The sequence below is a fragment of the Halorubrum lacusprofundi ATCC 49239 genome (assembly GCF_000022205.1).
GTDB classification, from domain to species: Archaea; Halobacteriota; Halobacteria; order Halobacteriales; family Haloferacaceae; genus Halorubrum; species Halorubrum lacusprofundi.
On sequence record NC_012029.1, the window covers coordinates 2,637,026 to 2,694,696 of the forward strand.

At 67.0% G+C, this 57,671-nt stretch carries 49 protein-coding genes and 2 tRNA genes (2 of these 51 running past the window's edge); 29 read left to right on the forward strand and 22 right to left on the reverse strand.

Going from position 1 to position 57,671, the window contains the following annotated elements; all coding sequences use genetic code 11:
* Positions 1–1,644, forward strand: the 3' portion of a protein-coding gene (locus tag HLAC_RS13165; RefSeq protein WP_015911333.1) for a histidine kinase N-terminal 7TM domain-containing protein. Its footprint begins 153 nt before the window's first position; 1,644 of the gene's 1,797 nt are visible here — the last part of the coding sequence; its start codon lies beyond the left edge, outside the window; it ends in the stop codon at positions 1,642–1,644.
* 54 nt (positions 1,645–1,698) lie between these two features.
* Here HLAC_RS13165 and HLAC_RS13170 read toward each other — a convergent pair whose 3' ends face one another.
* From HLAC_RS13170 to HLAC_RS13180, 3 genes are all read right to left on the reverse strand, one after another.
* Positions 1,699–2,442, reverse strand: coding sequence for a DNA polymerase sliding clamp (locus tag HLAC_RS13170; protein ID WP_015911334.1), 744 nt, complete (start codon positions 2,440–2,442; stop codon positions 1,699–1,701).
* A 61-nt stretch (positions 2,443–2,503) separates the two neighbouring features.
* A complete protein-coding gene (locus HLAC_RS13175; protein WP_015911335.1) occupies positions 2,504–2,956 on the reverse strand; it encodes a hypothetical protein in 453 nt (150 codons plus the stop codon).
* A 143-nt stretch (positions 2,957–3,099) separates the two neighbouring features.
* Positions 3,100–4,500 carry a phosphoglucomutase/phosphomannomutase family protein gene (locus tag HLAC_RS13180; RefSeq protein ID WP_049933773.1) on the reverse strand — a complete coding sequence of 467 codons (1,401 nt, stop codon included), beginning with the start codon at positions 4,498–4,500 and terminating at the stop codon, positions 3,100–3,102.
* Positions 4,501–4,666: 166 nt separating this feature from the next.
* Between HLAC_RS13180 and HLAC_RS13185 the strand changes: the two genes are divergently transcribed.
* From HLAC_RS13185 to HLAC_RS13215, 7 genes are all read left to right on the forward strand, one after another.
* Positions 4,667–5,206, forward strand: a complete 540-nt coding sequence (locus tag HLAC_RS13185) for an NADPH-dependent FMN reductase (RefSeq protein WP_015911337.1) — start codon at positions 4,667–4,669, stop codon at positions 5,204–5,206.
* Positions 5,207–5,287: 81 nt separating this feature from the next.
* Entirely contained in the window at positions 5,288–5,659 is a 372-nt protein-coding gene (locus tag HLAC_RS13190; RefSeq protein ID WP_015911338.1) for a rhodanese-like domain-containing protein, read from the forward strand.
* 102 nt (positions 5,660–5,761) lie between these two features.
* A complete protein-coding gene (gene hjc / locus HLAC_RS13195) occupies positions 5,762–6,301 on the forward strand; it encodes a Holliday junction resolvase Hjc (protein WP_015911340.1) in 540 nt (179 codons plus the stop codon).
* A 73-nt stretch (positions 6,302–6,374) separates the two neighbouring features.
* The gene (rio1, locus tag HLAC_RS13200; protein ID WP_015911341.1) at positions 6,375–7,379 is read left to right on the forward strand and encodes a serine/threonine-protein kinase Rio1; all 1,005 of its coding nucleotides are present in this window, start codon (positions 6,375–6,377) and stop codon (positions 7,377–7,379) included.
* Positions 7,380–7,482: 103 nt separating this feature from the next.
* Positions 7,483–8,025: a KH domain-containing protein gene (locus tag HLAC_RS13205; protein ID WP_015911342.1), complete on the forward strand. Its 543-nt coding sequence runs from the start codon at positions 7,483–7,485 to the stop codon at positions 8,023–8,025.
* Positions 8,026–8,413: 388 nt separating this feature from the next.
* On the forward strand, positions 8,414–10,063 hold the full coding sequence (thsA, locus tag HLAC_RS13210) for a thermosome subunit alpha (RefSeq protein ID WP_049933606.1): 1,650 nt from the start codon (positions 8,414–8,416) through the stop codon (positions 10,061–10,063).
* A 313-nt stretch (positions 10,064–10,376) separates the two neighbouring features.
* Entirely contained in the window at positions 10,377–11,033 is a 657-nt protein-coding gene (locus HLAC_RS13215) for a lactate utilization protein (RefSeq protein WP_015911344.1), read from the forward strand.
* A 252-nt stretch (positions 11,034–11,285) separates the two neighbouring features.
* On the opposite strand, the gene HLAC_RS13220 is transcribed toward HLAC_RS13215, so the two are convergent.
* Positions 11,286–11,359: transfer RNA gene (locus tag HLAC_RS13220), tRNA-Lys, on the reverse strand.
* A 112-nt stretch (positions 11,360–11,471) separates the two neighbouring features.
* On the opposite strand from HLAC_RS13220, the gene HLAC_RS13225 reads away from it, so the two are divergent.
* Positions 11,472–12,800: a M20/M25/M40 family metallo-hydrolase gene (locus HLAC_RS13225; RefSeq protein ID WP_015911345.1), complete on the forward strand. Its 1,329-nt coding sequence runs from the start codon at positions 11,472–11,474 to the stop codon at positions 12,798–12,800.
* On the opposite strand, the gene HLAC_RS13230 is transcribed toward HLAC_RS13225, so the two are convergent.
* Positions 12,776–13,441 carry a DUF7119 family protein gene (locus HLAC_RS13230; protein WP_015911346.1) on the reverse strand — a complete coding sequence of 222 codons (666 nt, stop codon included), beginning with the start codon at positions 13,439–13,441 and terminating at the stop codon, positions 12,776–12,778. The genes HLAC_RS13225 and HLAC_RS13230 overlap by 25 nt on opposite strands.
* Before the next feature lie 163 nt (positions 13,442–13,604).
* On the opposite strand from HLAC_RS13230, the gene HLAC_RS13235 reads away from it, so the two are divergent.
* A complete protein-coding gene (locus tag HLAC_RS13235) occupies positions 13,605–14,726 on the forward strand; it encodes an aminopeptidase (protein ID WP_015911347.1) in 1,122 nt (373 codons plus the stop codon).
* An 8-nt stretch (positions 14,727–14,734) separates the two neighbouring features.
* Here HLAC_RS13235 and HLAC_RS13240 read toward each other — a convergent pair whose 3' ends face one another.
* Both HLAC_RS13240 and HLAC_RS13245 read right to left on the reverse strand, forming a co-directional pair.
* Entirely contained in the window at positions 14,735–16,918 is a 2,184-nt protein-coding gene (locus tag HLAC_RS13240) for an LUD domain-containing protein (protein ID WP_015911348.1), read from the reverse strand.
* Positions 16,919–17,425, reverse strand: coding sequence for a LutC/YkgG family protein (locus HLAC_RS13245; RefSeq protein ID WP_015911349.1), 507 nt, complete (start codon positions 17,423–17,425; stop codon positions 16,919–16,921). It lies immediately after the preceding gene.
* Between the two features lie 188 nt (positions 17,426–17,613).
* Here HLAC_RS13245 and HLAC_RS13250 point away from each other — a divergent pair, with 188 nt between their 5' ends.
* Positions 17,614–19,326, forward strand: coding sequence for an L-lactate permease (locus HLAC_RS13250; protein ID WP_015911350.1), 1,713 nt, complete (start codon positions 17,614–17,616; stop codon positions 19,324–19,326).
* Positions 19,327–19,629: 303 nt separating this feature from the next.
* On the opposite strand, the gene pheT is transcribed toward HLAC_RS13250, so the two are convergent.
* Together pheT and pheS are read right to left on the reverse strand one after the other, a co-directional pair.
* The gene (gene pheT / locus HLAC_RS13255) at positions 19,630–21,366 is read right to left on the reverse strand and encodes a phenylalanine--tRNA ligase subunit beta (RefSeq protein ID WP_015911351.1); all 1,737 of its coding nucleotides are present in this window, start codon (positions 21,364–21,366) and stop codon (positions 19,630–19,632) included.
* A complete protein-coding gene (gene pheS / locus HLAC_RS13260; protein WP_015911352.1) occupies positions 21,366–22,874 on the reverse strand; it encodes a phenylalanine--tRNA ligase subunit alpha in 1,509 nt (502 codons plus the stop codon). Before pheS ends, pheT begins: the two co-directional genes overlap by 1 nt.
* Positions 22,875–23,170: 296 nt before the next feature.
* Between pheS and HLAC_RS13265 the strand changes: the two genes are divergently transcribed.
* Positions 23,171–23,476 carry a HalOD1 output domain-containing protein gene (locus HLAC_RS13265; RefSeq protein ID WP_015911353.1) on the forward strand — a complete coding sequence of 102 codons (306 nt, stop codon included), beginning with the start codon at positions 23,171–23,173 and terminating at the stop codon, positions 23,474–23,476.
* Between the two features lie 30 nt (positions 23,477–23,506).
* Here HLAC_RS13265 and HLAC_RS13270 read toward each other — a convergent pair whose 3' ends face one another.
* The 3 genes from HLAC_RS13270 to HLAC_RS13280 all read right to left on the reverse strand — a co-directional run bounded on the left by HLAC_RS13270 (position 23,507) and on the right by HLAC_RS13280 (position 25,773).
* Positions 23,507–24,202 carry a M48 family metalloprotease gene (locus HLAC_RS13270; RefSeq protein ID WP_015911354.1) on the reverse strand — a complete coding sequence of 232 codons (696 nt, stop codon included), beginning with the start codon at positions 24,200–24,202 and terminating at the stop codon, positions 23,507–23,509.
* A gap of 69 nt (positions 24,203–24,271) precedes the next feature.
* Entirely contained in the window at positions 24,272–24,922 is a 651-nt protein-coding gene (locus tag HLAC_RS13275) for a nucleotide-binding protein (RefSeq protein ID WP_015911355.1), read from the reverse strand.
* Entirely contained in the window at positions 24,919–25,773 is an 855-nt protein-coding gene (locus HLAC_RS13280) for a DUF7857 domain-containing protein (protein WP_049933607.1), read from the reverse strand. The genes HLAC_RS13275 and HLAC_RS13280 overlap by 4 nt, the downstream gene beginning before the upstream one ends.
* A gap of 96 nt (positions 25,774–25,869) precedes the next feature.
* Between HLAC_RS13280 and HLAC_RS13285 the strand changes: the two genes are divergently transcribed.
* Complete coding sequence (locus tag HLAC_RS13285) at positions 25,870–27,033, forward strand: hypothetical protein (RefSeq protein WP_015911357.1); 1,164 nt, start codon at positions 25,870–25,872, stop codon at positions 27,031–27,033.
* A 574-nt stretch (positions 27,034–27,607) separates the two neighbouring features.
* On the opposite strand, the gene HLAC_RS13290 is transcribed toward HLAC_RS13285, so the two are convergent.
* On the reverse strand, positions 27,608–28,477 hold the full coding sequence (locus HLAC_RS13290) for a hypothetical protein (RefSeq protein ID WP_015911358.1): 870 nt from the start codon (positions 28,475–28,477) through the stop codon (positions 27,608–27,610).
* Positions 28,478–28,712: 235 nt separating this feature from the next.
* On the opposite strand from HLAC_RS13290, the gene HLAC_RS13295 reads away from it, so the two are divergent.
* A complete protein-coding gene (locus HLAC_RS13295) occupies positions 28,713–29,207 on the forward strand; it encodes a hypothetical protein (protein ID WP_015911359.1) in 495 nt (164 codons plus the stop codon).
* A 105-nt stretch (positions 29,208–29,312) separates the two neighbouring features.
* On the opposite strand, the gene HLAC_RS13300 is transcribed toward HLAC_RS13295, so the two are convergent.
* The 4 genes from HLAC_RS13300 to HLAC_RS13315 form a co-directional block, all read right to left on the reverse strand.
* On the reverse strand, positions 29,313–29,678 hold the full coding sequence (locus HLAC_RS13300) for a hypothetical protein (protein WP_015911360.1): 366 nt from the start codon (positions 29,676–29,678) through the stop codon (positions 29,313–29,315).
* 448 nt (positions 29,679–30,126) lie between these two features.
* Positions 30,127–30,199, reverse strand: a tRNA-Arg gene (locus HLAC_RS13305).
* A 27-nt stretch (positions 30,200–30,226) separates the two neighbouring features.
* Positions 30,227–32,866, reverse strand: a complete 2,640-nt coding sequence (locus tag HLAC_RS13310) for an efflux RND transporter permease subunit (protein WP_015911362.1) — start codon at positions 32,864–32,866, stop codon at positions 30,227–30,229.
* Positions 32,867–34,696 carry a COG1361 S-layer family protein gene (locus HLAC_RS13315; RefSeq protein ID WP_015911363.1) on the reverse strand — a complete coding sequence of 610 codons (1,830 nt, stop codon included), beginning with the start codon at positions 34,694–34,696 and terminating at the stop codon, positions 32,867–32,869.
* A 217-nt stretch (positions 34,697–34,913) separates the two neighbouring features.
* On the opposite strand from HLAC_RS13315, the gene HLAC_RS13320 reads away from it, so the two are divergent.
* From HLAC_RS13320 to pepF, 4 genes are all read left to right on the forward strand, one after another.
* Complete coding sequence (locus HLAC_RS13320) at positions 34,914–35,720, forward strand: TrmB family transcriptional regulator (protein WP_015911364.1); 807 nt, start codon at positions 34,914–34,916, stop codon at positions 35,718–35,720.
* A 153-nt stretch (positions 35,721–35,873) separates the two neighbouring features.
* Positions 35,874–37,424: a PAS domain-containing protein gene (locus tag HLAC_RS13325; RefSeq protein WP_015911365.1), complete on the forward strand. Its 1,551-nt coding sequence runs from the start codon at positions 35,874–35,876 to the stop codon at positions 37,422–37,424.
* A gap of 102 nt (positions 37,425–37,526) precedes the next feature.
* The gene (gene rimI / locus HLAC_RS13330) at positions 37,527–38,000 is read left to right on the forward strand and encodes a ribosomal protein S18-alanine N-acetyltransferase (protein ID WP_015911366.1); all 474 of its coding nucleotides are present in this window, start codon (positions 37,527–37,529) and stop codon (positions 37,998–38,000) included.
* Positions 38,001–38,071: 71 nt separating this feature from the next.
* Positions 38,072–39,871, forward strand: coding sequence for an oligoendopeptidase F (gene pepF, locus HLAC_RS13335; RefSeq protein ID WP_015911367.1), 1,800 nt, complete (start codon positions 38,072–38,074; stop codon positions 39,869–39,871).
* A gap of 168 nt (positions 39,872–40,039) precedes the next feature.
* On the opposite strand, the gene HLAC_RS13340 is transcribed toward pepF, so the two are convergent.
* Positions 40,040–41,437, reverse strand: coding sequence for an APC family permease (locus HLAC_RS13340; protein WP_015911368.1), 1,398 nt, complete (start codon positions 41,435–41,437; stop codon positions 40,040–40,042).
* A gap of 334 nt (positions 41,438–41,771) precedes the next feature.
* On the opposite strand from HLAC_RS13340, the gene HLAC_RS13345 reads away from it, so the two are divergent.
* From HLAC_RS13345 to HLAC_RS13360, 4 genes are all read left to right on the forward strand, one after another.
* Entirely contained in the window at positions 41,772–42,677 is a 906-nt protein-coding gene (locus HLAC_RS13345; RefSeq protein WP_015911369.1) for a tetratricopeptide repeat protein, read from the forward strand.
* Positions 42,678–42,977, forward strand: a complete 300-nt coding sequence (locus HLAC_RS13350; protein WP_015911370.1) for a DUF424 domain-containing protein — start codon at positions 42,678–42,680, stop codon at positions 42,975–42,977.
* A gap of 43 nt (positions 42,978–43,020) precedes the next feature.
* On the forward strand, positions 43,021–43,335 hold the full coding sequence (locus HLAC_RS13355; RefSeq protein ID WP_015911371.1) for a hypothetical protein: 315 nt from the start codon (positions 43,021–43,023) through the stop codon (positions 43,333–43,335).
* Between the two features lie 80 nt (positions 43,336–43,415).
* Positions 43,416–43,907: a cation:proton antiporter regulatory subunit gene (locus tag HLAC_RS13360; RefSeq protein ID WP_015911372.1), complete on the forward strand. Its 492-nt coding sequence runs from the start codon at positions 43,416–43,418 to the stop codon at positions 43,905–43,907.
* Between the two features lie 73 nt (positions 43,908–43,980).
* Here the strand turns inward: HLAC_RS13360 and HLAC_RS13365 are convergent, their stop codons facing one another.
* Positions 43,981–45,093 carry a pyridoxal-phosphate-dependent aminotransferase family protein gene (locus HLAC_RS13365; RefSeq protein ID WP_015911373.1) on the reverse strand — a complete coding sequence of 371 codons (1,113 nt, stop codon included), beginning with the start codon at positions 45,091–45,093 and terminating at the stop codon, positions 43,981–43,983.
* 262 nt (positions 45,094–45,355) lie between these two features.
* On the opposite strand from HLAC_RS13365, the gene HLAC_RS13370 reads away from it, so the two are divergent.
* Together HLAC_RS13370 and HLAC_RS13375 are read left to right on the forward strand one after the other, a co-directional pair.
* Positions 45,356–47,716, forward strand: a complete 2,361-nt coding sequence (locus HLAC_RS13370) for an amino acid permease (RefSeq protein ID WP_015911374.1) — start codon at positions 45,356–45,358, stop codon at positions 47,714–47,716.
* A gap of 462 nt (positions 47,717–48,178) precedes the next feature.
* Entirely contained in the window at positions 48,179–48,436 is a 258-nt protein-coding gene (locus HLAC_RS13375) for a DUF7561 family protein (RefSeq protein WP_015911375.1), read from the forward strand.
* Positions 48,437–48,831: 395 nt separating this feature from the next.
* On the opposite strand, the gene HLAC_RS13380 is transcribed toward HLAC_RS13375, so the two are convergent.
* Genes HLAC_RS13380 through HLAC_RS13390 form a run of 3 tightly spaced genes read right to left on the reverse strand, consistent with a single transcriptional unit; the run spans position 48,832 to position 53,069 of the window.
* Positions 48,832–49,956 carry an ABC transporter ATP-binding protein gene (locus HLAC_RS13380; RefSeq protein ID WP_015911376.1) on the reverse strand — a complete coding sequence of 375 codons (1,125 nt, stop codon included), beginning with the start codon at positions 49,954–49,956 and terminating at the stop codon, positions 48,832–48,834.
* Positions 49,946–51,766, reverse strand: a complete 1,821-nt coding sequence (locus tag HLAC_RS13385) for an ABC transporter permease (protein WP_015911377.1) — start codon at positions 51,764–51,766, stop codon at positions 49,946–49,948. Before HLAC_RS13385 ends, HLAC_RS13380 begins: the two co-directional genes overlap by 11 nt.
* A gap of 7 nt (positions 51,767–51,773) precedes the next feature.
* Positions 51,774–53,069 carry a thiamine ABC transporter substrate-binding protein gene (locus tag HLAC_RS13390; protein ID WP_015911378.1) on the reverse strand — a complete coding sequence of 432 codons (1,296 nt, stop codon included), beginning with the start codon at positions 53,067–53,069 and terminating at the stop codon, positions 51,774–51,776.
* A gap of 172 nt (positions 53,070–53,241) precedes the next feature.
* Here HLAC_RS13390 and HLAC_RS13395 point away from each other — a divergent pair, with 172 nt between their 5' ends.
* From HLAC_RS13395 to HLAC_RS13415, 5 genes are all read left to right on the forward strand, one after another.
* A complete protein-coding gene (locus tag HLAC_RS13395; RefSeq protein WP_015911379.1) occupies positions 53,242–54,090 on the forward strand; it encodes a DUF6517 family protein in 849 nt (282 codons plus the stop codon).
* A gap of 77 nt (positions 54,091–54,167) precedes the next feature.
* Positions 54,168–54,908 (forward strand): 1-(5-phosphoribosyl)-5-[(5-phosphoribosylamino)methylideneamino]imidazole-4-carboxamide isomerase, encoded by a 741-nt coding sequence (hisA, locus tag HLAC_RS13400; protein ID WP_015911380.1) that lies wholly within the window; start codon positions 54,168–54,170, stop codon positions 54,906–54,908.
* A 140-nt stretch (positions 54,909–55,048) separates the two neighbouring features.
* On the forward strand, positions 55,049–56,155 hold the full coding sequence (locus HLAC_RS13405; RefSeq protein ID WP_049933610.1) for an oxidoreductase: 1,107 nt from the start codon (positions 55,049–55,051) through the stop codon (positions 56,153–56,155).
* A gap of 229 nt (positions 56,156–56,384) precedes the next feature.
* Complete coding sequence (gene hisB / locus HLAC_RS13410; RefSeq protein ID WP_015911382.1) at positions 56,385–56,981, forward strand: imidazoleglycerol-phosphate dehydratase HisB; 597 nt, start codon at positions 56,385–56,387, stop codon at positions 56,979–56,981.
* 82 nt (positions 56,982–57,063) lie between these two features.
* Positions 57,064–57,671: the beginning of an ATP-dependent DNA helicase gene (locus HLAC_RS13415; protein ID WP_015911383.1), read on the forward strand. Its footprint extends 1,867 nt past the window's final position; only the first 608 of its 2,475 coding nucleotides appear in the window; its start codon is at positions 57,064–57,066; its stop codon lies beyond the right edge, outside the window.

Here is a 57,671-nt window from a genome sequence, read left to right on the forward strand (position 1 = left end):
TTCTCCTACGGGATCGGCTTGCTCGTCACGGACCCGACGCTTCGGGCGGTGCTGGAGGCGATGACGTGGCTCGGGATCGTCTGGGCCGGCATCACCTTCCTCGGATTCGCGCTGGAGTACACCGGCCGGAGCGACGTGGTCCGCGGCCGGCTGTTCGGCTCCGTGGTCGGCTTCGGACTCCTCTCGACGGTCCTTCTCGTCACGAACTCGCTCCACGGGGCGTTCTGGACCGGGTTCGAGTTCGAGCCCGCATTCGGCGTCGCGACGGTCTCGTACGCGTTCGGCCCCTGGGCGTACCTCGTCGTCGCCGTCGAGACCGTGCTCGTCGCGAGCGCCGTCTTCCTCCTCGTCGACACCCTGCTCAGCTACGGTCCACTGTACCGCCGAGAGAGCGCCGCGGTCGCGCTGAGCTCGCTACCACCGGGGTTCGCACTCGTTGCGTGGGCGCTGGAGATCGGACCGGTCCCCCAGCTCCAGCTCGCGGCCATGATGTTCGTTCCGCACATGCTGCTGGACGCGTACGCGTTCAACCGCGCGGAGATGTTTGACCGAAATCCGACGACCAGCCGCGCCGCCGAGCGCACCGCGATCGACGACCTCGCCGACCCCATCGTCGCGCTCGCACCCGACCGTCACGTCGTCCGGCTCAACCCCGCCGCCGAGTCGCTACTCGGTGTCGACGCCGAGACCGCTCGCGACCGCCCGCTCGACGAGTTCATGGCAGTTCCCGGCCTCGACGACGACCGCGCCGCCGCCGAGCCGGACGGGGGCGACAGCCACGACGACGGCACCCGCGAGACGATCGCGGTCGACGACGGCGCCGCCCGCCGCACCTACGCGGTGTCGACATCGCCGCTGACGGACCCCAACGGGACCCACGTCGGGTATACGATCGTCTTTTCGGACGTGACCGAGCGCGAGCGGCGCCGCCAGCAGCTTGAGGTGCTCAACCGGATCTTACGCCACAACCTCCGCAACGATGCCGGAGTCGTCCACGGCTACGGCGAGATCCTCCGCAACCGCCTCGAGGATCCCGAGCTGGTCCGGATGGCCGACGCGATCGAGCGCCGCGCGGGGGCGCTGGCCGCGCTCGGCGAGAAGGCCGGCACCGTCGAGCGCCTCGTCGGCGACAGCGACGCGAGCGCCGTCGCGGTCGACGAGATCGTCGCGTCTGCCATCGCTGACGCACACGAGCGCGATCCCGACGCGAGCGTCGAGTCGAACCCCGTCGACGGCGACTGGACCACGCGCGTCAGGGTCGACGCGCTTCGGGCGATCGTCGAGAACACCGTGGAGAACGCGCTCGACCACCACGACGGCGAGGGGTCCGAGCGCGACGACGGCGGACCGTGGGTTCGGGTGTCGCTTCGTCGGGAGGGGAAGGAGAGGGGAGAAGGGGAAGGCGACGCGATCGACAACTCCCGGTTCGTCCTCACCGTCGAGGACGACGGCCCCGGCATCCCCGATCACGAGATTGAGGCGGTCGAGTCCGGCCGTGAGACCGCGCTCGAACACGGGTCGGGGCTTGGGCTGTGGGTCGTCGAGTGGGGCGCCGCGGCGATCGGCGCCGACGTCGACTACGCCGACCGCGAGCCGCGAGGGACGCGCGTGACGGTGTCGATCCCGATCGTCGGAGAGACGTGAGTCAGAGAGAAGAGTCGGTCGTCGACAGATCCAAAAACGTCGTTTTCGGCTGTTTCAGTCGCTCTGGATGCGAGGGGCTAGCATGAACGTAACGTGCCCGAGCCCCTCAGCGAACCCGTAGTGGAGCTTGACGGGGAACTCCTCGCCGAGCTCGATGGTGACCTCGGCGTCGGAGGGAATCGCCTTGTTCATGTCCTTGAGATAGTCGAGGCTGAACAGTGAATCGGCGGGACCGGCGGTGAGCGCGATGAGGTCCTCGCGTGCGAGCCGCAGGTCGACGTCGTCGGTGTCGCCCTCGGCTTCGATGAAGAATGCCTCGTCGGTCTCGTCGACGCGCAGGCGGATGTGGTCCGAGACCATGTCGGCGGCGGTGATCCCGCGGTTAATCTGGGCGCCCTCGACGACGATCTCGGAGGCGAGATCGAGGTCGGGGATATCCGGCTCCTGTCGGATGGAGTCGGGGTCGATGAGCGCGAGGGTGTAGGAGAGCCCGTCGATCTCGATGTGGAGCTTGCGGGTCTCCTCGTTGAGTTCGAGGTGGATCAGGTCGCCGGAGTTGGCCATGCCGGCGATGTCCTCTAAGCGGGCGAGATTGACGCCGATGACGCCGCCGTCGGCCTCGTAGGACTCGAACGCGGCAGCTTCGAGAGTGAGATCGACCATGCCGACGTTAGCGGGGTCGACAGCCCGAATGGAGAGCTCCTCGTCGTTTAGGCGGATCTTACACTCGTCGACCAACACGCTCACCGAATCGAGCGCGTCCTGTAGCGTCGACGCGCCTACAATGGCCTTGAACATATACGTTCGGCTAGGGCGGTATCACCTAAAAAGGCACCCGATCGGACCGGCACGGAAACGCTCAAAGCGACCGGATCAGCCGGGCGATGACGACCGCCAGCGTGACCACGATTCGCAACAGTCGGAGGCGTTCGAGCCGGTATTCGACCGGGTCGGAGTTGCAGTTCTCGTCGGTCTCTTCGTCGCTCTCCGGCCGATCGCTCTCCGGCCGATCGCTTTCCGGCCGATCGCTTTCCGGCCGATCGCTCTCCGGCCGATCGCTCTCCGTCTCCTCGGGAGGGCCGACGCCGTCGCCGGGGCAGTTGCTGTCGCCGGGACGATCGTTTTCGTCTCGGTCGTTCCGGGACGATGCCGGTCCGCCGTTTTCTTCCAGTTCGTCGGTCGCGCTCGATCCGTCGGTCGCGCTCGATTCGTCGTTTGGGCTCGATTCGTCGTTTGCGCTCGATTCGTCGTTTGCGCTCGATCCGTTGATCGAGTCGTTCGGCGTCGAGAGTGTGGATATCTCGTCGTACATGGAACCAACTACGGCCGAATCGACGACCGCACACGACAGTACGACGTTAATTCATATGTATTCGAGCCGAACGCAAGGCGGAACTGAAAGTTGTCGAACGTCGGCACCGATCGAGGGCGCGACTGGTGGTATCGCTCGGGCGCTCAGATCAGCGGCTCGACGATCTCTCGGCCCTCGGCGAGCAGGTTGTCGACCGCTGCGTCGGAGTCGGCCTCGGCGTACACCCGTAGTTTCGGCTCCGTGCCCGAAGGGCGGACGAGCAGCCACGAGCCGTTCTCCAAGAGGAGCTTAAAGCCGTCGAGGGTGACCACTTTCGCGACCCCATGGCCGGCCACTGATTCGGGGATGTGGTCCTCAAGGTCGGCGAGGACGCCCACCTTGCGGTCGTCGGGGCAGTCGAGCGACACCTTCCCGGACGCGATCGCCCCGTGCTCGTCGAGCAGGCGATCGACCCGGTTGTCGAACGGCTCCGCGGCGTGGGTGCCCGCGGCGAGCAGCGCCATCAACACGCCGTCCTTCTCGCGGACGTGGCCGCGGAGGGTGAATCCGCCCGACTCCTCGCCGCCGAACAGCGCGTCGTGCTCGCCCATCGCCTCGGCGACCCACTTGAAGCCGACCGGGGTCTCGTACACTTCCTCACCGTGCGCCTCCGCGATGCGGTCGACGAGGAACGTCGTCGAGACCGTGCGGACCGCCGGCCCGGAGTCGTTCTCTAAGAGCCGGTCGTAGCAGGCGGCGTAGAAGAGGTTGGCGTCGAGCACGCCGCGCTCGGGCGTGACGACCGCGATCCGGTCGGCGTCGCCGTCGTTGGCGATTCCCATGTCGACATCGCTGTCCGGGTCCGTCACGCGGTCGGCCAGCTCTTGGAGGTGCGCGGCCGAGGGCTCCGGCGAGTCGCCGCCGAAGGTCACGTCGCGGTCGCAGCGCAGCCGGACGACCTCCGCGCCGGCCGATTCGAGGAGCGCGTCGGTGACGCCGCGCCCGCTCCCGTGCATCGCGTCGTACGCGACGGTGAGCCCGTCGAGATCGACGCCGTTGCCTCCGGTTGCAGCGCCGACGACCTCGCGGGCCGCGTCGGCGTGGTCGCTCACGAGGTCGACGCGGGAAACCTCGCCGTGCTCGGCCTCAGGGAGGAGGTCGGGCTCTGCGAGGCGGGCGACGACGTCTTCAGTGACCGCGGGGAGCGCGGGCGCGCCGTCGTGCGGGATGAACTTCACGCCGTTGTACTCGGGCGGGTTGTGGGAGGCGGTGACCATGCAGGCACCAGCGAGCCCGCGGTCGACGATGGCGTAGGCGATCACGGGCGTCGGGGTGTCACGCTCGGGGAGGAGTACGTCGAAGCCGTTGCCGGCGAGCACCTCGGCGAGGCTCTCGGCGAACCCCTCCGAGGTCTCGCGGGCGTCGTAGCCGACCGCGACTGGCTCGTCGTGGCCCGCCGCCGCGAGGTGGTCGGCGACCGCCTGTCCCACGATCCGCACGCGGTCGTCGGTGAAGGTGTCGAGCGTCGCCCGCCAGCCGTCCGTACCGAAGGCAATCTGGTCCACATCGACCACGTCAGCGGCGGGGACAATAATGCCCGGTGTCCCCTTCCCGGTCACGGACGTTGCCGGAACGAGCTGCCGGTGGAGGTTTATAAATAACCGGTGAGAGCGAGAGATCCGTCTCTCGTAGACCGCCCGCGTTTTTGGTCTCTCACCCCGAACCCGACGTATGACCCGAATCGTCGCCGTCTCCGGCAGTCGGAGCGCGGACAGCACCACACGGGCCGCGCTGTCGGTCGCGCTCGACGCCGCGGCCGACGCCGGCGCCGAGACCGGGATGATCGATCTGGGCACGGTCGATCTCCCGCTGTATCACCCGGCCGAGGACGTACAGGGCGACAGCGAGCGGCTGACGCGGCTCGTCCGGGAGGCCGACGGCGTCCTCGCGGGCACGCCCGTCTACCACGGTTCCTACTCGTCGACGTTCAAGAACTTCCACGACTTCTGCGGCTCCGACGAGTACGAGAACACCGCGGTCGGGCTCCTCGCGACCGCCGGCGGCGGGTCGTACGGCGGGACGCTCGAACACCTCCGGTCGACGTTCCGGAACGTCCACGCGTGGACGGTCCCCCACGAGGTCGGGATCCAGGGAGCGTCGAGATACGTCGAGACCGGCGAGGAACCGCGGATCACCGACGACGACCTCCGGCGACGCACGGAGACGCTGGGCCGGGTCGTCACGGAGCACGCGGAGCGGCTGCGGGGGTGAGCACAGCGGCGGGGAGGGCGCGTGACCACGGCGGCACCCACGAACGGTAGGGATTTGTGCGGTGAGACGAACCCTCCGTCGATGGGTCGTATTCTCCCCGACGAGTTGGCCGAGCGCCTCGGAACAGACGACGAGCCGTTCCTGTTGGACATCCGACCCGAGTCGGACCACGAGCGGGACGCGATCGACGCGAGTCGGAACGTGCCCGTATACGACGACCTCCGGGCCGGCGACGAGTCGGCGCTCCGGCGCCGGCTCGACGAGATTCCCGACGACCGGGAGATCGTCACCGTCTGCAAGATGGGAGTCGTCGCCAAGCGAGCGACGCGGGTGCTCGACGAGGCGGGCTACGACGCGTCGACGCTGGCGGGTGGCATGAGCGGGTGGAACGGGTACGAGCGGGGCTCGCTGGGGTATCGGATCCGGTCGCTGTGGTGGCGGCTACGGGGATGATGCGGGACAAAGTGGCTTCGGGGATGATGAGACCGCCGACCCGCTGGGCTTTTGACCGGCTCGCGTCTACGACGCACATGACCGAATCGGGGGACGACGACCGTGTCCGCTAACCGAAAGGGCGACCGCCGCGAGCGCGAACTGGTGAACGCCCTCGACGGCGCGGGATTCGCCGTGATGCGCGCCCCGGCCAGCGGCGCGGCCACGGAGCGGGAACTCCCGGACGTGCTCGCCGGCGACGGCGAGACGTTCTACGCGATCGAGGCAAAGTCGAGCGCGGGCGACCCGATCTACCTCACCGGCGAGGAGGTGGAGGCGCTGCTCTTCTTCGCGCGAAACTTCGGCGCGAAGGCGCGGATCGCGGTCCGATTCGACCGCGAGGACTGGTACTTCTTCCACCCGGGCGACCTGTACACCACCGACGCGGGGTCGTACCGGGTCAAAAAGGAGAAAGCGCTGGGCGACGGTACCGACTTCCCCGAGTTCGTTGGCGATACCGAGAAGGTGACGCTCGACGAGGTGGGCACCGGTGGCACCGCCACCGAGGACGGGCCCGATCCCGAAACGGAGGAGCGCCGGGGAATTCTGGAGGCGGTTCGAGACGGGCACATGCCGGTCGAGGACGCGCTCGACGTGCTGTGACCCTCTCGCAGGTGGGTACGCCGCGGCTCCGGACCCACTCGCTTATCCCTCGCGGCGTCGAATGTCGAGGTGAATGAGCGAGGAGTTCGTCCTGCTTGAACCCGAGGACCAGCCCGGCGACGAGTGGGAGAAACTGGACGTCTCCGACACGGAGGCCGACCGGATCGCCCGCCGGCAGGACCGAGAGTTCGACGAGTTCCGCAAGCGGATCAAGGACACCGAGCAGTTCAAACTGCAGGAGTCGGTGTTCGACGACGCGACGCTAGCGGCCATCTACAAGCTCGTACAGGACGGCTACGTCGACGCCTTCGGCGGGCCTGTGTCGACCGGGAAAGAGGCGAGCGTCTTCGAGGCGCTCGGCGGACAAGCGGGCGAGCGGCCGGAGCCGGGCTCGGCCGCGGCGGGAGGCGGTCCAGAGGGCGTCCATCCGGAGCGCGAGGTCGCCGTGAAGGTGTACCGGATCAACTCCTCGAACTTTCGGCAGATGCGCGACTACCTGGAGGGCGACCCGCGATTCGAGGGGATCGCGAGCGACAAGAAGGCGGTCGTACTGGCGTGGACCCGCAAGGAGTTCGCGAATCTCGAACGCGCACGCAAGGCCGGCGTTCGGGTGCCCGAACCGATCGCGGTCCAGCGGAACGTCCTCGTGATGGAACTCGTGGGGCACGCCGAGGACCGCGCCCGCCGGCTCTCGGAGGTCGACGTCGAGAACCCGGAGACCGCCTACGAGGTCGTCCGCGAGTACATGCGCCGGCTCTTCCGCGCCGGGCTGATCCACGGCGACCTCTCGGAGTACAACATGATCATCCACGAGGGCGAACTGGTGATCATCGACATGGGACAGGCCGTGACGGTCCACCACCCGAACGCCGGGGAGTTCCTCGACCGCGACTGCGAGAACGTGGCGACCTTCTTCACTCGGCAGGGGATCGACGTCGACCCCGACGACCTCTACGAGTACGTGACGGAACCGGAGCCGGACCCGAGCGGGGAGCCGGAGTCGGGCGGAGAGTCGAAGTCGGGCGGAGAGTCGAAGTCGGGCGGGGAGTCGAAGTCGGGCGGAGAGTCCGACAAGTAGATCGCGGTGAACTCGTCCTCAAGCGGCCGAAGACCACCGTCACACGGCCACACACCGCTCACGGCGGAACACGTTTAAAAGGCTTCGCCGGGTATTCACCCATATGCAACACGTGACGGTTCCGCAGGACCGTATCGGCGTCGTCATCGGCGCCGGCGGCGAGACGATGCGAGAGATCGAAGAGCGGGCGAACGTGCGGCTCGACATCGACTCGGAGTCGGGTAGCGTCGCCATCGAGGAGCTTGACGACCCGGTCGCCGCGTTGGTGGCACCGGACATTATCAAGGCGATCGGGCGGGGGTTCAAACCGGAGACGGCGCTGTCGATCCTCGATCACGACCTCCGGACGCTCGATCTGATCGACCTGTCGGAGCACACCCGCAACGACAACGACCTCCAGCGCAAGAAGGGCCGGATCATCGGCGAGAACGGTCGGACGCGCGAACTCATTGAGGAGCTGTCGGGCGCGAACGTCGTCGTCTACGGGTCGACCGTGGGCGCCGTTGGCCAGCCCGAGGAGCTAGAGGTCGTCCGCCGGGCGGTCGGGATGCTGCTGGACGGCGCCCCGCACGGCGCGGTGTACTCGTACTTAGAGCGGATGTCGAACGAACTCGACGACGACGTGAGCTTCAACGCGCCGCAATAATTGGTACTCGACGTCGACGTTGACGACGCCGTCATCGTTCATTTATAAACGACTGCGACTGGCAGTGCGGTGAACACTGCCAAAGCCCCAGTCGCTCGGCAGTACGCGATCGATGACTCCGCAGTGAATACCTTCAAAGCCCCAGTCGCGACGACTCGCGGCCTGTCGGCCGCTCGCAGGCGCACGCCACCGCGGTTAGTTTATAAGCGATCCACGTCCCAGCGCTCGATTCGGATATCTATATAAAGGGTCGTGTGAACGTGCCCCATACCTAACGATACTCCCCCACCGTGTTGCGTTTTCCCACGGAGTGAGCAAAGGGTTTATATAGAATCACAAACAATCAATGGTTGTAATGTCACAGCGCCAGCGGATGGGCAATCAGCCCATGATCGTACTTTCCGAGGAGTCACAGCGTACCTCCGGAAAGGACGCTCAGAACATGAATATCACGGCCGGCAAGGCGGTCGCGGAGTCCGTCCGCACCACGCTCGGCCCGAAAGGGATGGACAAGATGCTCGTCGACTCCGGCGGGTCCGTCGTCGTCACGAACGACGGCGTCACCATCCTGAAGGAGATGGACATCGACCACCCGGCGGCCAACATGATCGTCGAGGTCAGCGAGACGCAGGAGGAGGAAGTCGGTGACGGCACCACCTCCGCTGTCGTCGTCGCCGGTGAGCTCCTCGATCAGGCCGAGGAGCTCCTCGATCAGGATATCCACGCGACCACGCTCGCGCAGGGATACCGTCAGGCCGCCGAGAAGGCCAAGGATATCCTCGAAGAGGAGGCCATCGAGGTCTCCGAGGACGACCGCGACACCCTCGTCCAGATCGCCGAGACGGCGATGACGGGCAAGGGCGCCGAGAACTCCAAGGACCTCCTCGCCGAACTCGTCGTCGACTCCGTCCTCGCGGTTCAGGACGACGACAGCATCGACACGGACAACGTCTCCGTCGAGAAGGTCGTCGGCAGCTCCATCGACAAGTCCGAGCTCGTCGAGGGCGTCATCGTCGACAAAGAGCGCGTCGACGAGAACATGCCCTTCGCGGTCGAGGACGCCGACGTGGCGCTGTTCGACGGCGCCATCGAAGTGAAGGAGACGGAGATCGACGCCGAAGTCAACGTCACGGACCCCGACCAGCTCCAGCAGTTCCTCGACCAGGAAGAGGAGCAGCTCCGCGAGATGGTCGACCACCTCGTCGACATCGGTGCCGACGTCGTCTTCGTCGGTGACGGCATCGACGACATGGCACAGCACTACCTCGCGCAGGAGGGCATCCTCGCCGTCCGCCGCGCGAAGTCCGACGACCTCAAGCGCCTCGCCCGCGCGACCGGCGGCCGCGTCGTCTCCAACCTCGACGACATCGAGACGGACGACCTCGGCTTCGCCGGCTCCGTCGCACAGAAGGACATCGGCGGCGACGAGCGCATCTTCGTCGAGGACGTCGAAGAGGCCAAGTCCGTCACGCTCATCCTCCGCGGCGGCACCGAACACGTCGTTGACGAGGTCGAGCGCGCCATCGAGGACTCGCTCGGCGTCGTCCGCACGACGCTGCTCGACGGGAAGGTGCTGCCCGGCGGCGGCGCCCCCGAGGCCGAGCTCGCGCTGCAGCTCCGCGACTTCGCCGACTCCGTCGGCGGCCGCGAGCAGCTCGCCGTCGAGGCGTTCGCCGACGCGCTGGAAGTCATCCCGCGCACCCTCGCCGAGAACGCGGGTCTCGATCCCATCGACTCGCTGGTCGACCTCCGCTCCCGGCACGACGCCGGCGAGTTCGGCGCCGGTCTCGACGCCTACACGGGCGACGTGATCGACATGGAGGCCGAGGGCGTCGTGGAGCCGCTCCGCGTCAAGACCCAGGCCATCGAGTCCGCCACCGAGGCGGCAGTCATGATCCTCCGCATCGACGACGTCATCGCGGCCGGCGACCTCAAGGGCGGCGGCTCCGACGACGGCGGCGACGAGGGCGGCCCCGGCGGCGCGCCCGGCGGCATGGGCGGCATGGGCGGCATGGGCGGCATGGGCGGTGCGATGTAAACGTCCGATAGGACAACACCACTCCCACACCGACCGCAATCGCTTCGCTAGACCGACCCGACGACCGACCGTCGCGCGCCCCTTCGGGCCTCGACGACACGCAATTTTTATCGAGCCGACTGATCGCGGAGCCCTCGGCTCACGTCTCGACCGACGTAGCAGTTGCTCTGCCAACACGACGATAACACCGGTGTAACCACCCGACACGGGTGTTCGCGAGTCGTTAAGTGTCGTCCGCGCCTCCGATCGATCCACGAGACGGGTTCGCCGCGAGCGCATGTGAGGCGGCGCGATCCGTTCGATTTGATACATAATGTCACAGCAGAAAGCTGACTACGCAGACGACACCGAGATCGACGAGACGCTGGACGAGACAGCTGACGACGCGACCGTCGAGGAGACGGTCGCGAACCTCGAAGAACGCGGCTTCGATGTCATCGTTGTCGATGACACCGACGAGGCGCTCGACGCGGTACAGTCGCAGATCCCCGCGGGCGCGTCCGTCATGAACGGTCACTCGACGACCCTCGAAGAGATCGGGTTCGACAACCTCCTCGGCGAGGGCGACCACGAGTGGGAGAGCCTTCCCGACCAGATCTGGAGCATCGACGACGACGCCGAGCGACAGACCGCGCGTCGAGAGTCGCAGACAGCCGACTACTTCCTCGGCGGTATCAACGCGATCGCGCGGACGGGCGAACTCGTCGCCGCCGACCTCTCCGGCAGCCGGATCGGGGCGTACCCGTTCGCCGCCGGTAACGTGGTCATCGTCACGGGCACGAACAAGGTCGTCCCGACGCTTTCGGACGCGCTCGACCGGCTGGAGTCGGTCGCGTACCCGCTGGAGAACGAGCGCGCACAGGAGGCGTACGGCGTCGAGTCGTCGATCGCAAAGCAGCTCATCTACCGCCGCGAGACCGAGGAAGGCCGGACGACGATCGTCCTCGTGCGCGAACGGCTCGGGTACTGAACCCGGAACACGCTCCGCCGTTTCGGCGGCGACGCGTCGCGCGTTCTCTCCCCCGGTTTTTACCGCAGGAGACGAGCCGGAAGGATCCACGCAAGCAGAGCGAAATGATCAATCGCATCCACCGGATGTGACAGGACTCGAACCACGCCCAGACGTGCTCGTTCGCTCCGTTCACTGCGCGCGACTGGTCTCGTTCGAATCCCTCCCGATCGGTTCCCTCACCGCCTCGCTGTCGCTCGGCGGTTCAGTGCACGGGCCGGGAGGGATTCGAACCCCCGACCGTCCGGTTAAAAGCCGGACGCTCTCCCTAACTGAGCTACCGGCCCAGACACGAATCCGTAGGATGAGACCACGGATAAACGTTTAGAAACCGCGTGCGGCGAGGGGGGTCGCCCGTCGACCCGAAACGGTTTCCCGGGGCGCACCCTCGCCGACCGCATGAACTTCGACATGCGCGCGTTCGCCGCCGACCTCTGCCGGTTCGCCTCGACGGCCGGCGAGGAGGCGGCCGCCGCCGATTTCGTCGAGGGCGAACTCGACGCGCTGGGGTTCGAGACGTACGCGTGGGACGCCGACCCGGAACTCCTCGCCGATCACCCCTCCTTCCCGGACGACATCGACGAGTCGGACGTGGCGGGCCGACGAAGCGTCGCGGGCGTGCTCGCGCTCGGCGGGAGCAACAACGGCAACCCGAGAGACGACGCCCCCACGATCGTTGTAAACGGCCACATCGACGTGGTGCCGGCCGAGCCCGCCGAGTGGTCGAGTGACCCGTTCGAGCCGGTGTGGGGGGAGAGCGGGAACAAGAGGGAGGGCAACGACACCGTCGAGACCCTCACCGCCCGCGGCGCCGCAGACATGAAGTCGGGGGGCGCGGCGTGCATCGGCGCGGCGCTCGACGTTCGAGAGGCGGTCGCCGCCGGTGCCGTTGATCTCCCGGACGCGGGGCTCCGGATCGTCGTCGAGGCGGTCGCCGGCGAGGAGGACGGCGGGTACGGAGCCGCGACCGCGGCGCTCGCGAATCCCTATCCCTTCGATCGCGACGCCGCGATCGTCGCAGAGCCGACGGAGCTTCGTCCCGTGGTCGCCTGCGAGGGGTCGCTGATGGCGCGGCTGGAACTGGTCGGGCGGAGCGCCCACGCCGCCACGCGCTGGCGGGGCGAGGACGTGCTCCCGCGGTTCGAAGCGATCCGCGAGGCGTTCGCCGAGCTGGAAACGGAGCGCGGCGAGACGGTCGATCATCCCCTGTACCGCGAGTTCCCGGTACCGTGGCCCGTCGTCTGCGGGACGGTGGAGGCCGGCTCGTGGGCGTCGACGGTGCCGGCGACGCTGACCGCGGAGTTCCGGATCGGCGTCGCTCCGGGCGAAACGGTCGACGAGGTGGAAGAGACGTTCCGCGCGCGGTTGGACGACGTGGTCGCGGACGACCCGTGGCTCCGCGAACACCCGCCGACGTTCGAGCGGTTCTCGGTGCAGTTCGAGCCCGCCGAAATCGCCGTCGACGAGCCAATTGTCGAGGCGGCTCGGGCGGGAATTGTCGAAGCGGGGCTTCCGGACGCGGAGCCGACGGGCGCGACATACGGCGCAGACTCCCGGCACTACATCGCGGCGGGGATCCCGACGGTCCTGCTCGGGCCCGGAAGCATCACGGAGGCGCACTATCCGGACGAGACGATCGCGTGGGACGAGGTCGAGCGCGGGCGAGAAGCGATCGCGGCTGCGGTCGGCCGGTTCGCGGCGGGCTACGCCGCGTCAGACTCGAAGTAGTCGGCGAGCGCCTCGGCGACGAGGTCGCCGGGGTCGACGTTCCGGTTCGAGGCGCGGCGTCTGAGCTCCACGTAGGCGTCGAGCGGGAGCCGGATCCCGACGTGGCCGAGCTCGACGCCGGCCTCGCGGACCGCGGTCTCGATGTCGCTCCCGTCGTTGACGGCGGAGGCGATGGAGCGCACCTCACGAACCGTGAGGTCGCCGTCGATGGTCGCCCACGCCAGCAGGTAGCGGTCGGTGCCGCCGAGGCGCGCGACGTGTTTCGCCGCGCTCGGCGCGATCTGTCCGCTCGCGACCTGTCTGCGGATCGCCTGCGGGAGGTCGTGGACGCGTGCCCATTTGCGGATGAACGCCACCGAGACGCCGTCACCGGCACGTTCGGCGGCTGCTTTGTACGAGCCGACGCCGCGGACGAGCGCGGCGCAGGCGGCCGCCCCCCGAAGCATCAGCACGTGGTCGTCGTCGCCGACATCGCCGGCCGCAAAGCGGGCGACCGTCTCGGCCGCCTCGGCGACGCTGTCAGGATCGTCGGGGTCGAACCCCACCGCCTCGGCGGCGCGCTCGCCCGTCACCGCCGGGTCCGACCGGACGACGGGCTCGCCGACGGGAGAGCGTCTGTCCGCGGGTGACTCCTCGTTCATACCCTACCTCTTCGGGTGCGCGCACATAAGCGGCCGGCACCGGGGCAGGTTTCGCTGACGACGACGACGGCCGGGACGGCGTCTCGCCGCGCCGTCACTCCGGTGTCTCGGCGCGTGCGCCCCGACGAGGAGGCCTTTTACCCGCCGACCGAGACCCCTCGACATGGACGAACGCGTACACGAGCACGCCGAAGTGCTCGTCGATTGGAGCGCACGCATTGAGGCCGGCGACGACGTTGTCGTGAGCGTCGCCGAGGATGCCCACGACCTCGGCGTCGCAGTCGTCGAGGCGCTCGGCGAGCGGGGCGCGAACGCCACGACACTGTACGGGTCGGCGGAGATCTCGCGGGCGTATTTAAAAGGGAGTGAGCAGGGCAGTCACGGCTTCGACGACGATCCGGCCGTCGAGCGCGCGCTGTTCGAGGCCGCGGACGCCTACCTCCGGATCGGCGGCGGCCGCAACACCACCGCGACCGCAGACGTGTCGAGCGAGACGCGGCAGGCGTACGCGAAGGCGCGGAAGGACGTGCGCGAGGCGCGGATGGACACCGACTGGGTGTCGACGGTCCACCCCACGCGCTCGCTCGCCCAGCAGGCCGGTATGGCCTACGAGGAGTATCAAGAGTTCGTCTACGACGCCGTCCTCCGCGACTGGGAGGCACTTGCCGACGAGATGGCGGCGATGAAGGAGGCCCTCGACGCGGGTGAGGAGGTCCGGATCGTCACCGATCGCGACGACGCCCCCGACACCGATATTTCGATGTCGATCGCGGGCCGGACCGCGGTCAACTCTGCCGCGTCGGTCGCGTACGACTCACACAATCTCCCCTCCGGTGAGGTGTTCACCGCCCCCTACGACACCGAGGGCGAGGCGTTCTTCGACGTGCCGATGACGATCGACGCGACCCGCGTTCGGGACGTGCACCTCGTCTTCGAGGACGGCGAGGTCGTCGACTTCTCGGCGGGCGCCGGCGAGGACGCCCTCGCAAGCGTGCTCGACACCGACCCCGGAGCCCGGCGACTCGGTGAACTCGGTATCGGGATGAACCGCGGCATCGATCGGTTCACCGACTCGATCCTCTTCGACGAGAAGATGGGCGACACGATCCACCTCGCGGTGGGACGCGCCTACGACGCCTGCCTGCCGGAGGGCGAATCGGGCAACGACAGCGCGGTCCACGTCGACATGATCAGCGACGTGAGCGAGAATTCTCGAATGGAGATCGACGGCGAGGTCGTTCAGCGCAACGGTACGTTCCGGTGGGAAGACGGGTTCGACGGCTGATCGAGCAGCTACTGCCCGTCGAGCAGCCGCACCGGGTGTGCGGGCCGACGCGAGAGCAGCGCGTCGAGCTGTTCGAGACACGACGTACCGCTGGCGACGACAGTCCGATCTGCGGTCTCCTCCGTCGTGAACTGGTCGACGAGCGACTCGCCGACGTCGACGCTCAGCTCGTAGTACTCGGACTTGTAGCCGAAGCTCCCGGCCATCCCGCAACACTCCACGTCCGAGGTCGTTACGTCGAACCCGGCGTCTTCGAGGACCGCCACCGTGTGCGGTTCCAGACCGAGCGTGCGCTGCTGACAGTGGCTATGGTAGGCAATCTGCTCGCCGTCGCCTTCCGGGAGCGCGTCGATGTCCGCGCCGTTCTCCAACAGCCCGTAGACGTACTCCATGACCTCGTAGCTGTGCCCGTCCAGCGCCTCGTAGTCGTCCTCGGGGAGGAGCCGCTCGTACTCCCGGTGGAACATTGCGAGGTCCGACGGCTCGATGACGACGACATCGTGGCCCGCCGCGACGGCGGGGGCGAGCGCGTCGTAGACGGCTTCGGCGTTCGACTGCGCGGTCGCCACCATCCCCTGCGAGAGCGGCGCACGTCCGCTCTCGCCGGCGGCCGGGACCTCGACGTGGACGTCGAGCGCCTCGAGGACGCGGACGGCGGCCTTCCCGCGCTCGGTGCGCACGTAGTTCGTGTACGCGTCGGGGTAGAGCGCGACCTGCCGGCGGGCCTCGTCGGGACCCACGCGCGGCCCGCGATCATCGAACCACTCGACGAGGGACTCGCGCTCGAACGCGGGGAGCTCGCGGCGGCTGTCGACGCCGAGAGTCCGCTCCATCAGCGAGCGAGCGGGGCCGGCCTGTGCGACCCAGTTCGAGAGGGGCGCGAACGTCGACCCGAGCTTCGCGAGCGTGTCGAAGTTCCCGAACAGGCGTTTCTGCAGGTCGACGCCGCCGGGCTCTTCGTCCGGAGTGAGCCCCTCCACGAGGAAGTCGAGGTCGCCGTCCTTCCCGCGGTTGATGCGATCGCGAACGACGGTGTTGATCCACGGGATGTCGATCTTCACCGGACACTGGTTCACACACCGACTACACCCCGTACAGAGGTCGTTGAACTCGGCGGCGCTGTCCTGTCCGTGGACGCCGGCCTCCCAGCCGGTGGCGATGCCGCCGGAGTACGTCTCGCCGCCGAACGCGTGCCCGCCGACGTGCTGGAAGTTCGCACACGAGTTCGCGCACGCCGAACACCGGATGCAGTACAGCGTCTCCCGGAGCTGGTCGTCCTCGCGCATCTCCATCCGACCGTTGTCGATGAGCACGAGGTGGAACTCGCGGTCGTCGCCGGATTCAAGCTCAGTCTCGCCGAAGGTCGGTGAGTCGCCGGGCGGCGTGAAAAGCGAGAGATACGAGGTGATGTCCTGTCCGGTCCCCGACCGACCGATGAGCTCCACGAACGGCTGGAGGTCCTCGACGCTCGGCACGACCTTCTCGACGCCTGCGACCGCGACGTGGGTGTCCGTCGACTGCACGCATTTCCGGGCGTTGCCCTCGCTCGTGACCAACGCGAGCGTCCCGGTGTCGGCCGTGACGAAGTTCGCGCCCGTCATGCCGACCTCAGCGTCGAGAATCTTCTCGCCGAGGTACCCACGGGCGAATCGCGTCAGTTCCTCTGCGGTTTCGAGCGGCTCGTCCGGCTCGAACACCTCGTTGAACAGGGCCGCGATCTCCTCGCGGGACTTGTGAATGGCCGGAGCGACAATGTGCGAGGGTGCCTCGTCGGCGATCTGCAAGACGAACTCGGCGAGGTCGGTCTCCCAGACGTCCGCGCCGCTGGCTTCGAGGGCGTCGTTCACTTCGAGCTCCTCGCTAGTCATCGACTTCGATTTCACCACGTTCCGGCCGTCGACGACATCCGAGATGTATCGGTTCGCGTCGGCGGCGTCGTCGGCGATATAAACGGTGCCGCCGTTGTCCTCGATCGCTTCGGTGACCTCGTCGATGAGTTCGGGGAGGCGCTCGATGGCGTCCTCCTTGATCTCGCGAGCCTCGTCTTTGAGGGCCTCGTAGTCGTCGAGGTCCGCCGTGGATTCGTACCGCCCCTCGTTGAACACCTGCGTGTTCTCGTGGACGCTGTCGCCCTCGGTGTCGAGGAGGTGGCGGATGTGTCGGGCTTTCCGCTTGCGGTTTTCGACGCTCATCTATCTGTCCTCCAGAAGGACGACGGTGACGTCTATCGGCCCGTGTGCGCCCTTTACGAGCCCGCCCATATCCGCGGTGGCGCTCGGTCCGGTCGCGATGATGGCCTGCCCGGTGCCGCCGCGGATGTCCTCGGCGAGGCGGTCGAACGTCGCGTCCATGTCCGGGAGGATGTCGCTGGCGGCGACGACGGCGACGTGTTCGTCGACGTAGAGGCTCACCGGTTCCTCGCCGTTGGCCCCGCCCTGAATGACCACGGAACCGTAGTCGGCGATACCGTATCCGGCGGCGGTGACGCCGGTCGACGCGGCTTCGAGGTCCGCTACCGACGGCTCGGTCTCCACGGTGTCCGGCAGCGAGAGGTTCTCGAACGGGAGTGGAGCGCCGACCGCTGGGGAGTCAAGAAGCGGAGCGAGTGACGACTCGAACTCGTCGGCCGTCGTCCGAACGAGCTCGACGCCAACATCCTCGAGGGACGACTCGAAGGTCGCGATTGGCTCGACTGACATAAACAGACGTTTCTGAAACAGCCTAATGGGTGTTTCCCCCAACGCACACTCACAACCAAATACATAATATATTTTAATTACTGAATCAGCGGCCTGTATTGCGATATTCAGTAGATACTGTCAGATAAAAGTAAAAGATTACATATACCTCGTTGTTAGACGACGAAATACGGTCGAGAACTCTAACCATGACAAACGTGATCTCACTGGCGCTCGTCGGTGTCATCCCGATCGGCGTCGCGTTCGTCCTGCTCGCCGGTCTCCGGTGGTCGGCGGCCCGCGCGATGGGGGTCGGGTGGCTGCTCGCCGGAGGTATCGGGCTGACGTACTGGAGTATGGAACCCAACTGGCTGCTGGCGTCAGCTGTCTACGGCGCGCTACAGGCCGTCGATATCATCCTCATCGTCTTCGGCGCCATCCTCCTGATGAACTACCTCGAAGGGAGCGGCGCCATCGCCACAATCAGGTGGTACTTCGGACAGATCGAAGAGGACAGGCGCATTCAGGTGCTGCTCATCGGTCTCGGCTTCATGACTATCATCGAGGGCGCGGCGGGATTCGGCACACCCGGTGCGCTCGCCGCGCCGCTTTTCATCGGTCTCGGGTTCCCGCCGCTGGCCGCCGCGGTGTTCGGCCTCTTCTTCAACGCCCCGAACCCGCCGTTCGGCGCGGCCGGAACGCCGGTGATCGGCGGGACGGGTGCGGTGATCGAACCGGCGCTGTCGGGCTCGATGGGCGTCGGCGAGTTCCTCTCGATGATCTCCGCGTGGTCCGGCGTCATCACGGGGATCACGTACGTGTTCTGGGGCCTGCTCGGGGTGTTCTTCCTGACGTACTGGTTCGGTGACGCCGACGGCGGTCGGAGTCTCGGAAACGCCGTGCGTAGCACTCTCCCAATCGCGCCGTTCGCGCTCCTGCTCGGCGCCATCACCGGCGGGACACAACTGGTGATCGCGTGGTCCATCGGCCCCGCGCTCCCCGACATCGCCGCCGGGTTCGTGGTGCTCGCGGTCGGCCTCGTGCTCGCGAACAACGACATCCTCATCCCCGAACGGGAGTGGGACTTCCCCGCCGAGTCGACGTGGACCGACACGTGGCTCGGCGGCCTCGATCTCGACGAGGTCTCCAGGGACCAGCCGAAAAAGGAGATGTCCGTGCTGCTGGCGTGGACGCCGTACCTGCTCGTCGCGCTCGCGCTGCTCGTCACTCGGTGGCCCGACCTCGCCGTCGCCGGCACCGACGTCCTCGGGTGGATCCAGAGCTTCTCCGTCAGCATCGACTCGATCCTCGGGACGGAGCTCGGGTACACGCTCCAGTACCTCTATCTCCCGGGAACGATGCCGTTCATTCCGATCGCGATCCTCACCGGTCTCCTCCACAAGATGGACACCAGCGAGATGGGGACGGCGTGGCGGCGCTCGATCGAGCAGGTCGCGCCCGCCGCACTCACGCTCATCATCGCCGTGTCGATGACGCAGGTGATGATCCAGTCACAGACGAACACGGCCGGCCTCCTCGGCATGATGGAGGCGCTCAGTCGCGCGCTCGCAATGGGCGCCGGCGGCCTGCTCCCCATGGTCTCCCCGTGGGTGGGCGCCATCGGCTCCTTCATGACCGGGAGCAACACGTCCTCGAATATCCTCTTCAGCGTGCTCCAGTACAACGCCGCTGAAACGGTCGAACTCTCCCGGACGATCGTCGTCAGCCTTCAGAACGTCGGCGGCGGCCTCGGGAACATGGTCTCGGTGTTGAACGTCGCCGCCATCTGCGGTGTGGTCGGGATCACTGGACGCGAGGGCGATCTGCTGCGGAAGGCCATCGTTCCGATGGCGCTGTTCGCGCTGTTCGCCGGCGTGTTCGGGATGCTGCTGACGTACGTCCTGGTCCCCGGCCTGTTCTGATCGTCGGGGCGTATTTCGATCTGTTGGCCCTGTTGGAATACGCAACTGCAGATACATCTCGGCCCTGTGGCGATCGGCACCGGTACAGCGATGGTCGATAGCGAGAGTGGGTGAAGTAGATCCGTTCGGGTGATAAGTTGTCTTCGCTGTCGCTCGTCGCCTTTTAAATATCGCATCGACACCGCCGAACTGCGACACCCATTCCCGACATCGCGCACAGTTGTTCCGATACTGACCGCAAGCGCGCCAAGACGTGTCACCCGATCGTGACACAGTGTCGGAGAGAAGACGACCGAGTCCGTATTAGCGCAGCGCGTCGAGGTGGAACTCGAAGGCGGCGACGGGCACCTCCAGGTCGTGTTCGACGAGCACGGCGGGGTGGACCTCGCCGATCACGCCGACTACCTCGCCGTCGATCACGACGGCGGCGGTCCGGCCGTCGATGAAGGAGGGGTGTTCCGTGCGCGGGGTCTCCAGTTCCGCTCGGAAGTCGTCGCACACAGCCTGTAGCCGGCCCTTCGCGGCCTCGTAGGAGGCGTCGCGCCGGGCGACCGCGCCGGCGACGTGGCGTCGCTCGGCGACGTTGGTGTTCTCCGAGTCGTCGCGCTCGGCCGCGAAGCCGACCTCCGCGACGTCCTGCGGGTACGCGTTGTGGGTGTTCCGTTCGAGCAGCATGACGAGCGACGGAATCGCCCACGTCCGGAGTTGGGTGTACTCCTCGCTGTACGGCTCCGTGATCTCGACCGGGTTGCCGCCGCCGAAGGCGTCGCTTCCAGCCTCCAGGTTCATCCGGTCGTAGTTCTCGGTCCCGCTCGTCATGTGGAAGTTGAGCAGGTCCTCGAAGCCGAGGCCGACGAGGCTCGTCCGGACCGCGTCCTCCAGCCGGGAGCGCTCGTGGCGCCCGCCGACCGTCCCCACGTCGGGGTAGCGCGGTTCCAAGTTGTCGAACCCGTACGCTCGCCCCACGTCGTCGACCAGATCGAGGGGGTGGAGCACGTCGACGCGGTACGGCGGAATCTCGACCTCGTAGGTCACGTCCTCGTCGAGGGTGTAGGAGGCGTCGAGGCCGGCGCGCTCGAAGCAATCGACGATCTCTTCGGGTTCGAAGTCGACGCCGAGGAGGGTCTCGATCCGATCGTGGCTCACCGACTTCTCGTCGGTGTCGAAGTTCGGGCGGACCAGCTCTGCGCCGTACTCGCTCGGAGCGGTCGCGCCGTCGGCGTAGTTCACTTCGACCTGCTCGATCGTCGCACCCCGCGCCGAGAGCGCGTAACAGACGATGTTACACATCCGGTCGATCGTCCACTGGTCGGTGCCGGTGAGCTCGACGAACAGCTCGCGGGAGCCCGTCGTCACCTCGGTCCGCTTCCCGTTGATGACGGGCGGGAACGAGAAGAGGCCGAGCTCGTCGTAGATCGCGGGATAGCGATCGAGGCCCTCGACGAGGTCGGCGTACGTCTGGCCCGTGTCGTGTTCGGCGAGCACCTCGTTCGGCGTCAGCTCATCGTTCGCGTCCAGCGGGACGAACGACACTCCGTCAGGGTCGACGCCGCGGTAGGTGATCGACGGCTCCGACCCCTCCTGCAGCGGCGCGCCCTTGACCATCGCGAGGTCGTGGATGCCGATCGCACCCTTCGCGCGACCGCGCCCCATCGTCGCGTGGAGCTTCTCCTGCAGCTGGATCAGCGAATCGAGCGCCCCCTCGTCGAGGTCGACGCCGCGGATCACGGCGCCGGTGACGTACGGGCGCTCGTCCGGGACCGACTCGTCGACCTCGATGGTCCACTCGGGGTCGTTCGTCTCGGGGACGTAGACGCCGCGGTCGTCGCCGTAGTGGTAGCGCAGCGAGCGCGCGACGCCCTCGACCGAGAGCCGGTCGAGCCGGTCGGGCGCGAACTCGAACTGAAGGAGGTCCTCGTCGGTCTCTCCCTCGAACTCCAGCCCGAGCCCGAACAGGTCCTCCTTGAACTCCTCGTCGCTGGTGTCGGTGCGACCGGTGAGCCCGCGCAGCTCGTCGGTGTCGATGTCGACGACGGGCATCAGTAGCTCACCTCCGCGTCTCGCAGGAACTCGATGTCAGCCAAGGTTCCGTGGAGATCACGGATGTCCTCCGCACCAGTGGTGAGCATGGCGAGCCGTTCCAAGGCGAGCCCCCACGCCATCACGTCGCAGTCGACGCCGAGCGGACCGGTGACCTCCTCGCGGAAGACGCCCGAATTACCGATCTCGATCTCCTCGCCGGTCTCCGGGTGTTCCCCGAACAGCTCGAAGGACGGCTCCGTGTACGGGTTGTAGTGCGGCTTGAACCGGATGTCGGTGATCCCGAACTGCCGGTAGAACTCCTCGAAGGTGCCCATCAGATCGCGCACGGAGAGGTCCTCGGCCATCACCCACCCCTCGATCTGGAAGAACTCGAGGAGGTGCGTCGGGTCGAGCGTATCGTTGCGGTACACCTTCTCGACGGAGAAGTACCGCTGTGGGGGTTCAAGCTCTGCGCCCGCGATCCCCGAGAGGTATCGCATCGACAGCGACGTGGTGTGCCCGCGCAAGGCAATCTCGCGGGCGAACTCCTCGGACCACGGCGAGTGGTAGCCGTCGCCGTCCGTGCCCCAACCGTCGCGGTGGGCCGACTCGACGCGGCGAATCAGCTCGTCGGGAATGTCTTCCATCGGGTCCACGTCGAGTGCGAACCGGTCCCAGTGGGTCCGCGCCGGGTGGTCCTGTGGCATGAACAGGCAGTCGTTGATCCAGAAGTCGCTGTCGGCGTGCGGGCCCTCCATCTCCTGAAAGCCCATGCCGACCAAGACGTCTTTCACGCGGTCCGCGGTCCGGCGGAGGACGTGTTTCCGACCGCCCCGCGTCGTCGGCGCGTCGGCCTCGACGTTGTATTCCGAGAACTCCACGTCGCGCCACTCGCCGCTGGCGAGCAGTTCCGGGGTGACCTGCGCGACCGTCTCCGTCGCCTCGATGCCCATCATCAGCGCGTCGACGCCGTCGTCGGTGAGCGTCACCGATCGGGTCACCGACTCCCCGTGGTCGACGAGCCCGCGGGAGTCAAGCTGTTCGAGGACCGCGTCGGCGGCGTCCGGAGTCTCGCCGTCAGCGAGCGCCGCGAGTGCGGCCGCCTCGGAGTCGGCGTCGGGGTCGGCGTCGGGGTCGACCCGAAGCTCGCCCGAGTCGATCGACCCGAAGCCCTTGCGTGCGAAGTTCGATAGCGCGATGTCGACTTCGGGACCGTCGAGGTCGGCCTCGCCGATGACCTGCCCCATCGAGACCGCGGACTCGTCGGCGTCGAGCGCGAGACCGGCACGGTAGAGCCGCGTCTCGGGGAGTCCGTCGTCGACGTACCGTCGACCCTCGTCGGTGAGGCCGAGCGTCTCGGCGGCGGTCTCGACGACGGAGCAGAGCCCCTCGTCGCGGAGATCGAAGGCAGCGCCGGTGACCGTCTCGGGCTTCAGACCGGTCTCCGCCGCGATCTCGTCTATCGTCCGTTCGTCCGTCGCGCTCGCGGCCTCAAGGACCGCGAGCTGTCGTTCCGGGAGTCGCATTCGAGTTGTCTTCATAGGCGTGTGGCTGGTTGGTAACGGTTCCGGCACGTCGCCGCCGATCCCCCGGTTTCACCGTCCCGCCGCTGGACGGATCCGCCGCGCGCGACTCACGCGAAAACGAATCCGAACCCGAACGCGTCGCCGTCGGCTCCGCTGGTGATGCTCTCTCCGGCGCGTTCGAGTGCCATGGCATCGCGTGGCTATCGATCCGGGATAGCTGTTTCGCTCGCCGATGAAAATTTCAATATCGATACGCGTGGGCGGAACTTTATATATTCGTTCGACGCCAAGACGGTATGAGCAGCGTAACGGCGGAATCAGGGGGTCACGAGGCAATCTCGGAGACGGTCCGCGTCGAACACGGCGACGCCGACCTGTCACCGAGCCGTGCCGTCATCGAGGCCGTCGCCGGCGCCGCCGGCGTCGACCCAGTCGACCTCGCCGACGAGGCGGGGGTCGTCCTCTACGACTACGTCGACTTAGACGCGCTGGACACGCTCGTGGCTGGACACTCCGGAAGCGGCGTCGACATCTCGCTTTCTGTCGCCGGCTACGAGGTCAGCGTCGACGCGACGGCGGCTGTCGCCGAGCGCACTCGGTAACGGGCCCACATCTTCATCGAAAGTGGCGTCTCACGACTTCTCCGACCCTTCTCGCTCCCGCAGCGCCGCGATCCGATCGCCGAGCGGCGGCTGCACCTCGAACCACGTCGACCAGTCGCCGGTTTCCGGTTCGACCCCGCGGACCGCCGCGACTCGCTCGAACGCATCGGCGACGCGACCCGCGCCAACCGCGTCCGCGGCGCGGTCGTCGGCCACGTACTGCACTCGTCGACCGACCCAGAACGCCGTGAGCCCGACGGCGACGAGCGACGCGAACCCCGCGTCGAACGAAACCGTCGCGGTGACGATCGCCGCCAGCACCCCGACCACCGCTGCGATCGCAACAGCCCGAAATTCGCCGTAGTATGTCCCGACGCGGCCGGCCTCGGCCGCGAAGAGACCGATCACGACATCGTCGTCCACGTCGTCGAGTACGGCCTCCGAGAGGAACAGCACCCGTCGACGGGGCGGGCCGCGGACTGCTACCTCGATGCGGCCGACTCCCTCATTCCCGTTTTTCTCCTCCGTCTCGTTTTCACCGCGGCGCTCGATCGCGATCCGATCCACGTCGATCCCGGCCGTTTCGCGGAGGTATTCGAGGCGGCCACGCTCTGCGTCGGTCGGCTCTCGAAGATCGCGGAACCGGTCGGCCGCGTACAGCGGGCCGATCTCGACGGCGAGGAACGACAGGACGGCGACGCCGACGAGGAACGCGACCGTGAGCATCGTCAGCGGTTCCGTCCCGGAGCGACAAAAAGGCGCGACTTTGCGGCCCGCCAGCAGTTCGCCACCCCGTCAGCCGGGGACTCGCCGAGCGAGTTCGCGAACCGCTTCCGCCGCGGCGCTGTCCGGCGCGGCGTCGACGACCGGTCGCTCCTCGGCGACCGAGCGGCCGACGCGCGGATCGGCGGGGACGACCGACGCGGGCGCCCCGATGGCGTCGGCGATCGCGTCGGTCGGCGGCTCCTCGGTCACCCGGTTGACCGCGCAGCCGACGAGCCCGGCGTCGAGCTCGCGGGCGAGCGCCCGAGTTCGGATCGCGTCGGCCAGTGCGAACGCCCGCGGCGACACGACGAGCAGACAGGCGTCAGCGACCGCGAGCGGCACCCCGGCGTCCGCGCGCCGCCCCGCCGGACAGTCGAGGACGACGGTACCGCGCTCCCGCTCGATCGCCGCCACCGCGGATTCGAGCCGCCGGAGATCGGCCGCCCGCGCGCCGGCGAGGGTCCGACCGCAGGGGACGATATCGACCGGACCGGCGCGCAGCGCCTCGATCGAATCGGCCTCACCGGCGAGCACGTCGTGGAGGTCTGGACCGCGGCCGCCGGGCAGGTCCGCCATGCCGAGGTCGGCGTCGACGACGACCGCGTCGAGCGCGGCGGCGACATTGTACGCGAGCGTCGTCTTCCCGACGCCGCCCTTCCCGCCGGCGACCGCGAGGATCACGCCAGTCGCTCCAGCGCCTCGATCGGCGCGTCGGTCCCTTCCGCGCGCGCCGAAAGCGTCGACGCACGCTCGCTCAGCTCTCGGAGTCGCTCCGCGTCCGCGGCGACGCGATCGTCGAGCCCGGAGAGTGCTCCGACGCCATCGGTTTCCGCAACCACTTCCGTCGCCGTCGCCAGATCGGCCTCGGTCAGCCGCTCCGCCCGGTCGATCCGTGCCTCGACGGCGTCCAGTCGTGATTCGATCGCGTCGAACCACGCCTCCGTCGTCCCGACCGACGGCGGTGCGGAGCCGGCGAGATCTCCATCAGATTTGTCGGGGGCTGCCACTCTACCAGCGTCTGACTCTCTGCCAGCGTCGACGGTGGGTCCGGTCGAATTCACCGAGCCCGCGTCGGCGGTGGGGTCCGAACCGCCTGCACTGCCTGTCCCACCCGCTCCACCCACCTCGCCCGCACCGCCCGCGACCGCGGCGCTCGGCGGCCGGTGGTCACCGAGCTCTCGGAGGGCGACGGCTGTCGCCGACTCGACCGTTTCAGCTCCCTCGCTCGGGTTCGTCTCTCCCGACTGCTCCGTCGGGTCGACCGCCGCCACCTCGGTCACTTCGACCGGTGGATCGGCCGGCGGGGCGCTGGCCGCAAAGCCGAACGCCCGCCGTTCGCCGGGGTCGAGACGCAACGTCACGCCCGACTCGTCCCACCCGGTCTCCGGGATACCGCCCCGGCGGGGCGGGAGTACGGGAGCGTCGAGCCGGCTCTCGATCCGAACGCGCCGCGGGACGGCGTCGTCGTTGCGCACGCGACACCGTACCAGCGACACGTTCCCTTCCCGGTCGACATCCCACGCGAGGTCCATAGGCGGGGTGCCGCGGTATCGCATTTAAACTGCGGGACGGTGAGCGTGTGAATCGACGGGAGAACCGTTTATTGTCCGCGGGATCGTCTGTCCCGTATGAACGAGCCGGCGGTGTTCGGCCACGTGGTGACCGCGCTCAACGAGCGGAACTACGAACCGCTGGTCCACGTCCCCGAAGCACACAGCGACGCGTACGCGGACGTGCTCGATCGCTGTCGCCGCCACGAGATCACGATCCGCGGGCGGTACCCCGACGTGCTTGGCTTCACCGACGCGAACCGCGTGTTCGCGATTGAGGTAAAGGGATCCTCGAACCTCCTTCGGGGCATCGGACAGGCGCTGACCTATCAGCAGGGGGCACACGCGTCGTATCTCGCCGGCCACGGCGATGCCGTGAGACCACACGCCGACCTACTCCACTCGAAGGGCGTCGGCGTCATCGGCGTCGAGGAGGACGGCGCGACCGCGTGGCGCTCGCCGCCGAGCGCGGAATCCACCGCGGAGGTCACGGACATCGAGGGGCAGCTGTCGCTCCGGCTCCGCGGGAACGAGTTCGGCGGCGACATCACGACGCTGAGCCTCGCACAGCCGCTCAACTACTTCGCGCCGGTCGTCGCACTCGACCGGTACGGGCCCCTCGCGCGCGACGAACTCGTCGACGCGATCGCCGACGAGTACAGCTTCGGGGCCGGCGACGAGACCATCGCGAGCGCGCGCACTCTCGGACTACTCTCTGTGGGATCGCCGCACGAACTAACCGCACAGGGAGAATTAGCCGCGACGGTCCTCCGCGGCTACGGGATCGAGGAACTCGACGACCTGCGTCTAACGAAAGAGGACGTGGCCCGGCGCACCGTCGTCGAGGTCCACCCGCCGCTCGCGGTCCTCCTCCGGAACTCGTTCGTCAGGCACCCCGAGTTCGGTCTGCTACTCGACGCGCTCCGGAAGGAGGGGCCGCGTGTCCACTTCCTCGATCTCGTCGAGCGGCTGGTTCGCGAGTACCCGAACGTCTTCTTGAGCGCGTTCTGTACGACCCGCGGCGCGGCCCGCGCCCGAGAGCTGATCGAGCGCGGCGAGACTGCCCGGCTCTATCGGGACCGGGGCGTCTGGACCGACGTAATCCGAACCAACGTCCTGTTCAACTTCGTCCAGCAGCTGAAACACGTCGGCGTCCTCGCACCCGAGACGCGCAGCCACAGCGGCGCGATCGCCGAGTATGATCCCGATACGAAGCCGTGGATCGTCGCGGACACGGAGTGAGTCGCGGTTTCGAAGAGCGGACGAGTAACGGGGGGACGGAACGGCGGTGAGAACATCCGGATAGCCGATCGATCGCTGTCTCAGGGTGCCTATTGACGGGTCAGGAGGTCTCGTCGATCAACTCGAATTCCAGATCGCACGGACGGAACGGGGGTGATCTAACGTGACTACTTGGAGGGGGAGGTGGGTGCGTCCGGCAAGACGATAGAGCGGGAGGCACTGCGTAGCAGGTCGTTACAGCGTCGAAATGAGCAGTCAGTTGGATCCAAGAGCGGAAATTCGGGATTCAAGCTCTGTCTGGAACTCGTCCATCGTATCCACTCCCCACTCGATCAGATGGCTCCGCTGGTCAGCCGACAGTTCGGTGATCGTCCCGTCGAGATCCTTCGGCCGTTTAATTCGGGAGGCCTATTTCTGTTGAAATCCTCAATTGGTGATCTGTTCTTGGGCTCGTGCTGAATACAGAGCGCGTATTTCGCACGCCACTATTGTCTCCACTGAAACGTTCAACAGAGCCACCGAAGCCTGTTCCAGCAAAGTGGCCACTTGACGCCGTGTCTCCCGACACACGTGACTACAACGCTTTCTTGATGCAATGGCTGGCGACCGCGTACAGTTCCCTGAAGACGACGGCGGCGCACGCACCAAGTGATCCAAGTGCGGTTGCAGTCATAACTCCGGGTACGAGGAAACCGGGATCGGCGACATAGTCAGGACTAGCAGCGATGAACGCGATTGCGGTGGTGTGCCCAAGGAAGACCACAGCGTTGCTGAGCCACGCGAGTACAATCCCGCGCCAGTACAAATAGACGAGCGCCGCAATCGGGGCGCCGAACACGCTGTATGAAAAGGGCTGGTAGGTTGGATATGCGGCGTACAACCAGAACGTGAACGGGACCGAGAGAACGGCGACAATAACGATGACGGCGAGCGCCCTGTAGCGGTCCTCCGACGAGCCGAAGAAGCGTTCCAGCAGTGAACGTTCACCTGGCGGCCTCCAACGTCGGAACACAGACCCAACAACGACTACGACAGCGCCGACAGCGAGGCCGAGGCCGACGAGGGTCGGAAGTGCGTCACCGAGGAAAGTGGCTTCTTTAATATCCGACCACGGGCCGAATGTCGCGCGCGCAAGTGCCGATGCGACCGGCGGGACGGGCGCCATCGCGAGCGTGTACAGTACGGCACCACCGTGATAGTGGACGACAGCAGCGAGCGCCGCTGCGGGCATGTACAAGATGGGGCCAGCGTAAGCATGGCCGATGTCACTAAGCTGTGGAGAGACGACGCCGACAGCTCCAACTCTGTAGTCTACCCCATAAGCCGCATTCGACCGCCAATATGCGGCGTAGACGAGGAACAAGAGGACGAACACGACAGCGATGGTGCCGGCAAGACGGCGGCGTGCGTCAGGGTTGCCGAGGAGGGCACGCAGAATATCCATTACGTGTCAGAGTATGTGGGTCGAATAAAACGGTTGTCCTGCCCGTTGGGTATGCTGTCTCTATCCTCCGCATCTGACAGTTTTCAGAAGCCGTGCAAGAGTTAGAGCATGAGTCCAGTACGGTACCTCCATTATATTACGCCGAAATCAGTAAACAAACCGCTCGGTAGCCCGATATCGCCACGATCCATCTCAGAAAGCTTATTCGAGATCCGGGGGAATAGCAACCGACCCCATGCCCTCCTCGTTTATTCGAGCCAAGCCCCTCCAAGCCCTCAAGCTCACCGCTGTTATCGGTTCCCTTGCACTCGGTGTTGCCAGCTTCGCCGGGGTTCTGCCAGGACAGAATCTAACCGGCCTGCTGTCCCTCGCATTCTTTCCCATGATCCTCGCTGTCGTAGTCAGTGCTGAGGCGCTGCTTGCGGGATATCGACTTGTACGAGCTGACGATCCGGCTGCTCGGCTGACGGCTCAACGCGGGTACACCGCGATTCGCGTGATTGAGTTGGTCGTGACCGTCGCCGCACCCGGGATATTCTACGCCCTCATCGTTCGGATCGGCGGCGAGGTTCCCGGTCCGGGCGCTATCGGACTGCTGTTCATCGGGATCGGCCTCGGTCTGCTGGCCTACGGCGCGGTATTACTGCGGACGCTCGTCGAGTATTACTATCACCGGCAGCGTACTTCCGTGTCGAGAACCGATGAACGCGGCGGAGATCTTGCGGAATAAGCCGGTAGGTCACTCGTAGTGAGAACAGTTGAGGGAAATCACTGAACAAACCGCGTACCAGGTATCCGGCGACTGAGCAGCTCTAAGGACCTGTAAGTTGTCGGTTCACTCGCTAGAGTCGGATTCGTTGGTAGCCGTCGATTCGACCGGGAAAACCTGCGTGTCAGGTGCGTTGAGTGGGCTATCCGAGCCGGTAAGCCACGCGGTGAGGTAGACGACGCAGGCTGCGATGACAGCAATGGGAAGTTGGAGCGTGAAAACGCCGTAAATGAGTGTGATGATGATCGTTACGCGAGTGACCGTCTGCCGGTTGGCGTCTCCGTAGTATGCGAATACTGCGACGACGAAGGACGCGAACGCGACGCCCGTGCCGAGGAGGGGTCGAGACGCGATAATCCAAGAGTACAGGAGTGTACCGATGCCGAACAGGACAAACGCTGCTACTATGTGGACGCGTTTTAGGGAGGGCATACGGCTGACGTGTTTCAATTACGTACTTAAGAAACACGTGTTCTCAATTGGAGATAGACTGAATACATCACTGCGGTACTCACTACGCAATATTCAGTGATCGGCCATTTCACATAGTATTATGTCTGAAAATAGTTTCAACAGAGCCATTCTCTATTCAATAGTCGAATCTTGATGGAATTCGGGCATTCTCTCAGGTCACCCAAGAGGAGTGAGTCAATCGGCGATTGATTTTCTCTCCCTACACCAGGTTTGGATGTACGCGAACCCCACCGATGGACCAGCGGACGATCACCTATCGAACGAAAGCACGCGCCTCGCACTATTACGGCGTCTACCCCGACGCTGTCATGCGATTAGAACGATACGGGCGCGACGGGATCCTCGCGAGTGAGCGGAGCGAACGAGCGAGGGTCAGTCGCGCCCGTGACTGAACGAAGTGAAGGAACGGGCGCGACGGGATTTGAACCCGCGGCATCTTGGTCCGGAACCAAGTGCTCTGTCCGCTGAGCTACGCGCCCTCACGACCGGGTATCCGCGGCGAGCGTTTAACGCTTCTGACTGCGGTCGTCCGGATCGCCTCCCGCTCCCCGACGATCCGCCTCGTTCAAGGGCGGACTCCACTGGAAACGGCCCTCCGCATCGCCTTCGACGACCCCGCCGTCAGTACGCGCGTCTTCGGCGGTGCGCTCGACGCTGTCAGGAGTCCCAGTCCCGCCATCACTCCCGGATCCCAACCCACCGACCAGCCGACCGGTCCACAGCAGGTCGGGTCGGCGCTCGACGACGGCAGCCCAGACGATGAGCGCCGGCGGCAACACCACGAGCGAGGCGACGTACGCGAGCGAAATGCTCGCGGCGGTCAGGAGGCCGAACTGGCCGAGGATCGGGGTGATTGCGAGCACGAGCACGCCCGTGCCGAGCGCGGTGGTCGCCATCGTACCGGTGAGCGCACCGCCGGTTCCTCGGAGGGTGGTCTCGACCGCGGCGTCGGCGTCGCCGAGTTCGACGTACTCGTCGTGGAAGCGGTGAGCGACGTGAACCGTGTAGTCGACCCCGAGCCCGATGGTGATGGAGAGGATCGTCGCCGTAAGCGCATTGAAGGGGATCCCGGCCAGCCGCATCGTCGCGGTGAGTGTCGCGACGGTGACGGCCACGGGCAGGAGCGTGACGAGCCCGAGCGCGGGGCTTCCGAGGAACAGCCGGAAGAGGACGATCAGGAGCAGCGCCGAGAGCCCGAGCGCGGCCGACAGCGAGACGATCGCCGAACTGAAGATCGTCTCGCTCACCGCCTGAAAGACGACGATCTGGCCGGTGGCGGTGGCGTCGCCGCGGTAGCGGTCGGCCACCTCGCGGGCGTCCGCGGTGATCGCGGCGTCGGAGGCGTCTGACTCCACGTCGTACACCACGCGCGTGGACCGGCTGTCGTCCGCGAGGTACTCGCCGGTGAAGTCCGCGTATCCCGAGTCGCGCAACTCGCCGTAGATCCGGTCGAGGTTCCGGTTCGGCGGGCCGTCGTCAAGCGCCGACTCGTCGACGAGCTGTCCGAACTCTGGATCCTCATCAGCGTAGCCGTCGATCGCGTCGGTCACGCCGGTGGCGCTGGCGCGGCCGTCGGTCTCGACGAACGTGTCGGGCGGGTCGCGCTCCGCCCGGTCGAGGCTCCGGAGGGCGGCGTCGCTGGTCATCCGCCGCTCCACGTAGACGGTCACGGTGTCGTCCTCGCTCGTGGCGAAGTTGTCGGACAGGAAGTTGATCGTCTCGGTCGCGGTGTACTCGCCGGGCTGCATCGGGCCGGGGAAGTAGTCGACGTAGCCGGGCTGCTCACTCGGGGGGAGGAAGTCGTCGTCGTCGAACGTGGTGTCGACGCCCGCGCCGTACCCGGCCGCGCCGGCGGTCAGGAGGAGAACGACGACGAGGAAGACGGCGGGGGCCGGACGAGAGATCGCGGTCAGCGACGGAAGTAATCGACCGAGCGCCGAGTCCTCGGAGCCAAGCGGGCGGGAGCCGAACTCGGGGAGCGACCGCTCGGCGCGCCAGCGGTCGACGAGGAGCTTCGCCGCCGGCAGAAAGCCGACGAAAATGACGAGGATGAAACAGATGCCGATACCGGCGACGAGCCCGAACTCCTGAAGTGGGCCGAGCGAGCTGGTCAGGTTCGCGAGGAAGCCGATGATCGTCGTCCCCGCGATGATCGAGTACGCGACCGTCAGCTGCCCGAGTGCGTCTCGCATGGCGGCCGTCGGTTCGACCCCCTCCGCGCGCTCCTCGCGGTAGCGGTTCACCGTGTGGATCCCGAAGTCGATCCCGATCGCGAGCAGGAGGACGGGCACCGCGATCAACACGTCGGAGAAGGCGATACCGGCGTAGCCGGTGAACCCGAACGTCCAGACCACGGTCATCAACAGCGCGACGCCGCCCAACACGAAGTCGAACGGGTCGCGGTACGCGTACGCCAACAGCCCCAGGATGACGGCGAGCGCCGCCGGCACGACGATCGCGAGCGAGTCGAAGATCACCTGCGCGAACTCGTTGTCGACGATGCCGCCCCCGAAGACGGTGACATCGCCGGGCGAACGCTCGGCGATGTCGCGCGCCTCCAACTGGAGCGACTGGGCGTCGGCCGACGCGGGGAACGAGTGGGTGACGACGCCGAGCGCGGCGGAGGCGGTCTGCGACTCCCGGTTGTAGTCGTCCGAGAGCAGCGTGTCGAAGCCGGGGTCCTCGGCGGCCGCGTCGACCGCGTCGTCGATCTCTCCCTCGCTGGCGCGCTCGACCGCGTCGCGCGCGTCGCCGGCGGTCTCGACGTTCTCGTCGAGTTCGGCCGCCACGTCCATCGCCGGGGCGGACACCTCGGTCACCCGGAGGTCGTCACGGTCTTCGAGCCGCTCGGCCGTCTCCAACATCGCGAGCAGTCCGCGCCGGTCGAGCACGTTGCCGTCCCGCTGGATCAGCTGCGTGGTCGGCTCGTCGCCGCCGAACGCGGGCTCGAACTGCTCGTTCACCCGGTCGAGCGCGTCGGCCTCGTCGATCCCCTCGGTGAACTGGTCGCTGCCCGCCTCGGACTCGAGGAGGGCCATCCCGGGCGCGAAAAGCACCGTGACGAGCAGGCAGGCGACGACAACCTGCTTCGGTCGGTCGACGACGCGGTCGGTTATCTCCCGGAAGACGCGCTCTACTCCCGACATCTACCGGTTGCCGCCGAACCGGTCGCGGGCCCGCCGGCGGAACCGCGAGATCGCTCGGCTCACCCGGCCGCGCTTCCAGACCGCCGCGGCGCCGATCGCAAGGGCGCTCAGCAGGGCGACGATTCCGACCGGTGACCGGAGCACGCTGCCACCGTCGTCGGTGGCGACCTCGACGGGGAGCCGGTAGGTGTCCGAGAGCTGCTCGTCGCCCTCGGCGTCGTCGTACCGGAAGTCGACCGCGGCGGAGTACGTCTTCGGCGCGGCCCCGCCGTCAGCGCTTACTTCGAAGCGCAGGGTCGTCTCCTCGCCCGGATCCAGCGACGTGACGAACGCCTCGTCGTCGTCCGAGGAGATCGGCTCGTCCACGAACAGCTTCGCCTGCACGTCCGAGACCGGCTCGGAGCCCGTGTTACGAACGACCACGTCGTACCGGGCGGTCTCACCCGGCGCGATTCCGGTCGCGGCGCCGGCGACGGCGGCGGTTCTGTTGTCGCCCTCGTCAGTCCCGTTACCGTCACTGCCGGTCTCGTTACCGCCCGCACCGTCCTCGTCGACACGCGGTTCGACCGGTGAGACGGCGAAGGTCTCCTGTTCCGGGCGCACATCGACGACGGCGTCGTACGCGTCGGAGACGACCACGTCGTCGTCGAGCCCGCGATAGCGCACGACGAGGTTGAGCGTCCGATTGCCCGGGGTTGCGTCGGTGCGGATCCCGGCGTCGAACGTCGCCGTCGCGGTCTCGCCGACCCCGAGGTCGCCGACGGTCACCCGCGTCTCGCGGGGGACGACGTTCTCGTCGGTCGGAATCGTGTCCGCCCCGACCCCCTCCGGCGCCGGCGCCTCGTTGTCGAAGGCGACGACGGCGTTCTCCACCGGACGCGGGCCGTCGTTGCGGACCGCGACCGTGAACGAGCCGTCCTTGCCGACCTCCAGCGAACTGTTGAGGCCGGTCACGTCGAACGCCTGCCGCGAGAGCGGGGTCACGCCGGTCCGAACCGTTCGGGCGGTAGCGTCCGCACGCTCGGCGTCTCGGTACTCCACGTCGAACTCCAGCGTCGAAGCCCGTGGCGTCGCGTCGGCGGCGGCGTCGAACCGGTAGGTGAAGGTGCGGTTCTCGCCGGGCGCCCAGTCGTCGACGTACGTCTCGGTGGTGCCGGCCTCGGTGGTGAAGGTGAGATCAGGGTCGACCGGGGTCGCCGCCACCGACGCCTCGCGGGCGGTTTCGTTCTGGACGTTTCGCATCGTCACGTCGACGACGCCGGTGTCGCCGGCTTGGACCGCGCCGTCGACGGCGGTGACCGCGAACTGCGCGCGGTCGGTTATCTCGACGTCGACGACCACGGTCTCGGTCTCGACGCGCTCGTCGCGGAGGGTCGCGCCGTTGTCGTCCTCGGCGTTGTAGACGTTCCGGTACTCCAGTCGGATCGGGACCTGGTAGACGCCCGGTTCCGCGTCCTCGTCGGGGACGACGGTGAAGTCGATCGGACCGGTGACGCCCCGAGGCACGTCGCCCACCGTCTGTTCGCCGGTGCGCACGTCGAACGGAACGTCGCGGTTGGTCTCGTCGCCGGAGAGGATCCGCGCGGTGGTCTCGTGGGCGGTCACCACCTCGCTTTCGAGGTCGTCGAACCCCTCCTCGCTCACGTCGCCGCGGTTGTTCAGACTCACCTGCAGCGTCGACTCCTCGCCGGGAACGAACGCCGTCTCGGGCGCGAACGCCTCGATGTCGGGATCGCCGCTGACCGTGTCGTTGGCCGCGACCAGCGCGGTGCCGGCCACTAGCAGACAGCAGACAAGCGCGACGACCGCGATCTTCCGGATACGGCTCATATCGGTTATCCGTGGTAGACCGCGCCGACGTAATACCCTTCGGGAACCTCTAGAAACATCGTATCAGTTTCCAGAAATATATTGCAGATCGGTTGGTAGTCTCAGCTCGGTTTGGGGTGCTAGAATACGGATTCCATTCGAATATCGTCGTATCCATGCCAAAACAAAATTCAGTTTCAGCGCCACTCATTTAAATATACTTAGCGTAGATCGCTGCATGGAGTCGCTTCGCGATCTGGGGCTGTCGAGCTACGAGGACCGGGCGTACCGCGGACTGCTCGGGCTCGGCACCGGGACCGCCGCCGACGTGACCGCCGAGAGCGACGTGCCGAAGGGGCGCATCTACGACGCGCTCGGCGGGTTGGAGTCCCGCGGGCTCGTCCGCGTCCAGAGCGATCGGGAGCCGAAGCGGTACGCGCCGGTCGAGCCCGCAGTCGCCGTCGATCGGCTCGTCGAGGCCAAACGCCGGGAGCTGGAGCGCCGGATCGAGACGTACGAGTCGGGGAAAGACGAGCTGATCGACCAGTTGGCCGACGCTGAGACGACTGACGACCGGTTCTGGACCGCCGCCGTCGGTGCCGAGGATTCGCTGGATCTGCTCTTCGAGCGGGTCGACGCCGCGGCGGACTCGATCGTCGTCGTCGCCACCGAGGTCTCCTCGCAGTTCGAGGTGGACCGCGAGGGGCCGGTCCTCCTCGACCGGCTGCTGTCGGCGATCCGACGCGGCGTCGACGTCTCCGTGCTGTTGTCGCCGGCGATGTTCGACGACGCGCTGGCCGCGATCGACGAGGACCACGCCGTGCTCGCGATGGCACAGGGCGCCTTCACGCTCCGCGTGACCGACGACGTGTACGGTAACTTCTACCTCATCGACGACGAGGAAGTGTGTCTAGAGGTGTCCGACCCGCTCGCGCCCGACCGTCTGTTCGGTATGCTCGACCTGCGCGACCGCGGCTTCGCGACCCGCGTGAGCGACGGGTTCGTTGACGCGTGGGAATCGGCCGACGTGGTCGAGGAGATCTGAGCGCCGATCCGAGAGGGTCGCTGGCTCGAGAGATTCACCGATTCGATGACAGGAGATCGACCGCAGTCACCGAAAAACGCCTTATTTTATCCGTTATGATAATTGTGGGGCGCAGCTTTATCCGATCGCGACCGAAGGAGGGACCGAACCAGCGTGACCCTCCGCCCGACCGACCGCCCGGCGATCGCCTGCCGCGATGTCCGGGCCGATACCGACGACACCCGACAGTCGATCGACGGATCGGCCGAGTCGCCCGCTTCAAGCGGTTCGCCCGCTTCGCCAGTCCCGGGTGCCGACCGGTTCGTCGCGGCTGTCGCGGTCGACGGCGAGGTGCTGTTCGCCGGTCCCTCGGTGCCCGCGGTGCTCGGGATCGAGCGGGCGACCCTCGTCGGTGATGACCTCTTGGATTACGTTCACCCGAACGACCGCGAGCCCGTCTCCGACGCGCTCTCGGCGGTCGCGACCAACCGCGTCGTCACCCACCGGCTCCGCCACGCCAACGGCGGGTTCGTCTGGGTCGAGTCGGTCGTCGACGAGGAGTTAGCCCCCGAGTTCGGTGGGCGCGTCGTCACGGTGCGTCGCGTCGACGCCGAGCAGACCTTCCCGGAGCGGTTCCGGGAGTTCCTGGAGTACGGCACGGATCTGGTCACCGTCGTCGACGCGGACGGGCGGGTCCGGTACGAGAGCCCGGCCGTCGAGGAGGTTCTCGGCTACGAGCAGGGGTCGACCGTGGGGCGCTCCCCGCTCGGCTACGTCCACCCCGACGACCGCGAGCGCGTGACCGAGCGGTTCTACCGCGCGCTCAACGATCCCGACGCGACCCCCACGATGGAGTACCGCTACCGTACCGCCGACGGCAACTGGGTCTGGCTGGAGTCTCGAAGCCGGTCGCTACCCGACGACGTCGCGGTCGGACGCCTGCTCATCAACTCGCGGGACGTGAGCGAGCGGAAGGCGCGCGAGCGCCGGCTCACCGACCGCAACGAGCGGCTCGACCGCTTCGCCAGCATCGTCTCGCACGACCTCCGGAACCCGCTGTCGGTGATCCGAGGATCGATGGAGATGGCGGAGCTAAACGGCGACACAGAGCCCTTGGAGCGCGGCGAGCGCGCCGTCGACCGGATCGACCAGCTGGTCTCGGAGCTGTTGACGCTCGCCCGGCAGGGCTCCGGGATCGACGAGCCGACCGAGTTCGCGCTCGGTGGCGTCGCTCGCGAGGCGTGGGACACCGCCGGGAGCGCGGACGCGACCCTCGTCCTCGGCGCGGATGCCCGAGTGTGCGGCGACCGCGGCCGGCTGCGACAGGTGTTCGAGAACCTGTTCCGGAACGCGACGGAACACGCCGCGCCGGACGGCACAGACGCGATTCGATCGACCGACAGCGGCGAAGACGCCCCACTCACCGTCCTCGTGACCGCGACCGGCGGGGGATTTCTCGTCGCCGACGACGGACCGGGGATCGATCCGGCGCACCGCGAGGAGGTCTTCGACCCTGGCTTCACGACCCGCGAGGACGGGACAGGCTACGGGCTCGACATCGTCCGCGAGGTCGTCGAGTCGCACGGGTGGACGATCGGAGTCCGGAGAGACGGCACCGATCCGGCGTGCCCGGACGACGTGACGGTCCCCGACGGGGCGTGCTTCGTGGTCGGAGGCCCCGACTCCGACGCGGCCGACGCGGACGAACCGTGGATCGACGGGTGACCGCGGTCGGCACGTCGCCGTCCCGTCGCCGCGCGGGCCCGCCCACATCACGCCACCGCGCCGTCCCGTCGCGTTTATTCCTCCCGCGCGCCAATCCGGCCCGTGACCCCCGTCGATGCGACCATCCGGCCAGTCGAGCGCGCCGACCTGCTCGCCGTGGTACGGATCGAGCGAACGTGCTTCTCGGACCCGTGGCCGTACGACGCCTTCGAGCGGCTACTCGAGGAGCCCGCGTTCCTCGTCGCGGAGTGGGAGGGGGCAGTCGTCGGCTACGTCGTCGCGGATTCCACTCCGAACCACGGCCGCGACATCGGCCACGTGAAGGACTTCGCAGTCCACCCCGAGGCGCGCAAGCGAGGGGTCGGTCGGACGCTGCTCCGCTCGGCGCTCGTGCGCCTCCACGCCGTCGGCGTCGCAGTCGTGCGACTTGAGGTCCGCGAGAGCAACGCGGCCGCACGCTCTCTGTACGCGGACGAGGGCTTCGATCCGATCCGCCGCATCTCGAACTACTACCGGGACGGCGAGGACGCGTTCGTGCTCGTCGTCGACCTCGCGGAGTGGACGGCGGGGGAGTGACAGTCTGTCACTTCTCGCGCAGACTTCCGCTTTTTAAAAAGGCTTAGTGCCCCGGAGGCAAACCTCGTGGTATGAGTTCGGTTCCCGAGCGAGCGGAGATCGACGAGGCGTACAAGTGGGACCTCCAGGGCATCTACGCGGACGACGAGGAGTGGGAGTCCGCGTACGAGGCGGTGTCGGAGCGGATCGAGGAGTTGGAGGCGTACGAAGGGCGCGTCGCCGACGACGCCGCGACCCTCCTCGAACTGCTGGAGTTGCGCGAGGCGATCTTCCGCGATCTCGAGCAGGTGATGACGTACGCCCAGCTCCGCAGCGCCGAGGACACCCGGAACCAAGAGTATCAGGCGATGTCCGCGAAGGCGTCCTCGCTCGGCTCCGAGGCGTCGAGCACGATCTCCTATCTCGAACCGGAGCTCCAGTCGCTTACCGAGGCGGACGTGGCGGCGTTCGTCGACGACGAGCCCGCGCTCGCCGAGTACGAGCACTACCTCGACGACGTGTTACGGATGAAAGCCCACACGCGTTCGGCGGAGGTCGAGGAGGTGCTCGCGGACCTGTCAGAGGTTACCGACGCGCCGAGCGAGATCTACTCGATGCTGACGAACGCCGACATGACCTACGGCGTCGTCGAGAACCCCGACGGCGAGGAGGTCGAGATCACGCAGGCGAACTTCACAAAGCTCCAGAAGAACCCGGACCGCAAGTTCCGCGAGCGCGTCCACGAGACGTTCTACGACGAGTGGGCCGGCGTCCGCAACACGGTCGGTACGTCGCTTAAAAAGGCCGTCCGAGAGCACGCGACGAGCGCCGAGATCCGCGGCTACGACTCCGCGCGTCAGGCCGCGCTCGACGGCTCGAACGTCCCGGTCGAAGTGTACGACACCCTCGTCGACACGGTCGACGACAACCTCGACGTGCTTCATCGGCATGCCGAGCTGAAGGCGGACGCGCTCGGCGTCGACCAGTTGGAAAGCCACGACCTGTACATGTCACTGACGGGCGATCAGGGGCCGGACGTGGCGTACGAGCAGGCCCGCGAGTGGGTGATCGAGGCGGTCGCGCCGCTGGGCGAGGCGTACCAAGAGCGGATGGCCGAGGGGCTCGACTCGCGGTGGGTCGACGTGTACGAGAACCGCGGGAAGCGCTCGGGCGCGTTCTCGTCGGGTACGTACGACACCCAGCCGTACATTCTGATGAACTACCAGGACGATATCGCCTCGATGTTCACGCTGGCCCACGAGCTTGGCCACTCGATGCACTCGGAGCTGTCCGGCGACACCCAGCCGTGGCACGATGCGAGCTACGACATCTTCGTCGCCGAGATCGCCTCTACCGTCAACGAGACCCTGCTCACCCACCACCTGCTCGACACGGTCGAGGACGACGAGCTGCGGACCCACGTGCTCGACGAGTATCTCGAACGCTTCCGTTCGACCCTGTTCCGCCAGACGATGTTCGCGGCCTTCGAACAGCGGATTCACGAGCGCGTCGAGGCCGACGACGCGCTCACGCCCGACGCGTTCGACGAGATCTACGCCGACCTCAAAGGCGACTACTACGCGCCCGCCGAACTGACCGGCGGCGTCGAACGAGAGTGGGAGCGGATTCCGCACTTTTACTACAACTTCTACGTGTACCAGTACGCGACCGGCATCTCCGCGGCGGCCGCGATCGTCGAGCGCGTCCTCGACGAGGGCGACGAGGCCGCCGCCGACTACCGCGAGATGCTGCGGGCGGGCGGTTCGGATTACCCCCTCGACGTCGTCGAACTCGCGGGGATCGACATGGCATCGCCCGAACCGATCGAGTCGGCCGTCGGGATCTACGACGAGTACCTCGACGAGATTGCGGCGCTTCTGGACGTGGAGTAGCCGGGAGGGTAAGAGCGGTCGTCGAGTCCGAACTGATCGAATATATCGGTGATCTCAGACGAGTCTTCAGCTCGCTCCCGAATTGGTGAGCAGACACGTGAGTCAGCGAGTACAGCCTGACTGAACTCCGAACACAAGCGTACAGAATATCCCGCTCGTTGGAGGTTCTCAGTCCTCTTCCTGTTTCGAGCTGGTGGGAGCCTCATCCAGTGGTTCCAACAAATCCGGCACACGATCGAAGTACGTTGCGAGTACGCCGCGACGGTCAGTACGCGGGCGTGCATAAGCGAGGTACCAGGCGACACTGCCAACGCTGATTCCAACGGCACCAATGATCGAAATGAGTCCCATCTGAATGATCAGTATGACACCACCGACCACGCCGAGAATCTGCACCGCCGGGTATCCGGGAGATCGAAAGTCCGGGTTATAGAAATCGACATCGGCCTCCCGAAAGACGATCACAGACAGATTCTCCAAGGAGAACACGAGGATGAGAAAGGCACTAGCCAGCTTTGCAAGGTTGACAACTGGAACGAACGCAATGAGCGCGAGCAACACCCCACCAGTCACGAGAACGGCGTTTACCGGCGTCAAAAACCGGTGGTTGATCCGCCCGACCTGATCAGGCAAAAGGGAGTCACGACTCATCGCAAGGAGGAAACGAGACGTTCCGAGAACACCCGCATTCGCCATGCTGGTAAGTGCAAGCACAGCGGTAATAGCGACCACCGTGACGCCCACACCACCAAACACCATCTCGGCACTGTCGGCCATCGGAGTGAGCGAGGTGCCACCGTCCGGGCCGCCGTGAATGAGCGTGTCGGCTGGCACAATGCCAACGATAACGCCCACTACGGCGGTATAAATCACCATCATCACTCCGATGGAAATCAGCATTGCACGAGGGATGTTCCGGCCCGGGTCAGTGATCTCTTCGGCAACGGAGGCGACTTCTCCGATCCCAGCATACGAAACGAAGACGAAAGCGGTGGCGGTGGCAATCCCGCCGATTCCGCGGGTGACAAACGGTGTATACTGTACCGAGTCAGAGGGCACGACTCCGCCGACGACGTAGGCGCCGAGCACGAGTACGACGAACGTTACCAGAACACCCTGCACCTGACCGCTTTTTTCGGTTCCGACAATATTGAGTAAGATGACAATAACTCCGAGGACAAGTGCAACCACTTTCACGAGGGTAGCCGGAATGCTCACGAGCAATAATAGGTATGCACCGAGGCCGACAAGCGCGAAGGCACTTTTGAATACAAGCGAAAACCAGACACCGATACCTGCAATCGTCCCAAAAAGCGGACCCATCGCACGGTCAATATAGATATAGGTCCCACCATCTTCCGGCATCGCCGTCGCCATTTCCGCCTTTGAGAGCGCGTTCGGGAGGACGATTAACCCAGCTAGCAAGTAGGCAACGATGATTGCAGGTCCTGCCTTCTTGTATCCGACTGCAGGGAGAACGAAGATCCCGCCACCGATCATTGCCCCCATGCTCAGCGTCACTGCTGAATAGAGCCCTAGATCTCGGCTCAACTCTCCGTCACTCATTACGTATTTTTTGTATTGAGTGGAGTTATATCTTCGTAATCAGCAATTTGACATAGATGTATTTCGTATTGCTAAATATTGTAAGTGATTTTTAATATGCAGGTAGAGGCTAACAGCAAATAGATGTACTCCTCTACCTGAGTAGCACCTCCAGACACTAGACAAGACGGGAGGCCCAGCAGACATCACAACCGTGTGTTGCTATTCACCTGTTCCCCATCCGATTGAGAACAGACGAGAGTACCACAAGAATGGGACTTCGACAGCGCCGAACCGCCGTCTCCGCGACGCTCCGACGCAACCCTTACGCGTCGTGACCCGCTAAACCGGGTATATGACCGATAAACGCGACGACGACCGCCACGAGTTCTCTGCCGGGCAGGGCGTCGACGCCGAGTACGAGGAGTTCACCCTCGACCCCGAGGAGATCGACGCCGACCCGAACACGGTCGACCCCGTCGACTCCCGCGTCCTCACCGACATCATGGACAAGCGCAACGTCGAGAGCGACGCCATCGACGTCGAGCGGCTGATCGACGTGGGGCTGTCGTACATGGGGATCAACCGCTTCGAGGAGGCGACGGAGACGTTCGAGCGCGCCGCCAGCTTCGCCGACGAGGACTCGCCGGAGGCCCAGGAGGCGTGGGTGAACAAGGGCGCGGCCCACGCCGAGCTCGAAGAGTACGATCAGGCGATCGGCGCCTACGAGGAGGCGCTGCGGATCGACGGCGACTCCGAGCACGCCGCGACCGCCGAGACCAACCTCGCGTACGCGCTCTGGGAGTCGGGCCGCGGCGAGCAGGCGCTCGAACACGCCGAGCGCGCCGTCGAGATCGATCCGCGCTTCGCGGAAGCGTGGTACAACCGCGGATTCCTGCTGGTCGAGCGCGGCCTCGCCGAGGACGCCGTCAGCTGCTTCGACAACGCGATCCGACTCGGCTACCGGAGCGCGGGCGTACTAGAGGAGAAGGCCCGCGCACTCGAAGAGGCCGGCGAACACGAACAGGCCGAGGAGGTCGCCGACCGCGCCGACGAGATCCGGCGCGAGGCGGAAGAGCAGATGGTCGAGGAACAGACCGGTCAGGCGCCCGGACCCGGCGGGCAGGGCCGTCAGGGCGGCCGACCCGGCGGACAGCCCGGTGCCGGCGGTCGGGGCGGCCGCGGCGGTCGAGGCGGGCAGGGCGGCACCCGCGAGGAGCCGGAGCGAGAGCTCCAGGGCGAGGGGCCAGAGGGCTTTTAAATGCTCCTCCGAGAGCGCGAGACCGCCGAGGGGCGGCTCGTCTCCGTCTGCGACACCGACTGCCTCGGCGAAACGTACGACAACGGACGTGCGACGATCACCGTCAGCGAGGAGTTCTACGGCGGCGACGACGCGGTCGAGGCGACCGCCGAGGAGGTCGTCGCGGGGCTCCACCGCGCGCAGGTCGCGAACATCGTCGGCACCGAGGCCGTCGGCGTCGCCGTCGAGGCCGGGCTCGTCGACGAGGAGACCGTACTGGAGTTCGACGAGACGCGACACGCACAACTGCTCTGGCTGTGACCGACCGGCGATGGCACGACGGAGCGACTGACGAGATAATGCGATGAAGCGACTGACGAGAGCCGAGTTGGCCGAGCGCGTGGGGCCGCAACCGCCCTCAGACGCGTTCTGGAACCGCGTGATCGCGGCCGAACGCGGGACGATCAGCGTCGGACCCGAGGTCGTCGGCGACACCGACCGCCGCGAGCGGGAGAACCGGCGTCGGCGCGGCGAGTCCGGCGACGACGGTCCCCTCTCGCCGGGCGACATGATCGATGTAGGCGAGAAGTCGTTCGTCGTCATCGCGGTCGAGGAAACGGAGTCGGGCGGTCGGCGATACCGGATCGACCGCGTGGAAGAGCGAGCAGACACGCAGTAAGGGCGTTATGCGGTCCCAGGACGCACCGACAAGGGCTGATTCGGTGGAATAGTTAATCTGTATCCCAGCCAGCAGGAGGTATGCCACTCGAAGTTCGGGAACGAGACATTCCCGGTGTTGGGATGCGGTACGAGATCGACCTCGACGACCATCAGACGGTGATGGTGCTGTTACACACCAACGGCCGGCGCGAGATATACTATCGCGACACCCAGAAATCGGACGATTTCGAACGGGTATTCAGCCTCTCTGACACGCAAGCGCGGGCGCTCGGGCTTTTTCTCGTCGGCGCGTACTACCAGCCGATCGCGACGAAGTTCGGCCAAGAGTCGTCGTCGGGCAGATATGTCGACTGGTACGCGGTCGATTCGAGATCGCCGCTCGACGGTGTCCAACGAGAGACGGTCCCGTTTACCGACGAGTACGGGGTGACGCTGCTCGCAGTCGAGCGCGACGACGCGGTCCACTCGACTATCGACGACGCGTTCACCTTCGCGGCCGGGGATAGCCTGATCGTCCTCGGGACGGACGGACAGCACAACGACTTCGCGAGGTTCGCGTACGACGGCTGAGAACGAACGGTCGTCGTCGGATGGCTCAGTTGCCATCGTGACCGCGTCTGCACGTCATGGCGTGTTCGTTCGCCTACAGATCTGCGACGTCTTCGATCGCGTCGGTGAGTTCCTTGACGCTCTCGACGGTGTGCTCGCCCATGTGACCGATGCGGAACGTCTCCTCGCCGAGCTGTGAGCCGTAGCCGTTCGAGAAGGCCATATCGTACTCCTCGCTCACGTCCTCGATAGTCGCGGCGACGTCGATGCCCTGCGTGTTCTCGATGCAGGCGACCGTCTGCGACTCGTATCCTTCCTCGGGGAACATCGCGAAGTGCTCGTCGGCCCAGTCGTGAACGTATTCCATCATCTCGCGGTGGCGTTCGTCGCGGGCGGCGTGGCCCTCGTCGAGCATGTGTTTCATCTGCTGGCGGTACGCCAACATGATCGGGATGGCGGGCGTCGAGTGGGTCTGGCCCTTGCGGTCGTAGTAGTCGATGGTGCGCCGGAACCCGCCGTACCACGAGGACTCTCCTTTCTCAACCTCGCGATCGTAGGCGTCGTCGCTGACGACGCAGACCGCCAGCCCCGGCGGCATCGCGAACGCCTTCTGGGTGGACGCGAAGATCACGTCGATGTCGTGGTTGTCGATGTCGACGTAGTCGCCGCCGAGCGCGGAGACGGCGTCGACGACGAAGTAGGTGTCCGGGTAGTCGGCGATTACGTCGCCGATCTCCTCGATGGGGTTGCGGACGCCGGTCGACGACTCGTTCATCACGGTCGCGACCACGTCGTAGTGTTTGTCGGTCGATTCGAGGTGCTCGCGGATATCTTCGGGCTTGACGGCCTCGCCCCACTCGTACTCCAGCCGATCGACGTCTTTGCCGAGTCGCTCGGCGACGTTGGCGTGGCGCTCGCTGAAGCTCCCGCAGGTCGGCACCAAAATGTTCTCGTCGACGAGATTGAGCGTCGACGCCTCCCAGAACTCGGTGCCGGAGGCGGTGAGGATGACCACGTCGTTGTCGGTGCCGAGGAACTCCTTCGTGTCCTCGACGATGGTGGTGTACAGATCGGTCATCCGGTCCATCCGGTGGCCGAACGTCGACTCCGTCATGGCCTCGATAACGTCCTCGCGGACCTCGGTCGGCCCGGGGATGTACAGCGTCTTGTCGTCGTAGTCGTCTCGGTATTCGCGTTTCTTCGTCACGGGATCCACCTGATGGTTGCTACGGGGACGCGTGCGGGTATGTTCCTTGTGATACGCTCGAAAAATCGCGGTCGGAGCGCTTCCAGAACCACGTGCTCGCGTCGCGCTTGCGAAAACCGGAGAGCGACGCCGATTTCTGCAGAGCGCCCCCGACTTCCGAAGACGGCGCCGTTGCCCGGATCAGTCGGGTTTATACGAGCGGAGAAGAGAACAACGGTATGACACACGCCCGAAGAGTTACAACCGTCCGAGGTGATCCGCCGTGAGCGGCGACGGGGAGCTCGCGAAGGACCTCGGGCCGCTCGCGGCGCTCACGATCGGGATCGGAACGATGATCGGTGCCGGGATCTTCGTTCTCCCCGGCACCGCGGTCGCCCGCGCCGGGCCGCTCGCGGCGCTCACGTTCGTCCTCGGTGGCGTGATCGCGCTGTTCACCGCGCTGTCGGCCTCGGAACTGGGGACCGCCATGCCGAAATCGGGCGGGGCGTACTTCTACGTCAACCGTGCGCTCGGGCCCATGTTCGGCTCCGTCGCGGGCTGGGCGAACTGGCTCGGGCTCGCGTTCGCCTCTGCCTTTTATATGTACGGCTTCGGCGAGTACGTCAACGCGCTCGTCGGCCTCGATCCGGTTGGTCTCGGACCGGTGACGCTGGAAGCGGCGCAGGTGATCGGGCTCGCCGGTGCGCTGCTTTTCATCGCGGTCAACTACTTCGGCGCGAAGGAGACGGGAGGGATCCAGATCGTCATCGTGATGTCGCTTCTGGGGATCCTGGCGGTCTTCACCGTCGTCGGCCTGCTGAACGCCGACATGGAGTCGCTGCGGCCGATCGCGCCGCCGGGGACGACGAGTCAGGTGCTTCCGGTGACAGGGATCATCTTCGTCTCGTATCTCGGGTTCGTGCAGATCACCTCGGTCGCCGAGGAGATCAAGGACCCCGGGCGGAACCTTCCGCTCGCAGTCCTCGGCTCGGTCGTCATCGTCACGGTCGTGTACGCGCTGTTCCTCGTCGTGCTGCTCGCGGCGGTCCCGACTGAACTCGTCGCGAACAACGAGACCGCGGTCGTCGACGCCGCCCGACTGCTGTTCGGCAACTACTCCGTGTTCGGCTATTCGCTGGGCGCCGTCGGCGCCGGCATGCTCCTGATCGGCGGGCTGCTCGCGACCGCCTCCTCGGCGAACGCGTCGATCCTCTCGTCGTCGCGGATCAACTTCGCGATGGGTCGCGAGAAAATCGTCACCCCGAAACTCAACCAGATCCACGACCGGTTCGGCACCCCCTACAAGTCGATCGCGCTCACCGGCGCGCTCATCCTCGTGTTCCTCGTCGCCGGCGGCGTCGAGTCGCTGTCGACGATGGGCTCCGTCCTCCACCTCATCGTCTACGGGCTGCTCAACATCGCGCTCATCGTGATGCGCGAGTCGGAGGTCGAGGGGTACGACCCCGACTTCGAGGTCCCCTTCTACCCGATCGTGCCGATAATTGGAACGCTGTCGTCGTTCGCACTGATCGTCTACATCGAACCGCGGATCATCGCGCTGTCGGCCGGACTCGTCGCCTTCGCCGTGCTCTGGTACCTGCTGTACGCTCGCGGAAAGGTGGAGTCGCGCGGTGTGTTGGGCGCATGGATCCTCGACCGGTCCGACGACCTCCCGAAGGCCGCCGTGTCGGCCGCCACCTCGGTCCAACCGAGCGGTGACGACTACCGCGTGATGGTGCCGCTAGCGAACCCCGCGACCGAAGAGCACCTGATCACGCTGGCGTCGGCCATCGCCAAGCAGCGGAACGGGACGGTCGTCGCGGTCAACATCGCGAACGTGCCCGACCAGACCTCGCTGGAGGCGGCCCGCGACCGCGGCGCCCACGAGGCGGCACACGACCTGCTCGACAAGGCCCGCGACGACGCCGAGACGTTCGGCGTTGACGTGGAGACCCACGTCGTCCTCTCACACCGCGTGTTCGAAGAGGTGTTCGACGCCGCGCGCACCTACGGCGCCGACCTCACGGTGATGGGCTGGGGCGAGGACTCCCACGGGGCGCCGGGGCGCGCCGAGTCCGCCGTCGACGAGCTGGCGCACTCGCTCCCCTCCGACTTCCTCGTGTTCCGCGACCGCGGGTTCGACGCCTCGCGGATCCTCGTGCCGACCGCCGGCGGTCCGGCCTCGGACCTGTCCGGCGCAGTCGCCCGAATGTTACAGGCCGAGTTCGGCGGCGAGGTCACCTTGCTTCACGTCGCCGACGACGAGGCCGAAGGGCGGGCGTTCCTCTCCGAGTGGGCCGACCAGCACGGCCTCTCGGACGCGACCCTGCGGATCGAGAGCGGCGACGTCGAGGCGTCCATCGAGCGCGCGGCGCGCGACGCCACGATGCTCATCGTCGGCGCGACGGAGAAAGGGCTGCTCTCGCGGCTGGTCAGCGGGTCGCTCGTGTTGGACGTGCTCAACGAGGTGGAGTGTTCCGTGCTGCTCGCGGAGAAGCGCGGCGACCGCGGTATCGTCGGCCGGCTGTTCGGCAGCGGGACGCGGTCGAACGACATCGTCGAGACCGACGAGACGCCCGCCGACACCGGCGTCACGCCGGAGCCGTCGACGCCGGAGATCGACGACAGCGACGCGGAGAAGTGAGGCGCAAGTCGGCGGTTACACGTGCGGATTTAGCTGGCGGGAATTGTTTATAAGTGAAAGCGGAGGCTACGTGGTCTATTTATAAGGGAATGTGCGGTGGCGCGCCCCGGTAAGCGGCCCGAAGGGCCGCGAACCGACGGTGCGAGGGAGTCGGTCGCCCGAGCAACGCGGAGGGCGACCGACGAGGCTGGGGAGGTGTGAGGCTGTGGTTGCGGTGCGGGCGGGGTGGGACTGAAAGGGGGCAGTCGCCGGCGGCTTTGCCGCCGGCTGCAAGCGAGAGCTTCGCTCTCGCCCTGCCACGAGGACGAAGCACACCGACGTAAGCACCGCAGCAAGCCGCGCGAGTCGTCGCGGCTGGGGCTTTGGAGGTGTTCACCGTCGATCTACCGGCAATCACTTATAAGTGAACACCGGCGTATCCACGGCGACACGCATTAGCGCGCTGAGCCGCAACCGATACGTATGGCCACGGAGTCCTGTGACGTCTGCGAGCGGTCCGTCAGGATCGCCGGCGGAATCGGCGACCTGTGGAACTTCGCGTTCGAGTCGACGCAGGGACTGACGCTGGAGCTGACCGACGGCTCCGAGTTCTTCCTCTGTTTCGAGTGTATGGAGTCGCTGCCGGACGACCACGAGCCGACCGCCGACGACGTCGCCGACTTACGGGCGCGAACCGAGCCGGTTGAAGGCGGTCGCGACCACTTCTGGCACTGGAAGTAAAACGGCTGGATCAGCGTGTTTCAGCGGTCGGTCGTTTATAAGTCGTTGACGATGGATCGACGGTGAACACTTCCAAAGCCCCAGCCGCGAGGACTCGCGTGACTCGCTGCGGTCCTCGGTCGGTCGCTAGCGCTCTCTCCCTATGGTCCTTGCGTCGTCATGCGTCGTCCTCGCGGCAGGGCGAGAGCGAAGCTCTCGCTTGCAGCCGGCGGCAAAGCCGCCGGCGACTGCCCCCTTTGAGTCCCGCCCGCACAGCACCGCAGCCTCACGCCTCCCCAGCCTCGTCGGTCGTCCTCCGCGTTGCTCCGGACGACCGACTCCCTCGCGGGCTCCTCGCGGGCCGATGGCCCGCTCGGAGGCACGCCACCACTTCGTTCACTTATAAAGCGCCGCACTCACTCCTCGCCAATCCCGATCATGTGCGCGTCTGCCGGATCGAAGCCGACGACGACCTCGCCAGAAAGGGGATCGCGCGTCCGGACCACGAGGTCGCGACCGCCCCAGTCGAGGGTTATCCGGGTCGTCTCGCCGAGGAACTCCGCGCTCTCGACGGTCGCCCGGATTCGGCTCTCCCCGTCGCCGATTCGCAGGTACTCGGGGCGGACGCAGAAGGTGAGGCGGTCGCCGGGCGCGACATCAATCACGTCATCCACCTCGACCCGGAGGATCTCACCGCCCACGTCGACGCCGGCGGTTCGGGGAGCGCTGTCGTCCACGTCTCCCCCCTCGACATCGACCACCCGCCCCACGAACACGTTGTTGTCGCCGACGAACTCCGCGACGAACCGGCTCGACGGCTCCCGGTACACCGTCCGCGGGGGCGCGATCTGCTCCGGCGTCCCGTCGCGCATCACCGCGACGCGGTCGGAGATCGCCAGCGCCTCCTCCTGATCGTGGGTGACGTAGACGGTGGTGATCCCGAGCTCCGACTGGATGCGCCGGACCTGCACCCGGAGGCGTTCGCGGAGCTGCGCGTCGAGCGCGCTCATCGGCTCGTCGAGGAGGAGGAGATCGGGACCCGGCGCGAGCGCGCGGGCCATCGCGACGCGCTGCTGCTGTCCGCCTGAGAGGCTCTCCGGATCGCGGTCGGCGGCGTCGGGCAGGTCCACCAGTTCGAGCAGCTCCGCGACGCGCTCCGAGCGACTCATTCCCTCTGGCGGGTCGGCGAAGTTGAGCCCGTAGCCGACGTTCTCGCCGACGGTCATGTGCGGGAACAGCGCGTAGTTCTGGAAGACGACGCCCACGTCCCGGTCCTCCGGAGGCACCCCCGCGACTGACTCGCCCGAAAAGCGGATCGTCCCCGCGGTCGGCTCCTCGAACCCCGCGATCAGCCGGAGCGTCGTCGTCTTCCCGCAGCCGGAGGGGCCGACGAGCGTGAAGAACTCCCCTTCGCGCACGCTGAGGCTCACGTCGTCGACGGCGGCGGTGTCGCCGTAGCGCTTGGTCACGCCGTCGAGTTCGACGGCGGGGGGGCCATTGGGTGAGTCGGCGGCGGCTTGGAGAGCCGGATCAGAGCCCACGCGTCTCACCCCCGAGACGCTCGATAACGACGAAGCTGAGCCCGGTGACGACCAGCAGGACGACGCCCATTGCGGTCGCCGGTCCGAGCCGGCGCCCGATGAAGCGTTCGATGGCGACCGGCATCGTGTAGGCGTCGGCGCCGGTGGCAAGCACCACCGTCGCCGTGAACTCGCCGATCGAGATGGCGAACGCGAACGCCGCGCCGGCGACGACGCCCGGCCACACGAGGGGGAGCTCCACGTCCCGGAGCACCCGCGCCCGCGAGGCACCGAGCGCCCGCGCCGACTCGATCAGCGAGCGGTCGAGCCCCTCCAGCCCGGGCGCGACGGTCCGGACCACGAACGGGTAGCCGGCGATCGCGTGCGCGACGACGATGGCTACCGCGCCGGTCGCCGCGAACCGCCACCCCGCGATCTCCACGCCGAAGACGAGCCCGCGGAGGAGCCCGAGTCCGACGATGATCCCGGACACCGCAAGCGGCGCCATCGCGACCGCGTCGACCAGCTTCCGCCCGCGGAACCGCCGGGTCGTCAGCACCGCGACGACGACGCCCATCGGAAGCGCAAGCAGGGTCGCGGCGCTCGCGAACGTCAGCGAGTTGCGGATCGCGGGCCACGGCCGCACCTGAAACGCCGCCCCCGTCTGCTGGCGGTCGATGAGGAACCGGTAGTGGTCGAGCGTGAGCGCGCCGTCACCGCCCGTGACGCTCGCGAGCACCATCGAGGCAATGGGCGCGACGAAGACGAGCCCCGCGACGACGGCGTAGGCGGCGAGGCCGATCCGGGGAAGCACCTCTCGGAGGGTGGGGGCGGCTGGGACGAGAGACCTGCGCGGGAGGGGTCGGACCCCGCGAGAGCTGACCGTGTTTCGCGCCTCGTACCGCAGGTACGCGAGCAGCACCCCCAGCGAGATGACGAGCTCGACGATCGCCAGCGCGGCCGCCTCGGCGTAGTTCAGGTCGCGAACAAGCCGGTAGACGAACACCTCGACCGTCGCTAGCTCGAACCCCCCGAGCGCGAGGACGATGGGGAAGGTGCCGAACGTGAACACGAAGGTGAGCGCCGCGCCCGTCAGCACGGCGGGATACACCTGCGGCGCGACCACGTCGAAAAACGCCCGGGTCGGCCCCGCGCCGAGGCTCCGAGCGGTCTCGACCGCACTCGCGTCGACCGACTCCCACGCCGCGGTCGTCACCCGGGCGACGAGCGGCGCGTTGTAGAACGCGTGGGCGATCACGATCGCTTCCAGCGTGAACATGAGGTCGACGGGCGGGAGCCCGAGCGCGCCGAGAACCCCGTTGAGGGTCCCGTTCCGGCCGAACGTGGCGACGAAGCCGACGGCGACCATGATCGACGGGAGCACGAACGGGACGATCGTCAGCGATCGCAGGGTGCGTCGCCCCGGGAACTCGAAGCGCGCGAGGAGGTAGGCGGCCGGGAGCCCCAAGGCGACGCTGGCGATCGTCGACAGCGCGGCCTGATACGCGGTGAACCCGACGATCCCGAGCCGCCGGTCCGGACCGAGCAGATCGCGCGCGACCGCGATCGGCGACTCGCCCGCGAACAGCCGGGCGAACTCACCGAAGTAGAACGGGTCACGGAGCAGCTCGACGAATATGGCGAGCGTGGGGACGCCGTCGACGACGACCGCCTCGATCAGGACCGTCCCGACCGGGTAGTAGAACGCGGCGACGAGCACGACGCTCGTGACGACCGCGAGCGCGGTCAGCAGGCGCCCACGGAGGCGCCGGGTGATCTGCTCGCGAAGAGTGCGACGGCTGCCGTCGGCACCGCGGCTAGCGTCTGACACGCCGCCGTCAGTTCCCGGCGTACTGTCGCTCCCAGTCTTCGACCCACTCACTGACCGAGCCTTGGAGCTCGTCGTACGTGAACGTCACCGGTTCGGACGGCTCCTGCGCCAGTTCGGCGTAGTCGTCGGGGAGCTCGGCCGTGTCGGTCGCGGGGAACGCGACGTTGCGCTCGGCGATAACCCCCTGCACGTCCGGCTCCAGCATGAACGACATGAACTCGCGGGCGAGCTCCGGCTCGTCTGCGTCGGCGAAGACGGCCATCCCCTCCGGGTTGGCGTACGCCTGATCGTTCAGGAACCGAATTTGGTGTTTCTCCAAGTCTGCCCCCTCCATGCTCGCGAACACCTGATCGGTCGAGTAGGAGACGACCATCGGGGCCTCCCCCCCGCTCCAGGCGGCGTAGGCGTCGTCCCACGAGCCGAGCACACGCACGTCGTTGTCCTGTAGCTCCGCCCAGTAGTCGAGGTAGTCGTAGTCGGGGTCGCCGTCGCCGCCCTCCACCGACCCGTCCGGCCCGTCGCCGAACCGGTGGACCGTGTGGAGCAGGAACGACCGCCCCGTCGTCGAGGCGCCGGGATTCTGCGCGATGAGCGCGCCTGCGTGCTCGTCATCCAGCAGGCCCTCGAACGTCTCCGGCGCCTCGATCGCGGTGCCGTCGTACACGAGGCTCACGTAGCCGGTGTCGAAGGGAACCGCGCGGTCGAACGGGTCGAACAACAGCCCCTCCCGCACGTCGTCGAATCCCTCGACCTCGCCGCGCTCGACGAACAGGTCGTCGTCGAGCGTCTCGTCGACGCGCACCAAGTCTTCGGTGGTGAGCCCGACGTAGAGGTCGGCGTCGATCGACACCCCCGAACTGGCCCGCTCGACGTAGTAGTTCACCTCGTTGTCCGGGGTCGCCCACTCCAGTTCGGCGTCGACGCGCGACTCGAACGCCTCCTTGAGCCACTCACCGGGACTCACCGACGGCGCGTCGATGAAGCTACTGTAGGTCGCGACCGTCAGGGTAGGGGTCTCCTCGTCGTCGCCGTCGCCATCGTCACCGTCGCTGGACCCCGGCCCGTCGGCGCTGTCATCACCGGCGGTCCCGTTTTCTCCGTCTCCGTCCTCACCGTCCGTCGGCTCGGCACTACACCCCGCGAGCGCGACGGCGCCCGCCGCGCCGCCGAGCGCGAGGAACCGCCGGCGGGTGGGGACCCCGGTACGTCGATCGGTGCGTCTGCCGGCGCCGCCGCCAGAGTCCGCCTGCCGGTCGTCGGGGGCGTCACGCCGGTCCGTCTCGGTCGCGTCGTCGTTAGTCATTACCGGGTTGTTACACCCGGTGGTTACAAAAAGGATCCGCGTCGCCGACAGCGGGCGACCGCGAGAGGACTGGCGAAGCGAAAACGAAGACTCAACGCGCGAACGAAACGGCGGTATCACCCTCGATAGCGCCGCCGACACAGATTTACCACGTCTCGGTCTTCGGACCCCTATGAGCGAGGAACCGAGAGAAGGAAGGGGAAGAGCAGCGACGACGAGCGGACTGACCAGCGTCACGCGGCGTCGCCTGCTCGCGGGGGGTGCGGCCGTCGCCGTCGCGGGACTAGCAGGTTGTCTGGGCACCCGAGACGGACCGGTGCCGGAGCCGAGGGTGACCAGCGACCGGATCGACGACGGCTGGCGGCTCCTCGACGAGTCGGAGAGCACGGTGTTCGAGCAGTCGTACGGGCCAGTGACGGTGACTGCGCTCGAACACACCCGGATCTACGAGTACGTCTCGGTCGCCGAGGCGCTGTCAGAGGCGTTCGGTGCGAGCGGGTCGCCGGTCGTCTTCTTCGCCACTCGGATCGACATCCGGCCGGCGATCGACAGCCTCCCGGCCGGGATCGGCCGGGACCGGCTGATGACGGAGGTGGAGTCGGCCGCGGTCGAGGCGTTCCGGTCGCAGCTGAACGCGAGCGGGATCGAGAACGTCGAGATCGTCGATCAGGGGACGAGCACGGTGGAGACCGGCCACACCGCGACGACGTGGCGGCTGACGGGCGAGTTCGCCTTCGAGGGCGAGATCCCGACTGCGGGCGGGTCGACGGCGGATCTCGGCGAGACCGTCGATATCGAAGCGCGGCTGGGCGTCTGGCACGACGGCACCGACGTGTTGGTCGCCGGCGGCGCGCACCCGGCGGAGCCGCTCATCGAGACGATTGACGAGGCCCTTCCGAACCTGATCGACGCGGAGACCGCGATTGGCGCAGTCGCGGACGCGGAGGCCGCCGACGCGCTTGCGACCGAATCCGATACCTTCGACGAGGAGATCTCGGCGCTGCTCATCTCGGTGGAGTGAGCGCGGTCGCAGTTTGAGAGGGTTCCAATACCGCCCGAACCGACCGGTTTAATCGGCGGCCGCGACTGTACCGCAGTATGAGCCACTTCCCTTCCTTCGAGGTGATCCCCGCCGTCGACGTGCAGGACGGCGAGGTCGTCCAGCTGGTCGGCGGCGAGCGCGGCACTGGCAAGCGGTACGGCGACCCGGTGGAGGCCGCCGAACGCTGGATCGAGGCGGGCGCCGAGACGCTCCACCTCGTCGACCTCGACGGCGCGTTCGAGGGCGAGCGCGTCAACGCCGACGCGATCGAGGCGGTCGTCGAGAACGTCCCGGACGAGATCGGCCTCCAGCTCGGCGGCGGCATCCGGACCGCCGAGGGCGCGCGAGAGCTCCTCGATCTGGGGCTGGACCGCGTCATCCTCGGGACCGCGGCGGTCGAGACGCCCGAGATCGTCGCCGAGATCGACGAGACGCACCCCGGCAGCGTCGTCGTCAGCCTCGACGCGAAAGACGGCGAGGTCGTCGTGAGCGGGTGGACCGAGGGGACCGGCCTCGACCCGGCGGAGGCGGCCGCACGCTACGAGGAGCTGGGCGCGGGCGCGATCCTCTTTACGAACGTCGACGTGGAGGGGCAGCTGGAAGGGATCGACCGCGAGGCGGTGGAGAGCGTCGTCGACGCAGTGGAGATCCCCGTGATCGCCTCCGGGGGCGTGGCGGCGATCGACGACGTGGTCGCACTGAAGGAGGCTGGCTCGGCTGCGGTCGTCGTGGGGACCGCGCTGTACGAAGGCGAGTTCACGCTGCGAGAGGCGCAGACAGCCGCGGACGGGAAGTGACTGCGGGGCACTCGGGACCGTAGACGGGAAGCGACCGAAGGCGACGGTCGGAGCCGTGGACCGTGGTACCACACATGTTGTGCGACCGGACGCACACATCCGCCGGCAGCTTATGTTTCCGACGGCGGTACGTGAACGCGATGACTGACGATCCTCTCTTCGACGAGTTCGAACTGAGCGGCCACGTTCTCGACAACCGCGTCGGTCTCGCACCGATGACGCGGACGAGCGCGACCGACGCGGGACACGCGACCGACCGAATGGCCCGATACTACGCCTCCTTCGCTCGCGGCGGGTTCTCGTTTCTCGTCACCGAGGGCGTCCACCCGGACGCCACCCACAGCCAGGGCTACCTCAATCAGCCCGGCCTCGCGACCGACGAGCAGGCGGCGGCCTGGGAGCGAGTCGTCGACGCCGTCCACGAGGAGGGCAGCCCGATCTTCGCGCAGTTGATGCACGCCGGGGCACAGGCACAGGGCAATCGATACGGGTACGATCCCGTCGCGCCTTCGCCGTACCGCCCGCCGGGAGAGATGGCGGAGCTGTACGGCGGGTCCGGAGCGTTCCCCGAGGCGGACCCACTCGACGACGAGGGGCTCGACGAAGCGAGAGAGGGATTCGTCGCCGCCGCGGAGCGCGCGGTCGAGGCCGGTTTCGACGGGATCGAGGTCCACGCGGCCAACGGCTACCTCCTCCACGAGTTCGTCGACCCGCTGGTCAATGACCGCGACGACGAGTACGGGGGCTCGCCGGCTAACCGGGCGCGCTTCCCCGCCGAGGTGACCGCCGCCATCGACGACGCCACGCCCGACGACTTCGTCGTCGGAGTCCGCGCCTCGCAGGCGGCCGTCACCGACGAGGAGCGGGTCTGGCCCGACGGCGAGGCGACCGCCGCCGCGCTGTTCGACGCGCTCTCAAACGCCGGCGCCGACTACGTTCACGTCACCGGCGGCGACGCGACCGCCGCGGAGGTGCCGGACACCGATCGCACGCTCGCGGACCTCGCGGTCGAGCACGTCGACGACGACGTCGCCGTGATCGCCAACGGAAGACTCGGAGACCCGGAGCGCGCGCGGGCGGCGCTGGCAGACGGATCCGACCTGATCACTCTCGGAACCGGCGCGCTCGCGAACCACGACTGGCCCGATCGGGTCCGAGCGGGCGAGGCGCTCGACGATCTGGACCCAAGCGTCGTCTTCGAGCCCGACGCCTCGCTTAGCGACGCCGAGGTCCCCGGCGACGACTGATACCGTCGAGGCGAGGATCGTCGGGCGTCGGTCCCGCTTCCGCGGCCGCAGTCGCAGCCCTCCGCCACCGGCTTCCCGCGGTGTGTAGCGCCACGCCGTCACCGCGCCACGCGTCGACCGCGCTACCGTCCGTCGGTGACCGACCATTTCGGCAGAGCGGTTCACTCGTCACCGACTCGAACTCCCCCACACCCGCAACCGCCTTAAGAATCGCCCGCGACGAGCCGGTATGAGCGACCACGAGCGCGCGGCCGCCGTCTCGCGGGAGACCAGCGAGACGACGATCGACCTCACTCTCGCGATCGACGGCGACGGCGACAGCGAGGTCGACACCGGGATCGGCTTCTTCGATCACATGCTTTCGTCGTTCGCCAAACACGGCCTCTTCGACCTGACGGTCAACTGCGACGGCGATACCGAGATCGACGACCACCACACGGTCGAGGACGTGGCGATCTGCCTCGGCGAGGCGTTCGACGAGGCGCTCGGCGACAAGCGCGGCATCCGGCGGTACGCCGACCGACGCGTCCCCCTCGACGAAGCGGTCGCGAGCGTCGTCGTCGACGTAGCGGGTCGGCCGTACTACGAGTTCTCCGGTGAGTTCTCACAGGAATCGGTCGGAGAGTTCACCAGCGTCATGGCCGACCACTTCGCGCTGTCACTGGCGCACAACGCCGGTCTGACGCTCCACGCCGCGATCGAAACGGGCGACAACGCCCACCACGAGGTGGAGGCGCTGTTCAAGGCCCTCGCGCGAGCGCTCGACGACGCGACGCGGCTCGACGGGCGACGCAGCGATACGCCGAGCACGAAGGGCGAACTGTAGCCCGCCTGCGAGGAAGCTGGCACAGACCCCGCCATCGGCGCGTTCCGACGGTTTAAATCGGGTCGGGGCCCACTCTCCGGTAATGCAACCGAGTTCGCTCTCCGGGCTCCCCGCGGGCGTCGGCGAGGCGCTCGAAGCGGAGGGCGTCGCCGAGCTGTATCCGCCCCAAGAGGCCGCCGTCGAGGCCGGCGTCGCCGACGGCGAGAGCCTCGTCGCCGCGGTCCCGACGGCTTCCGGGAAGACGCTGATCGCCGAGCTCGCCATGCTCTCGTCGATCGAGCGCGGCGGGAAGGCCCTCTACATCGTCCCCCTGCGCGCGCTCGCCAGCGAGAAGAAGACCGAGTTCGAGCGCTGGGAGGAGTTCGGCGTCACCGTCGGCGTCTCCACCGGCAACTACGAGTCCGACGGCGAGTGGCTCGCCACGCGTGACATCATCGTCGCCACCTCGGAGAAGGTCGACTCGCTGATCCGTAACGGCGCGCCGTGGATCGACGACCTCACCTGCGTCGTGAGCGACGAGGTCCACCTGGTCGACGACCCGAACCGCGGCCCGACTCTCGAAGTGACCCTCGCGAAGCTCCGCAAGGTGAACCCCGGGCTCCAGACGGTCGCGCTCTCGGCGACCGTCGGCAACGCCGACGTGATCGCCGAGTGGCTCGACGCCGAGTTGGTCGAGTCCGACTGGCGTCC

Excerpts from the sequence above, each read along its gene's own strand:
- HLAC_RS13320 (WP_015911364.1), top strand. The coding sequence starts at position 34,914 with ATGGAGTCGCTTCGCGATCTGGGGCTGTCGAGCTACGAGGACCGGGCG.
- HLAC_RS13340 (WP_015911368.1), bottom strand. The coding sequence starts at position 41,437 with ATGAGTGACGGAGAGTTGAGCCGAGATCTAGGGCTCTATTCAGCAGTG.
- HLAC_RS13350 (WP_015911370.1), top strand. The coding sequence starts at position 42,678 with ATGCTCCTCCGAGAGCGCGAGACCGCCGAGGGGCGGCTCGTCTCCGTC.
- HLAC_RS13240 (WP_015911348.1), bottom strand. The coding sequence starts at position 16,918 with ATGAGCGTCGAAAACCGCAAGCGGAAAGCCCGACACATCCGCCACCTC.
- HLAC_RS13390 (WP_015911378.1), bottom strand. The coding sequence starts at position 53,069 with ATGACTAACGACGACGCGACCGAGACGGACCGGCGTGACGCCCCCGAC.
- HLAC_RS13175 (WP_015911335.1), bottom strand. The coding sequence starts at position 2,956 with ATGTACGACGAGATATCCACACTCTCGACGCCGAACGACTCGATCAAC.
- HLAC_RS13280 (WP_049933607.1), bottom strand. The coding sequence starts at position 25,773 with ATGGACCTCGCGTGGGATGTCGACCGGGAAGGGAACGTGTCGCTGGTA.
- HLAC_RS13265 (WP_015911353.1), top strand. The coding sequence starts at position 23,171 with ATGAGCAGCGTAACGGCGGAATCAGGGGGTCACGAGGCAATCTCGGAG.
- HLAC_RS13250 (WP_015911350.1), top strand. The coding sequence starts at position 17,614 with ATGACAAACGTGATCTCACTGGCGCTCGTCGGTGTCATCCCGATCGGC.
- HLAC_RS13375 (WP_015911375.1), top strand. The coding sequence starts at position 48,179 with ATGGCCACGGAGTCCTGTGACGTCTGCGAGCGGTCCGTCAGGATCGCC.
- HLAC_RS13270 (WP_015911354.1), bottom strand. The coding sequence starts at position 24,202 with ATGCTCACGGTCGCGTTCCTCGTCGGCGTCGCCGTCCTGTCGTTCCTC.
- HLAC_RS13170 (WP_015911334.1), bottom strand. The coding sequence starts at position 2,442 with ATGTTCAAGGCCATTGTAGGCGCGTCGACGCTACAGGACGCGCTCGAT.
- HLAC_RS13295 (WP_015911359.1), top strand. The coding sequence starts at position 28,713 with ATGCCCTCCTCGTTTATTCGAGCCAAGCCCCTCCAAGCCCTCAAGCTC.
- pheT (WP_015911351.1), bottom strand. The coding sequence starts at position 21,366 with ATGCCCGTCGTCGACATCGACACCGACGAGCTGCGCGGGCTCACCGGT.
- thsA (WP_049933606.1), top strand. The coding sequence starts at position 8,414 with ATGATCGTACTTTCCGAGGAGTCACAGCGTACCTCCGGAAAGGACGCT.
- hisB (WP_015911382.1), top strand. The coding sequence starts at position 56,385 with ATGAGCGACCACGAGCGCGCGGCCGCCGTCTCGCGGGAGACCAGCGAG.
- HLAC_RS13355 (WP_015911371.1), top strand. The coding sequence starts at position 43,021 with ATGAAGCGACTGACGAGAGCCGAGTTGGCCGAGCGCGTGGGGCCGCAA.
- HLAC_RS13345 (WP_015911369.1), top strand. The coding sequence starts at position 41,772 with ATGACCGATAAACGCGACGACGACCGCCACGAGTTCTCTGCCGGGCAG.
- rio1 (WP_015911341.1), top strand. The coding sequence starts at position 6,375 with ATGAGCGAGGAGTTCGTCCTGCTTGAACCCGAGGACCAGCCCGGCGAC.
- HLAC_RS13405 (WP_049933610.1), top strand. The coding sequence starts at position 55,049 with ATGACTGACGATCCTCTCTTCGACGAGTTCGAACTGAGCGGCCACGTT.
- HLAC_RS13185 (WP_015911337.1), top strand. The coding sequence starts at position 4,667 with ATGACCCGAATCGTCGCCGTCTCCGGCAGTCGGAGCGCGGACAGCACC.
- HLAC_RS13215 (WP_015911344.1), top strand. The coding sequence starts at position 10,377 with ATGTCACAGCAGAAAGCTGACTACGCAGACGACACCGAGATCGACGAG.
- HLAC_RS13245 (WP_015911349.1), bottom strand. The coding sequence starts at position 17,425 with ATGTCAGTCGAGCCAATCGCGACCTTCGAGTCGTCCCTCGAGGATGTT.
- HLAC_RS13285 (WP_015911357.1), top strand. The coding sequence starts at position 25,870 with ATGAACGAGCCGGCGGTGTTCGGCCACGTGGTGACCGCGCTCAACGAG.
- HLAC_RS13225 (WP_015911345.1), top strand. The coding sequence starts at position 11,472 with ATGAACTTCGACATGCGCGCGTTCGCCGCCGACCTCTGCCGGTTCGCC.
- pepF (WP_015911367.1), top strand. The coding sequence starts at position 38,072 with ATGAGTTCGGTTCCCGAGCGAGCGGAGATCGACGAGGCGTACAAGTGG.
- pheS (WP_015911352.1), bottom strand. The coding sequence starts at position 22,874 with ATGCGACTCCCGGAACGACAGCTCGCGGTCCTTGAGGCCGCGAGCGCG.
- HLAC_RS13300 (WP_015911360.1), bottom strand. The coding sequence starts at position 29,678 with ATGCCCTCCCTAAAACGCGTCCACATAGTAGCAGCGTTTGTCCTGTTC.
- HLAC_RS13310 (WP_015911362.1), bottom strand. The coding sequence starts at position 32,866 with ATGTCGGGAGTAGAGCGCGTCTTCCGGGAGATAACCGACCGCGTCGTC.
- hisA (WP_015911380.1), top strand. The coding sequence starts at position 54,168 with ATGAGCCACTTCCCTTCCTTCGAGGTGATCCCCGCCGTCGACGTGCAG.
- HLAC_RS13315 (WP_015911363.1), bottom strand. The coding sequence starts at position 34,696 with ATGAGCCGTATCCGGAAGATCGCGGTCGTCGCGCTTGTCTGCTGTCTG.
- HLAC_RS13395 (WP_015911379.1), top strand. The coding sequence starts at position 53,242 with ATGAGCGAGGAACCGAGAGAAGGAAGGGGAAGAGCAGCGACGACGAGC.
- HLAC_RS13360 (WP_015911372.1), top strand. The coding sequence starts at position 43,416 with ATGCCACTCGAAGTTCGGGAACGAGACATTCCCGGTGTTGGGATGCGG.
- HLAC_RS13190 (WP_015911338.1), top strand. The coding sequence starts at position 5,288 with ATGGGTCGTATTCTCCCCGACGAGTTGGCCGAGCGCCTCGGAACAGAC.
- HLAC_RS13290 (WP_015911358.1), bottom strand. The coding sequence starts at position 28,477 with ATGGATATTCTGCGTGCCCTCCTCGGCAACCCTGACGCACGCCGCCGT.
- HLAC_RS13205 (WP_015911342.1), top strand. The coding sequence starts at position 7,483 with ATGCAACACGTGACGGTTCCGCAGGACCGTATCGGCGTCGTCATCGGC.
- HLAC_RS13235 (WP_015911347.1), top strand. The coding sequence starts at position 13,605 with ATGGACGAACGCGTACACGAGCACGCCGAAGTGCTCGTCGATTGGAGC.
- HLAC_RS13230 (WP_015911346.1), bottom strand. The coding sequence starts at position 13,441 with ATGAACGAGGAGTCACCCGCGGACAGACGCTCTCCCGTCGGCGAGCCC.